Below are 57,671 nucleotides of genomic sequence, written 5' to 3'. Positions count from 1 at the left end.
AGTAAACATGTGCCGTCCCAACACCAGCAGCTCAAAGGAAGGCGGTCCAGCAGACAGCCCAGCGCCCTCCTTTCCGATCACGTCATACTGGCGCGCAAGCAAATGTGCGAGCGGCTCCACTGGGAGATCTCCGAGATCGTGATTCATGATCTTCTGAACCACCATGCTCGCATCTTTCGACAAGAACTCCTCCAACAGGTCGATTGCGGTGCCAGCCCTCCCCTCCCGTAGAAGGGACAACGCTTCGGAGACCTTGCTGTTTGGCAGGTCATCCTTCGGCACGGCCGCCTGAGTGTACCTGTGGAAGTAGTCCGCATGACCGACTCCGCTTCGTCGGGCGACGTCGGTGCGGGCCTCAGGCCCATAAGATATCTTTTCTCGGGCGCTTTTTAGAGGCAGAAACAACTCCGCCAAGAGATCTAAAATACGTTCAGCATGGACAACATCCAGATCGTCAAGTTTTTTCTGCCAACGCTCGATCTTCGCAAGATCAGACTCGTCCACCCATCTATGGTCGAAGCCGAGAAGCTCTGCTTCGGAGTCTTCGATGAGCCGGAGAACAGGCGGCTCAAACGTCCGGATAAACGTCATGGCCACGTAGTCAGCGAAATCGACCTCGCCTTGCAATTCTGCCCAAGTCGCATCTACCTGCGTGAAGAGTCGTTTAATCGCCCTTGGCTGCGAAAGATACGGCCGCATCGACTCACCCCACATTTTCGAGAGGCGTTGTGTTTCATGCGGAAGGAGTTCAAACGCGTGATTCGTCTGGACTTCCCTCAGAACAGAATTGAGCAAGCCCAACTGCTCACTGACCAGCATCGAGGGAATGTCCAAGCGCAGTTGAATCATCTTTTCCAAGTAGGCACGCGCTCGGCCTGCGTCGTCGTGCACGAGTCCCGTTCGCATCAGGACATCGACCAACGTGGCCTCGTCGTAACACAGAAGGTAGTAGACGTTTGGAAGGCGACCAAGCATCCGAACTAGCTTGAATGTCGTCAGCAGCTCATCCGGACCAAGCCGGTCGAGATCGTCAATCAGCATGATGACCGGTTGCTTGAGTCCGCGGAGGTCTTCCACAACCTGCGCCCGCAGCTGCTCAGGGCTTTCGTCGCCCGACACGAGTCTCCCAAGCAGGTCTATGGCACCGGACCCATCAACGCCGGCCACTGATCCGAGGGTCCCCAAGGGAGCCGCTTTCGAAATCCATGACCCCACCTTTTTCCGGGTGCCCTTCTTCTGGAGCTCCTCAGGCAACACCGAGTTTAGTTCGGCAAAGAACCCAGGGATGGCGGCCTCAAGGGAGGAGTATGACCACGGGTTGTACCTCGCCGTCAGCCACCGTCCCTTCGTCTTGAGGGATGCTTCGACTGCGTTCAAAACTGTCGTCTTTCCACTGCCCCAAGGGCCCACGAGAGCAACTACTGCGCTCTCCGTGCGGTCATGCATCAACCCCAGCGAACGGGCCAAGCGGTCTACAAGGTTCTTTCGTTCCGACTCACCTTGAGTGCCCACGATAGGGTCATCTCCGTACAGCGCAGAAACGGGATCCATACCATGCTTTCGACTCGAACTTGCTGATCAGCTCCACAGTACGAAGCTAGTTCAATAAATACCCGACGTCCTGGACTTTCGGGAGAAAGGAGCGGAATCCGCAAAGCAAGAAGAGCTCTGCGTTGTGCCGCCTCGACTATCGTACGTGTCGGCTCTGCACGTGTTGGATTTCGACACCCTGCAACGGGGCTTAGCAATCCCCGTATACGAGCTTCCCACTCATGAACCTACTCGGATCTACTTAAACAACATTCAGGTAGAGCACATGCTCAGCATCCGGACGCACCTTGAACTGGCTGGGAGAGCAAAAGAAGCAGCAGCGAAATCCCACAAAGAAAGCGGCGGCAAACTCACGTCGACTCCCGTAGGAGGTCGAAATAGGCCGTTCCCCGATTCCAATCTATTGGATGGAGCAAAGTCCCTGCCGACGGATTTAGTGCGCTATACATCATCCCACTGCCGGCGTAGATGCCTACGTGACCCCAGTTGTACGGTCCTTGAGGATTCTGGACCACGAGATCGCCAATCTGAGGATCGTCCGTCATCCGCCCGACCCGCCACTGCTCCACACGCGGAAGCTCAATGCCAACCTGTCGGTAAATCCACTGGACGAACCCAGAACAGTCCCACGCCTTGAACGCAGTGCCGCCCCAGACATATGCGCCTCCAAGCCCCATCTTGGTGAAGCGGAGTATGTCCTGGCGGATCTGACTTAAGCCTTCAGCTGAGACAACGTCAGAGCTCGCGGCGGGAGCGTTCGTACATGTAGGAGCCGGCTCGATCCCACTAAGAGCGTCCACAAGCGCGGACGCCTGCGGCTCCCATCGGTCGTACAGCTCTGGGAAGGCCGAAACCTGCACAGCTTGGGCAGCCTGGCCTTTGCTCATCGAGGCCCACCCCGGGATATCCAACAAGCCGCGAGGGCTTCCATGGTTCGGGCCCGAAGGACCTCCATAGAAGGCTCGAGCGTTGTAAGTGACATCCATCAGCTCTTGGACGCTGCCCCATCCGGCGGCAGGTCGTTGCTGAGCCGAGCCGACGGAGTCGTGGTCGCTCCCAACGCCATCATGCGGAAAGTTGAAAGATTCGGGGACGCTGGTATTGGCCAACATCCGCAGGCTCGACTCCTGTAGTAACATCATGATGGCAATGACCAACGCCTCACGAGGCAAGCCGAGCCCCTTGCCGACCGAAACGTAGCTGCTGGCAACACGTGTCTGGGCCGCTGATAGCCCGGCGATTCCACCGCCGGCGGGCAGGTCAGAAACATCGAGAGTGCTAACCGCACCAGCATCAGCGCCAGAGACACAGGCGACGGCCGCCGTCGGACGATCCCCCACCAAAACGACGGCAACCGCACTGGCCACGACAGCAAATGCCAGCGCGACAACCGCCACGAACGCTCCAAGCAACCTGCAATGCGTGCGCCGTCGCACGAGAACGACAGCAAGTCCAGGATGAGGCATCAGTAAACGATTCTGGTGGATGACGCATAAAAGGCGACCATCACGCAACGATCTGCAGGTGCCGTCGGCGCTGGAGGACAGTTGACCACGACGCTGACCGGCGCGAAGTAAGAGTTGGTGCTTGTCGAGGTGTGGTCCTCGACAGAGAGTCGCACGGTGCAGACATGCAGCCCTGGCCACGGAGCGGGTCGTTCGCGTACCTTGACTAGCTGCTCGTCACACGTTGATGACTCCGACTTCGCTTCCCGGAAAGCGCCCTCGCCAGTCAGAGTCGCAAAAGTTCCAGCGTTTACACCCGTAGCCTCAAACTCCTGAACCAAAACAGACCAAGGATTAGAACCATCCGGAAGCAAAACCCATAGATCACGCAGGCGACCATACACCTCCGAATAGGACGAGGTCCTCGTATCCCAGGTGTAGATAGCCTCGGCAGCGGCAGAAGCAACGGCGCGAAAGTCCGTTGGCCTAGGCGCAGGCGGAACAACCGACGGCTTCGTCGTTCCCGAGGGGCGAACTGTGGGCCGTGGCGGGGTAGTTGACGCATTCGGCGCTGGAGCCGAAGCTACAGGAGAATCCGGCGCACCGATTGCCGGCCCTTTGGACGGCAGCGCGATTAGGAGGGCCGCCGAGCCAACAAGCAGGGGGACGGTTAGTCCAAAGACCCAACGACCCAAGCGCGACCTAACCCCATTGGCCCTGCGAATGCTCATGGTTCACAACCTCCAAAGCCACTAGTCGTCAAACTGCGAAGAAAAGGCCACCGATGATCAGAAAGAGGCAGCCGTGCGCACTACCCGCCAAGCGGTTTGGTAAAGACGCCGCGCAGTGCCGATCTGAACAGCAACATAGCGATCAGTGACCCCGAGCTCCCGCGCCAATCGGGCAATCGCCGCTTGCCGTTCCGGTCCGTGAATCTCGGGAAGAACGATCGCCTTGGCGACGGCGCGCAGCAGGGCGCTTGGGAGGCATTCAACTGCACGCTGACAGAGCTGACCGATGTCGTTGACGCTGCCTGGGGCGACATCGAGTGCCAGGCTGACGGTCTTAGCGGTCTGTCGCACCGCGGTGACTGCATTCCAACGACGGCGGTCGTGCTGGGTTGGGAGAGCGTACTGCCTGGGTGCGGTGAGGCTCTCCACGGCCATACGCCATGTCGGGGCTGACACGGCTTCGCGAGTCAACTGTAGGACCATGACCGCCCACTCGTGGTCGACAATCTCCTGAGTTTCGGGATTGTCCTGTGCAATGAGGATGGCTGATACCTGTCCCCAGGATCCTGAAACCTCCTCACCCGTAGGGTCGAGCAGCAGAGGCAGGGTCTTGTGGTTGAGCTCGCGACGAGCATGGGCGGCACAGATATTGGATGTCACGCCCTGCACCCACGCCTCAAAGGGTACTCCGGGAAGTTGGCGGTAATGCCCCCGTGCCACTCCATCCCAGACGGCCACGCGAATATCCTGCAGAACATCGTCGACGTCGCATGCTCGCCCGATATGGGCAAGGTGGGAGACGACGTAGCGCCGCACCCCTTCGACGGCTCCCATCATCTGGTCAACAGATACCAACAATGTCGGATCGGGTGGACGCGTTAGGGAGATGTCCACTACCCCGGGCCCTGACTGCAGTTCTTCGGCTTGCTCAACGTTGTCGTTCAGGCTCATCGCCCTCACCGCTTCAAATAGCTGGAGTTCACAGACGTTCGCCGCACTGCAGCGACGTGGTCATGGCCGGCTGAACCGAACCAAGAATCGAAGCATCTAAAAAGTATTGTCGAAGATACTTTAAGTATCGTCAAGAGTGCGCTTCTTACTTTTTTCATGTTGTTCGGTAAGAATTGAGCCATGCCACGGATTACGCAGCCTCACGACGACGCCTGGTCGCCCGATGTCGAGGCAGCTGTGGCCACGTTCGGCAACAGGGCCAGAAACGAGATACTGAGGTTCCTCACGACGTTCGGCCCTGCCACGCGCGGCGACATTGTGGATTCCGTCAGCGCCGGAGAGCCCAGTGTCGCCAAGCATCTGGTTGCCTTGGAACAGGTTGGGGCCATAGTCGTCGACGTTCCCGCCGGCCGCCGCCACGGCCGTTCCCCCCGCTACTCAGCCAATCCCACTCGCATCAAGGAGTTGCTGGACGCTCACCTTCGGTATGTCCTGGAGGAGTAGCCGCCCTCTCACCATGCGGGTGGAGATCGATGTCTCTATTCAGATACTCGGTAATTGCCCGCAGAGTTTCTGGCGAGACGTCGCCCAAGGTTCTGACGGCAAAAGTCTTCACCCGGGCCGCCCTCAAGGACTTCACAAACTCCAACTGCGAGTCGATACGTTCGGGAATCTCGCCTTCGACGCCGTTCAGCAGATAGGAAGGATCGACGTCGAACATCTCGCAGATGGCGGTGAGCAACTTAGGATCGCTGACCAGCCGTCCCGTTCCGTCTTTCATGTAGAACCATCTGGCCCGTGAGATCTTGACGCCCCGAGCCTGGAGGCCGGTCTCTATCTCCCTAAAGGTGACCGGCGAACCCCTCTCGGCAACAACGACGTCGAGCAAGAGATTCAACCGGCGCGCCAGCGTTGCCTGCGGTAGCTCACCGTTACGGCTTGCGTCTGTCGCTGGCATGCTCCACCTTTCGAACTTCTACCGCCTAGGAATGTAGCTCCTTCGCCATCAGTATTTCGCGAGCGCCATACCGAAACAATCAATTGCAGCTTGAATCTGTTGCATGGACCACTCAAGGCGTATCCTGATTGCTGTAGACCCGTCTACAGCAATCAACTTTCGAACTTTGAGCCGTGGCTTTCATGTCGACATCCATCTTGATGAACCGAACACGCACTCAGATACTTCGCTTCTTGATTAGGAGTGGACCGACCACCCCTACCGTATTGGCCTCAGAGCTCCGCACATCCAGGACCACAATTCGGCGTCATCTCCTCATACTCGAGTCAGCCGGCCTCGTTCAAGACTTGGACGGCAGGAGCTTCTCCGCCCGTTTGTCCGTCATCGAGAGCCAACTCGTCGAACTGGCAGGCCAATACTCAGTACAGATGCCTCCTACGCCTGCGCCACCGCTCGCTGTGGATTAGCGTCAGGCACGGCGAGGCCGCGAAACCAGTCCTCGACCGACTGCTCCCATCCACCGGGATCGGCATTCCATTCCAAAGAGTGCCCCTCCGATTCGAACTCGACCAATCGGACGAGGTCCGGCCGGAGGGTGGCAGCCTGCTTGGACGCTTCGAATGGGGTGGTACCGTCCCTGTTCCCATGGAGGACGAGGATCGGCTGCTGCAATTCCGCCGCCCGTGCCAGCCAATCCATGGCATCGAGCTTGATCGGTTCGGCAAGGCCAGTCACCCACCGAAGGGCTTTGCTTTGCAGGACGGTGAAGCCCAGTCGGACCACTGGCCCAGGCAAGCCGGCAGCCTGTGCATTCGCTCGCAAGGTTGTCCGCCAGTCGAAGACGGGCGCGTCGAGAACCATACCGACTATTCGAGGAGCATGCGCTGACAAGGTTGCCGCTTGTAAGGCGATGGCTGCGCCCAATGACCATCCGAAAATCACAATGCGTGTAGCGCCTTCGGCGACGGCATAGTTGATGGCGGCTTCGACGTCACGCCACTCGGTTTCGCCGAGTCGGTAGCGCCCATCGGACGACGGCGGGCCGTCGCCGTCGTTTCGAAACGAGACAACCAGCGAAGTCAGTCCCAGACGCCGAGCGACGGGTATGCCACGCAGCGTTCCCGCCCTCCTACCGCCCATCCCGTGGATGTGGATCGCCCAGGTTCCACCGGCGTTGGCAGCTTCCGGCGCGTCGAACCTCCAGGCCGGTGCTACGCCGCCCTCAACCACAATCTCAACGTTTCGGTAGGGCAGGCCGAGTTGATGCGGCTCGGAGTAGACATATCCACTCCAGATACCTGCGGTGGCACGCTCAAGTTGTCCTGAGTCCACGCGCTCCACAACGCGGGTGACTGCACCTCTGTCCGGGATGGTTTCAACCACTGGACCCAGGCACGCATGGCCAGTCCCCTGACCGAACCAAAGGCTGTACCGCCCTGGAGCTATGGTGCCTTTCGTAGCCGGAAGTTCGATTAAGAGTTGGCCGTCGTAACTGGAGTGAACGGATCGAACGCACAGATCCTCTCGGCGGCTGAATCTCGGCACAACAACTTGGCGCGCAAAGAAAGCCGCACCACCGAAGCCGGCAAGCACTGCAAGCGACGCCGTCATCAGGCCTGCACCCACAGCATTTCGTCTAGGGACCAGCGGCACCGTCATTCCTTTCGGGTTCCTCGGTCGTCTATGACCTTGCGGAGCTTCTCCAAGGTTTCCGGAGAGATCCCGTGAAGTTGCCTAGCGGCGAAGTTTCGCACTCGGGATTCGCGCAGAGTGCGGAGTAGCTCTAGTTGGGCCTCCACAAGCCTCGGTATTTCACCTGCATCGTCGAGTAGGTAGTCGCGGTCCACGCCGAAAAACTCTGCCAGATTCCGCAGTAACGAAGCATCAGTGGCCAGCGAACTATCTCCGCTGCGCATATAGGCCCAACGGGATCGCGATAGTGGGGTTCCTCGCCGACTCATATGCTTGCTGATCTCTGGGTAGGTCAAAGACTCAGCGCCACCCGCCTCATAGAGGTCGAGAAGCAGGTTGAGTTTCCGGGCTAGCCTGGCCTGCGGCGTCTCCGAGATGCTGGCACCATCGTCATCCGTCATAGCCTTTGCTCCCCCTAACCTTCCGCACCGTAGTTCGATGCTCAATTGGTCCGGCCAGATAATTCTCGGCAGCACTTAGGACTCTAAGCTCGCCTAAGTCCAAGGAACTCGCCAATCCTGGATCCACGAGAAGAGCATCCTGCACCTCCACGAGCATCCTATGAAGCCGCCGTGCCTGGTCCTGCTGACTCTGAGATTCGATGCTTAGTTGCAAGCGAACGTCTTGCCGTCGGCCGGCTGTCTTGTCCCAGACAACCCGCAGGCCACGGGCCAGTTCGTCCTCAGTCACAGATTCGCGGCGGCGAAGGACTCGCCGAGCGACAGGCGGGATTGCCAGACCGACACAAAGAAAGAACATGGCTGCAACCACTGAGGCATCGTAAGCGGGCGATATCGCTCGCATGGCATCCAGACGGCCTTGGAGGTGCAATATGTCCATGGCCAGTACGATCGATACGAGCAGAACTGCTATGGCACAGCCAATTCCGATGGACGTGAATGCAATGCGATAGTAGGGCCGAGACATGTCAGAACGGAACCGGAAGCAGGTGGCACCAGTAACGCTCACCACGTAACCGATGTAGACGAACTGAATGGCTGAGTACAGAGCAGCCGGGACCTGTCCGCCGTAATCCAGCATGAAGCGAGTCGAGCTGCTTTGCGTTGCAATAAGGCTGAAAGTGACTGCAAGTCCCAGTACGACGACGCCCAGAAGGATAACGCCAAACCTGTCTCGCCTCTCTGCGGTCCCATCCGGAGTTGCGGCTCTGATAATCGCCCTTGAGAGAAAGTAGATGCCGACAACCATCGAGACGTTGGCCAGGAGGTCGACGAAGTTCCGCCCACCGAGCGCAGCATCAACGCTCGTATAGACCTGATCGATGTTGAGCGTCATCGCTACGGAAATGGTGACGGCGGCAGTCAAGACACTGTGGTCTCGTCGCCGACGAACTCCTGGCAGCAGGCAAAGCACCAGCAACCAGATCAGGACCGCGGCAGCAACTTGGATCATCCGAAGACACTCTCGAATGACCTCGGTTCCCTCGCGCTGTTCCTGATCGCGGCCGCGAAGAGGTCGGCCAGAGATTCAGCAGCAGCCTCCAACTCATCACTGAAGCTACTACGAGCCAGCACGCGCCGGACCAGACCTGCCGGAAGGTTCGGGAACAGAACATCGACATAGTCCAGCGGAACGACGAGTTCGTCGTGTCGAAGGACCATGTGTCCTAGTTCGTGAAGCACGAACTGCTGACGGTGTAGTCCTGAGGGACTGACTGCATGCAGTATCACTTCGACTTCATCCGTAGAAAGCCACAGGCCACACACGGAGCCGCCATTCAAGAATCCCGCGACCTCGATCTCTATAGGACGACGCCTAATGCCTTCGACCAAAGCGACCAGGCGCTCCAGGCTCACGTGGGTTGGAAGCCGCAGACTGTCGAAGGCTATCGCAGCACGCTCGCCAGGCGACTGTCCGATGGAATTTGGGTTGTCATTCATGAGCATCCCCACTTATGCACGTGCCTCGGTCCGATAGGTAGACCAGCGCTAGAAGCGCTCTTGACCCAACACGAAACCCCTAAGGCCAATTGAACGCCGCCGCTCTGGACATGTCCAGAGCAATGCGGCCATGCGCTCAGGTGAGATCACAGAGCAACGCATCGTCCTTCGTACAAATCGATGCGCTTCTAGCAACGGAGCCCTCCGTGGACCTACTTACAACTCATTCTTGCGGCCGCCCTGACACATGTGGCGACCATCAAAAGCGGTACGGATGACTCAATCTAAAGCAGATAATCCTTCGCCTCGGCCCATGGTTCTTCCCAGCCCCTATTACGAGGATGGCTAGACAGCCATTGACGTATGTTTATTAGGACTTCATTGACGTCATGCAGCAATTCCTTCTGCTTTCGAACGAGCGTCTGGTCCGTCACGTTGGTTCGCAGACTATGAGCTGGCTTCTGGCGCGCTGCCCGGACCTGGCGCAATGGTGCGAGCGCCCACTTGGCTGAGCTCGGTGCGACGTGATTGGCCGTCATAAGCAACTCGAGCCGTCCCAGAGTACCCATTGGGTCCCCGTTCTCGTTCGTCCGGGGAACTTTGGCCTTATCCAGTGCCGCACTGTCGATGTTGTCTGATAGAAGCTTGTCAAACGAGTGAATAAAGTGATCCCATTCGCGTTGGTCCGCTCTAAGTATCCACCCAAAATCGTCAGGAAGGTCACAAGACCGGAAGAGACCGATACCCCAAACGTTCTTAGACAAATCACTGATGGCTTTCAGCTCCTGGGTGAGCCTTGCGAATGGTCCAATTCCGTCAGGCCAATGGCCCATTTGAGACGCATACCAAACGGGATGGGGGTCAATCCCTTTCTTATTCACCTGAAAACTAGCCCAGCGTTGTTGGTGTTCGGGCGTAAGGTCGTCTAAGTCCCCGTAGAAGGCAGCAACGCGTCGAATGATCGGTGAGTCAGGAGTCTCAGGGTCGTACTTGCGCATGTCATAGGCAAACCCAAGGTGCAGAAGGCCGACGTTGTCCTTCTTGGGGTGGTCCTTGTCATCGTACGCCTCATCGGATATCCCAAAATTAATGCCAAAATCCCCCATCCCGAATCTAAACCGGGCGTCGTTCCGGTAGCCCTCAAGCACGTCTGCGCTGAAGAAAGCCAGTTCCAGCGTCGATCGGCCGCGTGCCATCGCCCTAGAAAATGGGGCATCATCGAATTTGTTGGGTAGCTTTGTATTTTTCATGGCTCTTGCCTTGGGGTAGAGACACACCCCGTAATCGTCATCGGAAAGTTCACGAAGTTCCTGTACCTGCTCGGTCACTGATCTGCGCGAAGGCCAGGGACGTATGTGAATATTCAGGTAATCGTTTGAACCAACAATTTCTATCATTCCAGTCTCTGCCAGTTCGATGGCCGCCTGAATGTCGTCTGCGGTGTATCGAGAGCTGGTTACATGGAGTCCATTGAAGTCTCTTGATTCAAGGTAACGCTGTTTCACTTTTTTCAGCATTATTCTCGCAGATGCTGAAAGGTCCTTTTTTCCCGTCGGCATCTCGACCTAAACGTCCTCTCGTGCCAAAACTCGGCTCGCTTCTGTAGTCGGCGAAGGGCTTGGTCGCTCGACAAAATCAGAAGTCGCATCATCGATTGACACGACAACGCATCCGTCGACCAATCTTGCAAGAACACTTAAGGTAGCAAGCTGTTCCAGCCCATCTTGCTCGGTGAAGTCCGCTGAGACGTGCGTAGCCGGGTTCCGTATCACCATGTTCACCCCGGGAGCGAAACTCAGAAGGCCGGACTGCATCGTCTTGACATCTTGGTCATCTGCATCTCCAGGCCAGCGCAGACGAGGTTTCCCGGGTTGGGGATCCGCAGCGGCGAACGCCTGCTGCCACAATGATGTGTCGCTGGCGTTGTTCCGCCCGATGAGCTGCTTCATCTGGGCGCTGACAGCCTCAGCAGCAGCTGCGACTGCCTGACGAAGATGTCCGTCATTCCAAAGACGCTGAGCTGCAGCCCATACCAAAGGATGGAGGAGGGAGGGCTCGATACTCGGGGCCGAAAGAGCCGCGGACTTTGCTTTTAGTCCCTCCAGCCGACCCGCAGCCTGTAGACAACAACCTCGGACCACGTCGGCGTCCAGCAGGGGTTTCGGTTCAAGTATTCGCTGCCAATTCACGAAGGGGTCCAAAACGCCAGCACCCTGGACGACCATTCGGACTTGGGTGACGTTGCTAAGATCCATCAATGCTCCCGCAAGGCGGTTCAGCTCATCTGTTAAGGTACGCACCAATTTCTTGTCAGCGCCGTCCCTTGGCAGTACAGCCGGCGCCATGCCCACGGCGAAGCCGCCAAGTCCCGTGTTCTCGACGTGATGCGCCATGAATTCCTCGAACGTGCTCAAGAAATGGGTCAGGTGATCCGCGAGAAACTCCAAGTACTCCTTGTTCGTCCTGATATCCAAAACTTTCCCCCAAGTCCATGACTGCCTGCGTGTTCCCGTAAAGGCGCTTTGACCAGATACAGGAACAAGTCTGCCGGACGCGTCTTAGTTTTCGGAACTACGGAATCCTCACGCCACACTGAGGGCTTCCGCGCGTGTTCTTCGATTGATTCGACACACGAAAAGTTCTTACCAGCACGTGTGGCGACTCAAACGCAGGTCGAACCGCAATCACGCCTGTAATTGTGCCTTGAATAGGTGCTGGCGGAGAGCTCGTGGAGGCCCGGCATCCGTGGGGCATCTTCCCAACTGTTGGCTCCGGCGGTCATGTCTTTGGCGGTCAACTGCACTATGAACAATTCACCTTGGTCCACGGAGAGACTGAAATGAACATAGAATTCTTCGAACCTGCAGAAGCTGCAGCCCTTATGCGCTGCAGCGAAGGGTGGCTGCGTGACGGAGCAGCTGCCGGACGGTTCCCGCACGCATGCTGGGGCAAAGGCAAGATCGTCTTCACGTCTGAGCACATTGCCGAGATAGCCAGGCTCAGCGAGATCCTGCCAACGTCACACCCGTCTCCGGCGACGCAGAGCGCCAATCCAACCAGTACCAGACTCATCGGCACACGTGCTCGCAATCGTCTCGTCTCCTAAGAGGACCGGAACGGCGTCACCGCATGAACGCCGCTACCTGCCGCTCCGTTGCATCCGCCCCAACCTGCAGCGCCTCCGGCATGAGGTGCCCATAGACCTGCTCGGTCGTCTTGATGGACGCGTGCCCAAGTCTTCGTGAGATCGTGAAGATCGGCACCCCGTCCTGAATCAGCCACGACGCATGTGTATGCCGCAGGTCGTGGATGCGTGGATCCTTCCGCAGCCCGCGGAGCTGAGCGGCCTTCACCGCAGGCACCCAGAAATGATGCCAGTACAGCTTGTGCACGATCCGCTCACCCTTAGGCGTCGCGAAGAGAAGATCACTGCTCGGCCGTCCGGCCACTAAAGGGATCAGGAGATCCACCAGAGCGGGATTCAATCCAATGGTCCGCTTCCCCGCGCCAGTCTTAGTGGGCCCAATGTAGAACTGATTTTGCCCGTCCCGCTTCCACGCCTTATTGATGCGTGCTGTCGCAGGCTTCCCTAGCAGGTCAATATCAGCAACGGTCAACGCCGTAGCCTCCCCAAAACGCGTTCCCGTCATCACGAGGAAGTGCGTGAACTCCCTGTACCTCTCCCCCATGCAGTCCATGACCAAGCCGAACTCCGCATGCGTCAGGAACATCATCTCGTCCTCTGCCTTCTCCACGCTCGGCAGGTGCACACCACGGCACGGATTGCGGGCTATGTACCCCAACATTTCAGCGGTGTTCATCGAAGCGGAGATTAGACCATGCACGTTCTTGATGGTCTTCGGCGAGCGACCCTTGGCCAACATCGCCTTCACCCATTGTGCAATGACGCGGTAGTCGAGCTTGTCCACCGGCACAGCGCCGATGACCTTACGCACGTGCAAATCCAGCATGGTCTGGTACGTCTTCACGGTGCCGCTGGAGGGCCGCACCAGCATGTCGATGTGTTCCTGGATGACCTCGGCAACGGTCGGTACCCGCTTCGCATTTTCCAGAATGGCGTGCTGCGCGATTTCGAAGTTCTGGCCGTTGGCATCCAGCAACCGCTTCAGAGTTTCAGCCTCGGCCTGAGTGGCAACAGTGATGCCCTGATGCTTCTGGATTTTGGGGTCTCGCCAGCGCACCGTAAAGGACTGTGAACCGTCCTTCTTTGTGCGTGTCATGATGCTGGCCATGCATAAAACGCTACGCCGCTGTGCACAGATTTAGGGGTTTTGTGCACAGTCAGGGGCCATATAGGCCCCTGACCTGCGACAATACAGTGCCCGAGGTGGGACTCGAACCCACACACCTTTCGATACCGCATTTTGAGTGCGGCGCGTCTGCCAATTCCGCCACTCGGGCGCGGAGATACTGGGCGAAAAGCCGCTACATTTCTGTGAGCAACGCGATCCGTTCCCAGCACGCGAAACTACTCTACATGCAGATAGGCTGTTTCAAAGAACCGGGCGCGCCGGGTGCAACAAAACCTGCCCCGGAAGCGTCCACACTAAGATGGACTTGAACCCGCCGAACCTTTGCAAGGAGATCCCGTGACCGAACAGACGGAGTCCGCACCCGCAGCCCAGCTGGCCCGACGCGTTGTCGTCGCCGAGGATGAGACCCTCATCCGCTTGGACATTATCGAGATCCTGAAGGGCGAGGGTTACGACGTCGTCGGCGAGGCAGACAACGGTGAAAAGGCCGTCGAGCTGGCCGAGGAATTGAAGCCCGACCTGGTCCTCATGGACGTCAAGATGCCCGTGATGGACGGCATCTCCGCAGCGGAAAAGATCGTCAAGGCACGTATCGCCCCGGTCGTGCTGCTGACGGCCTTCAGCCAGAAGGAACTCGTCGAGCGCGCCCGCGACGCCGGCGCCATGGCCTACGTCGTCAAGCCCTTCACCCCGGCCGACCTCGTCCCCGCCATCGAAATCGCGCTGTCCCGCCACGAGGAAATCAAGGCCCTCGAGAACGAGGTATCCGACCTCCAGGAGCAGTTCGCCACCCGCAAGCTCGTGGAGCGCGCCAAGAGCCTCCTGACCACCAAGATGGGCCTCACCGAGCCTGAGGCCTTCCGCTGGATCCAGAAGACCTCCATGGACCGTCGCCTCAGCATGCGCGAGGTCGCCGAGACCATCATCAACCAGGTCAACTAGCGTCCCGCAGAAGAAGGGCGGCTTCCGTAGGGAAGCCGCCCTTCTTCTGTTGTGAAAGGGGTCAGGACCACCGGATGATGAGGTCCGCACGGTTTTAGTCGATTCGATGTAGCGTGCGATGGTGTCTCGATGAACCAGATCTCGTCCAGGTAATGTCGCACCTGGCTCCATCGGCCTTGGTCCGCCAGCAGGTAGTTGCCTTCAGTGATGACACGTATGCCGGCGCGTAGATAGTGTCCTCGGTGTTCCGCCTGAGTCGGTCAAGGAGGGATAAGGTATCCACCGACTTCGAAGGTACGATGGCGCCCTTCCGCTCCCTTAACGGGTGCCTTCGATGACACCGTTCGAAAGGCGGAAGCCATCCATGGGCACCACCGCACTTTCATCGCCCAGCTGTTTGTTCAAGAGGGCAGCTAGTGTGGACTTTCCGGCGCCGGGCGCGCCGACCACCCGATCATCCGACGTTGCCCTGGTTCAGCTCGGCAACGCAGTCGCTGGACAAGTTCGGCGGAGTCGCCTGGGAGGGTTTGCTGCACTTCGTGGCTTTATCCGAGGCCCGCGGGTTCCTGGTGGCCGTCGCCTTCGACGATCCGGCCCGTCACAGGTTTGCTGGACACACCAACTTCCCCGGCGTCAGGACCGGTTGAGGTGGCTGCAGCGACTGCGGCGTGGTCATCTGCTTTCGAATAAGCGTGCCGAAGATGGACCGGTTCGATGGATTCGCCGGAGAGTTTTTCCTGGCGTCGTTTGTAGGTCAGGTTCAGGGCTTCGACGACGATGGCGAAAGCCATCGGGCCGTAGATGAGTGCCTTGTCGATCTTGATCTCGAAACCGTCGGCGATAAGGAAGGTTCCGATCAACACCAGGAAGGCCAGTGCCAGCATCTTGACGGTGGGGTGTCGGTTCACGAACGCGAAAATGAACTTCGCGGAGAAGAGCATGACGCTGAACGAGAGCAGGACTGCCGTGACGATGACCAGGAGGTTGTCCACCATACCAACAGCGGTGATCACCGAATCGAAGGAGAACACCATGTCCAGCAGGATGATCTGGCTCAGCACGGCAGCAAACGTCACGGTGCCAATCCGGCCGGGGCCATGGGACTGGCGTCCTTCGAGTTTTTCGTGGATCTCGGTGACGGCCTTGTAGACGAGGAACAGGCCGCCGAAGATCAGGATCAGGTCCCTGCCGGAAAAGCCCTTGCCAAAGAGCTGGAACAAATCGTTTGTCAGGCTGATGATCCAGGACGCGGCGAATAGCAGCACGATCCGCATGACCATCCCTAGGGTCAGCCCCAGGTTGCGGGCCTTGGCCTGCTGCTCCACGGGCAGCTTGCTGGCCAGGATCGAGATGAAGATGACGTTGTCCACGCCCAGAACTATTTCGAGCACGAAGAGCGTAGCGAAAGCAATCGCAAGGTCAGGTGTAAGTTCAAATACTAAGTCCACTTAGCAATCCTAACCGACGCAATTTTCTGCAAACCCTCACTACGCAATCCGCTGCGCGTCCGCTGCCCCAAGACACCGCCGCGGTGCAGTGGCGCTGGCCGCACAGACACGAGCCCGCCAGCCGCCGTCGTATTTAAACGAAAAGCAGGCCCCGCCAACCGGCGGGACCTGCTCAACGAACAGTCGAAGACTATGCCTTCGTCTTGGACTTCTTCTCGGGCCAAGGACCAACAGGCTCCTTGCGCGAGGAGTCAGGGGCCGAGGTGTCAGCGAGGTCGCCCACCTTGTGGACCTTGAGCGAGTTGGTGGAACCGGCCTGTCCTGGAGGGGAACCGGCTGCGATGACCACGAGGTCGCCTTCCTCAACGAGCTTCATGTCCAGCAGGCTCTTGTCCACCTGGGCGGTCATTTCATCGGTGTGTCCCACCATGGAGACGAGCACGGGACGGATGCCCCAGGTCAGTGCCAGTTGGTTCCACACGTGCTCCACCGGAGTGAACGCGAAGACCGGCTTGACCGGACGCAGGCGGGACAGACGACGGGCCGAGTCGCCGGACTGGGTGAACGCACAAATGTACTTGGCGTCCAACTGGTCGGCGATTTCCACCGCGGCACGGGTGATGGCGCCACCACGCGTGCGGGGCTTGGTCCCCAGCGGGGGTACGCGCTCCAGGCCGTGCTCCTCGGTGGATTCGATGATCCGGGCCATGGTCTTGACGGTTTCGATCGGGTACTGGCCCACGGACGTTTCGCCGGACAACATCACTGCGTCGGCGCCGTCGAGCACCGCGTTGGCGCAGTCGGATGCCTCTGCACGCGTCGGGCGCGGGTTGTCGATCATGGACTCGAGCACCTGGGTAGCCACGATAACCGGCTTGGCCCAGCGGCGGGCCAGTTCAATGGCGCGCTTCTGGACGATCGGCACCTCTTCGAGCGGCAACTCTACGCCGAGGTCGCCACGGGCCACCATGATCGCGTCGAAGGCGTCGATGATTTCGTGGAGCTGGTCCACGGCCTGCGGCTTTTCGATCTTGGCGATAACCGGTACGCGGCGGCCTTCTTCGTCCATGATTTCGTGGACGCGCTTGATGTCGGCAGCGTCGCGGACGAAGGAGAGTGCAACCAGGTCTACGCCCCGCTTGAGGGCCCAACGGAGGTCGTCCTCGTCCTTTTCGCTCAGGGCGGGAACGTTGACGGCAACACCGGGGAGGTTGATGCCCTTGTTGTTGGAAACCTTGCCGCCAACGGTAACGGTGGCAACAACCTTGACGTCATCCACTTCAATGGCACGCAGTGCCACCTTGCCGTCGTCGATGAGCAGGGCATCTCCAACGTTGACGTCCTCGGTGAGGCTCTTCAGCGTCGTGGAGCAGATGTCCTTGGTGCCAGGTACGTCTTCGGTGGTGATAGTGAAGGTATCGCCAACAGCAAGTTCGTGCGGGCCGTCGACAAATCGGCCCAGGCGGATCTTGGGACCCTGGAGGTCGGCCATGATGGCCACGGGCTTGTGCAGCTGGGCCGAGGCCTTGCGGACATTCTCGTAGGTGTTGTCGTGCACGGAGTAGTCACCGTGGCTCATGTTCATACGCGCAACGTCGACGCCGGCCTCCAGCACCGCGAGGGTGTTGTCGTAGCTGGAGATAGCCGGACCGAAAGTTGCCACAATTTTCGCGCGTCTCATATACCTACCCTAAGTAGTGTGCTGCTGATTGAGTAAAAGAAAGTTCCTGCCGGCGCTATAAGACCGCGATTGCCCGGTCGGTGGGGGCGACCGGTGCCGGGAGGATGGTGCTTCCCATGAGGAACTTATCGACGGCGGCCGCGCACGCACGGCCCTCCGCGATGGCCCACACAATCAGTGACTGGCCACGACCGGCGTCGCCGGCAACGAACACGCCTTCGGTGTTCGTCATGTAGTAGCCATCGCGGGCAACGTTGCCACGGCTGTCAAACTCTGCACTTACTTGCTCTGTGATGCCGGCCGGTTCAGCGCCGGTGAAGCCAAGGCTGAGGAACACGAGGTCCGCGGGGATGACCCGCTCGGTTCCGGCCTTGGGGAGGCGCTTGCCGTCAACAAACTCCGTTTCGGCCACCTTCACGCCGGTCAGCTTGCCGTTTTCGCCAACAAACTCAACCGTAGAGGCCAGGTAGGTACGCTCGCCGCCTTCTTCGTGGGCGCTTGCCATCTCGAAGAGCGTCGGGAACGTCGGCCAAGGCTGGTGTGAAGCACGCTCCAGCGGCGGCTGCTTGCCGATGGCCAGCGTAGTCACGGATGCAGCCTGGTGGCGGTGGGCCGTACCGATGCAGTCTGCACCGGTGTCGCCGCCACCGAGGATCACCACGTGCTTGCCGCGCGCATCGATGTGGTTTTCCGGGGTCTCCCCCGCAACCACACGGTTGGACGGGACCAGGTAGTCCATGGCGAAGTGGACGCCATCGAGATCACGGCCGGGAATGGGCAGGTCGCGGGGAACAGTAGCTCCGGTAGCGATCACCACGGCGTCGTAACGGCGGCGCAGCTGCTCCCACGTCACGTCAGTGCCGACTGCGACGCCGGTGCGGAAGCGGGTTCCTTCGGCCTTCATCTGCTCCAGGCGGCGGTCCACCTGGTCCTTCTCCATCTTGAAGTCGGGGATGCCGTAGCGGAGCAGGCCGCCGATCTTGTCGTCGCGCTCGTAAACGGCCACAGTGTGGCCAACCCGGGTCAGCTGCTGGGCAGCAGCCAGGCCGGCAGGACCGGAGCCGACGACGGCCACGGTCTTGCCGGTGAGGCGCGTCGGCGGCAGCGGCTGGACCCAGTCGTTGTCGAAGGCTTCATCGATGATGGACACCTCAACCTGCTTGATGGTCACGGCAGGCTGGTTGATGCCCAGCACGCAGGAAGCCTCGCAGGGGGCGGGGCACAGACGGCCGGTCCATTCCGGGAAGTTGTTCGTGGCGTGGAGACGCTCAATGGCCTCTTCACCCTTGTCCCGCCAGACGAGGTCGTTCCACTCGGGAATGAGGTTCCCCAGCGGACAGCCCTGGTGGCAGAACGGAACGCCACAGTCCATGCAGCGGCCGGCCTGGCTCTTCAGGACGCCCTTCTCCTGTGCTTCGTACACTTCCTTCCAGTCCATGATGCGGACGGGAACGGGTCGGCGTGGCTGCGTCTCGCGCTGCCGGACTTTCAGAAATCCGCGTGGATCAGCCACCGGTTACCTCCAGGATTCGGGACCATACTTCTTCGCCATCGGGGTCGAGGCCCTCTTCGATGGCGTTGAGGCGGGTTTGCAGTACTGCAGCGTAGTCGCGCGGCAGCACCTTGGTGATGCGGGCAGCCGTGTCATCGAAGTTCTCGAGCAAACGGCCGGCCAGGACGGATTCGGTTTCCTCGACGTGCTTGGTGAGCAGGCCGTGGACAATGTCGCGGTCTTCGGCATCCAGCTCGAGGAGCTGGAGCTCGCCGGAGTCCAGCGCGTCCTTGTTGACGCGCTCGGGCTGCAGGTCCAGCACGAAGGCCGTACCGCCGGACATGCCGGCACCGAAGTTGCGGCCCGTACGGCCGATGATGAGCGTCTGTCCACCGGTCATGTACTCACAGCCGTGGTCGCCAATGCCTTCGACGACGGCCGTCGCACCGGAGTTACGGACCAGGAAGCGTTCGCCGACCTGGCCGCGGAGGAACATCTCACCGCTGGTGGCGCCGTAACCGATGACGTTGCCGGCAATCACGTTGCGCTCGGCCTGGAACACATTGGTGCGGTCCGGACGGACAATGATGCGTCCACCCGAGAGGCCCTTGCCAACGTAGTCGTTGGAGTCGCCGAACATGCGCAGGGTGATACCTGCGGGCAGGAAGGCGCCCAGGGACTGGCCGGCGGTGCCGTTGAGCGTGACGTCGATCGTGTCGGTCGCCAGCACGTCGGTGCCGAACGTCTTGGTTACCACGTGGCCAAGCATGGTGCCCACGGAGCGGTCCGTGTTGATGACGTCCAAGGTGATCTTGACGGGCATGCGGTCGCTGAGTGCTTCCTGCGCCATGGTGATGAGCCGCTGGTCGAAGTGCTTGTCCAGCTCGTGGTTCTGGCCAACCATGTTGCGCAGCGGAACGTCGTCATCGAACTCGAGGCCGTGCAGGATCGGATCAAGATCCAGGCCGTCGGCCTTCCAGTGGTCGATCGCGTCGCGGGCGTCCAGGACCTCGGCGTGGCCGATCGCCTCTTCGATGCTGCGGAAGCCAAGCTCGGCAAGGATTTCGCGGACTTCCTCTGCGAGGAACTCGAAGAAGTTGACCACGAATTCCGGCTTGCCGGAGAACCGTGCACGGAGCTCGGGGTTCTGCGTGGCCACACCAACCGGGCAGGTGTCCAGGTGGCAGACGCGCATCATGATGCAGCCTTCAACCACCAGCGGAGCGGTCGCGAAACCGAACTCTTCGCCACCCAGCAGGGCGGCAATGACAACGTCGCGGCCGGTCTTGAGCTGGCCGTCCACCTGGACCACAACGCGGTCGCGCAGGCCGTTGAGCATCAGGGTCTGCTGGGTTTCAGCGAGGCCGAGTTCCCACGGCACACCTGCGTGCTTGAGCGAGTTCAGCGGCGAGGCGCCGGTACCGCCGTCGTGCCCGGAAACAAGCACGACGTCGGCCTTCGCCTTGGTCACGCCGGACGCCACGGTGCCGATCCCGACTTCCGAAACCAGCTTCACGTGCACACGGGCCGAAGGGTTGGCGCGCTTGGCATCGTAGATGAGCTGGGCGAGGTCTTCGATCGAGTAGATGTCGTGGTGCGGGGGCGGGGAAATAAGACCGACGCCGGGGGTCGAGTGGCGGGTCCGGGCTACCCAGGGGTAGACCTTCTGCGCCATCAACTGGCCGCCTTCGCCGGGCTTGGCGCCCTGCGCCATCTTGATCTGGATGTCGTCGGCGTTGGTCAGGTACAAGCTGGTCACACCGAAACGGCCGGAAGCGATCTGCTTGATGGCAGAGCGGCGCTCCGGATCCAGGAGGCGGTCAACGTCCTCGCCGCCTTCACCCGTGTTGGACTTGGCGCCCAATCGGTTCATGGCGATGGCCAGGGTCTCGTGCGCTTCCTTGGAGATGGAGCCGTAGCTCATGGCACCCGTGGAGAAGCGCTTGACGATGCTGGAGACCGGCTCGACTTCCTCGAGCGGGACCGCGGGGCGGATTCCGCTCTTGAACTTGAGCAGGCCGCGCAAGGTCATGAGGTTTTCGGACTGGTCGTCAACGCCCTTGGTGTAGGACTTGAAGATGTCGTAGCGGCGTTCGCGGGTTGCGTGCTGCAGGCGGAACACCGTCTCCGGGTTGAAGAGGTGCGGTTCGCCGTCCCGGCGCCACTGGTACTCGCCGCCACCCAGAAGCGGGCGGTGCGGGTGCTCGATGCCGCCCTCGGGGTACGCCATCTGGTGGCGGGCCGAGACCTCGGCCGCGATGACGTCCAGGCCCACGCCGCCCAACTGGGAGTGCGTGCCGGAGAAGAATTCGTCAACGAGTTCCTGGGAAAGGCCCAGTGCTTCGAAAGTCTGCGCGCCGGTGTAGGAAGCGACCGTCGAAATGCCCATCTTGGACATGATCTTCAGGACGCCCTTGCCCAGGCCCTTGATGAGGTTGTAGACGCCGTCTTCCGGAGTCACTCCCACAACATCGCCGTTCGAGATCAGCTGTTCCACCGATTCCATGGCGAGGTACGGGTTCACGGCGGAGGCGCCGTAGCCAATCAGCACAGCCACGTGGTGCGTCTCGCGGACGTCGCCGGCCTCGACCACCAGGGCGGTCTTGGTGCGGTTGGCGCTGCGAAGCAGGTGATGGTGCACTGCGCTGACCAGCAGGAGCGACGGGATGGGAGCCCACTGCGCGTTCGAGTCACGGTCGGAGAGCACAATGTACTGCACGCCGCGGTTGATGGCACCGGAAACCTGCTCGCAGATTTCCGTCAGGCGCGCACGCAGGGCCGCTTCCCCGCCCTCCGGGCGGTACAGGCCGCGGACCTTCATGGCGATCCGATCGCCGTCGGCGTTTTCGATGTTCGCGATCTTGGCGAGCTGGTCGTTGTTGATCACCGGGAACGGCAGCGAAATCTGCGGCTGGCGGACCTGCTTGCCGTCCAGAAGGTTGCCGTTGGGGCCGATGGCACACTTCAGCGACGTCACGAGCTCTTCGCGGATGGCGTCCAGCGGCGGGTTGGTCACCTGCGCGAAGGACTGCACGAAGTAGTCGAACAGCAAGCGGGGACGCTTGGAAAGCACGGCAACGGGAGTGTCGGATCCCATGGCGCCCAGGGGTTCGGCTCCGGTGCGGGCCATCGGCCCGAGCAGGATCTTCAGTTCTTCGGTGGTGTAGCCGAAGGTCCGCTGGCGGATGTTGACCGACGCTGCGGTGTGCAGCACGTGCTCACGCTCGGGGAGCTCGTTGATGTCGATGAGGTTGTCCTTGAGCCACTCGGCCCACGGGTTTGCAGCGGCCACCTCGGCCTTGACCTCGGCGTCGTCGATGATGCGGCCGGCCTCGGTGTCCACCAGGAACATCTTGCCCGGAGCAACGCGGCCTTTCTTGACCACGTTGGAGGGCTCGACTTCGATCACGCCGACCTCGGAAGCGAAGATGATCAAGCCGTCTTCGGTGATCCAGTAGCGGCCCGGACGCAGGCCGTTTCGGTCCAGGGTGGCACCAACAAGGTTGCCGTCAGTGAACGAGACTGCCGCGGGACCGTCCCACGGCTCCATGAGCAGCGAGTGGTACTCGTAGAAGGCACGGCGAGCCGGATCCATCGTGGCGTGGTTCTCCCACGCCTCCGGGATCATCATCATGATCGAGTGGGTGATCGGACGGCCGGACAGCCACAGAAGCTCGGCAACCTCGTCGAACGAGGCCGAGTCGGAGGCACCCGGGGTACAGATCGGGTACAACTCTTCCGGGGTGTCGCCAAGCAGGGGGCTGGCGAGCTGCGACTGGCGGGCACGCATCCAGTTGCGGTTGCCCTTGACCGTGTTGATTTCACCGTTGTGCGCGATGGTGCGGAACGGCTGGGCCAACGGCCAGGACGGGAAGGTGTTCGTGGAGAAGCGCGAGTGGACGATCGCAAGCTTGGTCTTGAAGCGCTTGTCCGAAAGGTCCGGGTAGAACGGCTCCAGCTGTGCCGTGGTCAGCATGCCCTTGTACACGATGGTGCGGGAGGACAGCGACGGGAAGTACACGCCGAACTTGTTCTGGGCGCGCTTGCGGATCCGCCAGGCCCGGGAGTCGAGCTCGTTGCGTTCCAGCTGCTCGCCAGTGGCCGAAGCGAAGAACGGCTGGGAGAAGTAAGGCATGCAGGCACGGGCCATGGCACCAACGAGGTCTGCCACGACCGGAACCTCGCGCCATCCCAGGACAGTCAGGCCCTCGTCGGCAGCCAACGACTCGATGCCGGCTTTGGCCGTCTCCGCTTCCCGCGACTCGGCAGGGAGGAAGGCGGTACCAACCACATACTGGCCGGGAGCAGGGAGCTCGAATTCGGTCACGGCACGGAAGAACTCGTCCGGTACCTGCATCAACAGCCCTGCGCCGTCACCGGTGCCCTCATCGGCGCCAACGGCACCACGGTGTTCGAGATTGCGGAGGGCGGTCAGCGCCGCTTCCACGATGTCGTATCCCGGTTCCCCGCGGAGCGTGGCAATAATGGCCAGGCCGCAGGCGTCCTTCTCCGCATCGGGGTTGTAAAGCCCCTGCGCCTCCGGCAGCGCGGCAAAGCGCTTGAACGGAGACATGGCACCCTGGGGTTCGATTTTTTCGGACCAACCGGGGTTATGAAGATGGGTCATGGGAGACGTCCTTCCTCGTGATCGTGCGTATGGAAGGGACAACGTTGGCCCCACCTTGTCTGCCTGTGATGGGCACAACAAAGCGCTAGTTATTGGAAATTGTAGGCCAGCCAGCCTTGCGCAACTAACAGTTACGCAGACCACTGGCCCCGGCGAGACCGGTGAACATCGGTGTGTTGCGATCCGGATTCCGGGGTGCCACGACGCTGTGGACTGGGCCCTACGAGCGGTGACTCTGTTGCCCCTTTACCGAAAGCGACTACTTGGTGTCGTCAGCCTTCGGCGAAGATCCGGGGGCCTTCCTCGCGGCAGTCGCAGCAGATTCCGACTCCGGTGTGGCCTGAGCCACCTTACCGGAATCCCCTGCAGCTTCCTGCGGCTCGTCAACGTGGCCCGGATCGCTTTGGTTATCAGGGAGATTATCACGGGAACCACTATCTGAGACAGATCGGTCCACATCATGACTCGTGACGCTCGTCACCGATGCGGGATCGCCGCCCGGCTTCGATTCGGGTTCCCGGCCCGGCAAATACGGGGTGTCAGGAACCGGTCGGCCTCCTCGCCCGAGCATCAGGAAGATCACCAAGGCAACGACGAACACCAGGATGCTGGTCCAAACATTAAGCCGCGTGGTGATCCCGAAGAGAGTGATTTGCTCGGCGTCGTCTATCCTTAGCGCTTCGATCCAGACCCGGCCGACGGTGTAATACATGGCGTAGAGCCAGAACAAGCGTCCGCGACGGAAATGGAATCGCCGGTCCAGGGCCAGCAGGAGCGCCACACCCAGCAGGTTCCACAAGGATTCGTAGAGGAACGTAGGGTGGAACAGCGTATCCGCAGGCATGCCCGCGGGGAAGTTCGCGTTGGCGGGATCGATCTGCAGGCCCCACGGAAGCGTGGTGGGCGCTCCAAACAGCTCCTGGTTGAACCAGTTGCCCCAGCGCCCGATTGCCTGGGCCAGCAGCAGCCCTGGAGCTGCCGCGTCAAGGAAGGCCGTCAGCTTGAGCCCGGCCCGCCGGCACCCGATCCAGGCGCCGAAAGCGCCAAGAACCACTGCACCCCAAATCCCCAGCCCTCCGCGCTGGATCTGCGGGATCAAGGAGAGGTCGCCCGTGCCATCGAAGCCAGGCCCGAAGTACGCGTCAGGAGAAGAGAACACGTGGTAAAGGCGCCCACCGATGATGCCAAAGGGAATTGCCCAGATGGCGATATCCCACAGGCTGCCTTCGGGGGCTCCCCGGCGCTTCCAGCGGACGGACGTCAGCCAGAGGCCAACGATGATTCCCGCGAGGATGCACAGGGCGTAAGCATGGATGCGCAACGTCCCCCACGGCAGCGGAATGTCGAAACCGGACCACGACGGGCTCGGGATGCTCAAGGGGACCATTGCCGCAGCGTGGAGGACGGTCTGCATGGGGCTTCGCTGTTCCTTTTCCTAGGCGTCTGCAGCTGCGCGGCCCAAGCCGGCGCTGAGGTTCTTGGTGAGTTGCCCGACGGCGTCAACGCCACCATCGCGGAGGGCCGCCACCAGGGCGGTTCCAACGATCACGCCATCGGCGTAGGCGGCGATTTCGCGGACGTGGTCCGGGTTGGAGACACCCAAGCCGACGCACACGCGTTCGGCTCCAGCGGCATGGGCCCGGGCGACGACGTCCTCGGCGCTGCTGCTCACCGATTGGCGGGCACCGGTGACACCCATAATGGAAACACCGTAGACGAAGCCACGGCTGGCTTTGACCGTCATGTCCAGGCGTTCGGGCGTCGATGAAGGGGCTACAAGGAACACACGGTCCAGGCCGTACTTGTCGGAGGCTTCGAACCATTCAGAGGCCTCGTCCGGAATCAGGTCCGGCGTGATGAGGCCCGCTCCCCCGGCTTCTGCCAGACGGCGCGAGAATTCGTCCACGCCCATCCGCATCACCGGGTTCCAGTACGTCATGACCAAAACGGCAGCATCCGTGACTGCGGTGATTCCCGCAACGACGTCGAAGACGTTGGCCACGCGGAAACCACCGGCAATCGCCTCCGTGGTGGCCGCCTGGATGACCGGGCCGTCCATGACAGGATCCGAATACGGAATGCCGATCTCAATGAGGTCGGCGCCGTTGCGGGCCAGGGCAATTCCGGCGTCGATGCTTTCCTGCACCGTCGGGTATCCCGCGGGCAGATAACCGATCAGGGCAGCCCTGCCTTCGGCCTTGGCACGGTCGATGGCGGCAGCAGACTTGCTGGCGAATTCTTCAGTCATTAGTTCTGGTCCCCGTTCACGTCGGCAGCTGCTTCGGAGGCACGCTCCGACGGTCCTTTGGGCTTGCGGGTGGACAAGGTGGTCCCCCGCACATGCCCCTCGTCGTCGAGCATGTTGAACCAGGCAGCAGCCGTCTCGACGTCCTTGTCACCGCGTCCGGACAGATTGACGATGACGGAAACCTCGGCCGGGTTGTCCTTGCCCTCGGTGAGCCGCTGGCCCACCTTGATGGCACCGGCCAAGGCGTGGGAAGACTCGATGGCGGGAATGATGCCCTCGGTGCGGCACAGCAGGCTGAACGCGTCCATTGCTTCGGTGTCGGTGATGGGTTCGTAGGTGACCCGTCCGATGTCGGCAAGGTAGGAGTGTTCCGGGCCGACGCTGGGGTAATCCAGGCCCGCGGAGATGGAGTGCGATTCGATCGTCTGTCCGTCCTCGTCCTGCATGAGGTAGGAACGGGCGCCGTGCAGCACGCCGGGCCGTCCAAGCGAAATCGCAGCGGCGTGACGGCCGGTCTCCACGCCCTCGCCGCCGGCTTCGAAGCCGTAGATCTTCACGGATGCATCATCCAGGAAGCTGTGGAACAGGCCAATCGCGTTGGAACCGCCACCGATGCAGGCGCAGATGGCGTCAGGGAGCTTGCCCGTCTGCTCCAGGATCTGGGCACGCGCTTCTTCGCCAATGACTTCGTGGAAGAAACGCACCATGGCAGGGAACGGGTGCGCTCCGGCCGCCGTGCCCAGGAGGTAGTGCGTGTTGTCCACGTTGGAGACCCAGTCACGGAGCGCATCGTTGATGGCGTCCTTCAGGGTCTGGGAGCCGTTGGTCACCGGAACCACCGTGGCTCCAAGAAGCTGCATGCGCGCTACGTTGAGGGCCTGTCGACGGCAGTCTTCAGCACCCATGTACACGACGCATTCGAGGCCCAGCAGCGCTGCGGCCGTGGCGCTGGCCACACCGTGCTGGCCGGCGCCGGTCTCGGCGATGACGCGCGTCTTGCCCATGCGCTTGGCCAGGAGTGCCTGTCCAAGGACGTTGTTGATCTTGTGGGATCCGGTGTGGTTGAGGTCTTCGCGCTTAAGGAAGATCCTCGCCCCGCCCGCGTGCTTCGAGAAGTTCTTGGCTTCGGTGAGCAGCGACGGACGGCCCGAGTAGTTCTTGTTAAGGTCCTTCAACTGCGCCAGGAACTCCGGATCGGCCTTGGCCTTCTCGAACGTGTCCTGGACCTCGTCGAGGGCGGCGATGAGGGATTCGGGCATCCAGCGGCCACCGTAGTTGCCGAAGTAGGGCCCGGTGGCGTTGCGCAACGACGTGCCACCTTCCAGGAATGCGTCGGCCGCATTCTGCTCCGAGCCAGCTGTTGGCGCGTCCACCATCAGTCTCACCGTCCTGTTCCAGTTAGTTCAATGGGAAGTTCACGTGCCACAAGGCAGCCGCGGGCGCTGGCCCCGGCTGCCTCATGGCTGTCGCCGTATGTCAGGTACTGCCTCAGTTCCTGACGGCGATGGCGGCAGCTCCAGCTGCCTTGAATTCAGTGATGCGTTCGCGCGGCGTCTGGTCGCTGACCAGTGCCTCGCCCACCAGGATGGCGTTTGCCCCGCTGGCCGCGTAGTGGCTGACGTCGTCGGCCGTCCGCACGCCGGACTCGGCCACCACAACCGCCTCAGCCGGAATCAGTCCGGCCAGCGTTCCGAAAACTGAACGGTCGACGTCGAGCGTCTTGAGGTTCCGGACGTTGACGCCGATGATGCGGGCCTTGGCCGCGATGGCGCGCTCGATTTCCTGTTCCGTGTGTGTCTCCACGAGCACGTTCATGCCCAGTTCGTGGCTCAACGCGCTGAAGTCCGCCAGCTGGGCGTCGGACAAAGCAGCCACGATCAGGAGGATGAGGTCCGCACCATGTGCCCGGGCTTCCCAGATCTGGTACTCGTCCACCGTGAAGTCCTTGCGCAACAAGGGAACGTCGACGGCGGCACGAACAGCATCGAGGTCGGCCAGGGAACCGCCGAAGCGGCGCTGCTCCGTGAGCACGCTGATCACGGAGGCTCCGCCATCCGCGTACTGGACCGCGAGGGATGCGGGATCGGAAATCGGCGCCAGATCGCCCTTGGAGGGGCTCCGGCGCTTGATCTCCGCGATGACTTTGAGTTCATCGCGGCTGGCAGACGGACCACCCAGTGCGGCCCATGCATCAAGGGCCGGGCTCGCTGCTGCGATGCGGTCCTGGAGCTCTACCGGGGACACGAGCCGGCGGCGGCCCTCCATGTCCTCCTTGACGCCGACAATGATGTCATCAAGAACGGTCACGGTCAGTGGCCGTTGTTCTGCAGCTTGCTGCCGCCCACTCCGTAGCCCGCCTTGCGCATGGCCCAGCCGACAATGAGGCCGATGACCATCACGACGATTCCGCCGATGAAGATCGGGGTGCTGGCGATCACGAAGGCGATGGAGGAAATCAGGGCGCCAACGAGCATCACAATGACGCAGGTCCAGGCAGCCGGGCTGTTGCCGTGACCGATGGCATCGGCGTGGCTGGCCATCTTGGACTCTGCTTGGTTTGCGGACACAGTGGTTTTGCTCATGTGGAATCTCCTCGGGATGAATACTGCTTACATTCTGCCATTTATTGACGGCGGCCGGGACATCGTCCGACGTCAGGGCGAGCGTGTGCGCTTTTATTGCACGACGCCGGCCCACGGGTCTCCCAGCCGGCTTACGTGGGGTCTTCCCCACGGGAGAGGCTGTCCCAGCTGTCGATCTCGTCAACGGGCCCGGTTCTACCGGATGCGCCGCTGCCCGCCTTGTCATATTTGGTACGGCTCTTCCAGTAGCGCCCGGCCAGGGGAAGAATCACGGCGCCCACTCCGAGCAAGCCGGCTGCCACAATGGCGGCCAGGGGAAAGAGTGTGGTGGCGACATCGGCCTGCCCACCTGAAACACCGGTGGCGCCGGCTATGGAACCCTGCGCGGCCCCGAGCGGGTTCCCCATGACTGTCACGGCGGCGAGGATGATCCCCACGGCCGACAAGGCAATGATGGCAGCGATGATCCAGCGGGCGACGCGGCCCGCGATGGAAGCCGCAAGGCCGCCGGCAAGGGACACCAAGGCAAGCGCAGTCACCGCAGTGGCAGCCTTGCTTCCCTGGACCTGCAGATCGGGAGTGGACGCCGTGGCCGGGTCCAGGTGCACGGTAATCCACGTCTGCGTGGTCGCTCCGAAGACCGCGAAGGCAAGGATGACCATACCAAGGACCAGCGTCGACTTCCTTGCCCAGCGCGGTTGCGCCGAGGCTGATGCAGCCGGTGCCTTGGCCATCATGGGGCGGGCGTCCCGCCGTCGAGCGTTCCGGCATCCGGAACCGTATCCGCGGAAATGTTCTGGAGCGAACCAGCCGTGTGGACTGCCCGCAAGGGCGCAGCGGCTTTGTTGACGGTTTCCAGCGCTTCCGAAGGTTTGTGCGAATCGGCCACGATTCCGCCGCCGGCCTGCACATAGGCGCGGCCCTCGCGGAGCAACGCCGAACGGATGGCGATCGCCATGTCCATATCGCCGGCGAAGTCGAGGTAGCCCACCACGCCGCCGTAAATGCCGCGCCGGTGCGGTTCGAGTTCGTCAAGCAAGCGCAGGGCACGAGGCTTGGGGGCGCCGGACAACGTTCCCGCGGGGAACGTCGCCTTGAGGACGTCGTACGCCTTCGCCTCCGGAGCCAGCTCACCCACCACGGTGGAGACCAGGTGCATGATGTGGCTGAACCGCTCCACTTCCATGAACTGGGTGACATCCACCGTGCCGGCGACGCAAACCTTGGAGAGGTCGTTCCGGGAAAGGTCCACCAGCATGAGGTGCTCTGCGCGTTCCTTTTGGTCCGCGAGCAATTCAGTAGCCAGTGCCTTGTCCGCCTCCACCGTCTTGCCCCGCGGGCGCGAACCGGCGATGGGGTGGGTGATGACTTCTCCCCCGGTCACTGTCACGAGGGCCTCGGGCGAGGACCCAACGATCGAGTACTCCCGGCCATCGGCATCCGCGAGGCTGAAAATGTACATGTACGGGCTCGGATTGGTGTTGCGCAGTACGCGGTAGACATCCAACGGATCGGCCGCGCATTCCATTTCGAAGCGGCGCGAGATCACAACCTGGAACACTTCGCCGTCGACGATCGCTTCCTTGCCGCGGTCGATGGCTTCCAGGTACTGGTTCTCGTCCCAGCGTTCCTGCACGCTCGACGCGAAGTCCAATGCCGCCGTCTCCAGGACCGAGACGGGCTGGGCCACCGGAGTGCTGACCTGTTCCAGGAGCGCCTTCACGCGTTCCACAGCATCGTGCCAGGCCTCATCCACCCGCTCGGTGCTGTTGTCGAAGTTGATCGCGTTGGCGATCAACAGCACAGTGCCGTCCACGTTGTCGTGGACTGCCATGTCAGTAACCAGGTTCAGCGCCATTTCGGGCAAGTGGAGGTCGTCCTCCGGCGGTGCCGTCAGCTTCTCCCAGTGACGCACGGCCTCCCAGCCAAGGAAACCGACCAGGCCGGAGGTGAAGGGCGGCAGGCCCTCGAAACGGTCCGTCTGGAGCGCAGCAATGGTGTCACGGACGGCTTCTACCGGGTTGCCGCCGACGGGGACGCCCACGGGCGGCTCGCCGATCCAGTGGGCCTGGCCATCCTTGGTGGTCAGCGTGGCGCGGGACTTGGCGCCGATGAACGAGTAGCGGGACCAGGCACCGCCAACGGCCGCGGACTCCAGGAGGAACGTCCCGGGCTGGCCCTTGGCCAACTTGCGGTAGAGGCCGATCGGCGTCTCGGCGTCGGCCAAGACCTTGAGTCGGACGGGGATGACACGGCTGTGGACGGCGAGTTCGCGGAACTCTTCCAGGCCCGGGCTGATGATTCCAAGGTCCTGCATGGCTATTCTTTTCCGCCTTTGGTCTGTGGTGGTGCGTCAGTGGAAGGGTGGGGGCCTCAGTCGCGGTGACCCGTAACGACCGTGAAGTCGCGCCCGTCGAAGCAGGTCCGGGTTCCGGTGTGGCAGGCTGCGCCCACCTGGTCCACGCGGACCAGCAGGGCGTCGCCGTCGCAGTCAAGGGCAACAGACTTCACGAACTGGACGTGTCCGGAAGTGTCACCCTTGCGCCAGTACTCCTGGCGGGAGCGTGAGTAGAAGGTCACGCGTCCCGTGGACATGGTGCGGCGAAGTGCCTCGTCATCCATCCAGCCCAGCATGAGGACCTCATTGGTGTCGTGCTGCTGGATGATGGCGGCTACAAGGCCTGCGGAGTCGCGCTTGAGGGCGCTGGAAATCTCCTGCGGCAAGGTCCCTGCGGGGTCGCTGGCGGGCTCCACGGCAGGAGTTGGGCTGGGGGCGGACTGCTCTGACATCAGATCAAGTCTAGTGCCTTTGCGAACACCCGCTTTCTGCGGCGGTTCCACTGCGCAACAGAGGCCTGATCGTGCTAGTTTCACAAGTGATGCATTTCGTCGATCCTTCCCGAGAAGTACTGGCCGAAACCCTCCTTGCGGCCGGGCCTGACTCCCCCACGCTCTGCGAAGGGTGGCTCACCCGGGACCTCGCCGCGCACCTTTACCTGCGCGAACGCAAAGCGGCCGTCGGCCTCGGCCTCTTGATTCCGAGCCTGGGCAAGGCGTCAGACAAGGCGACCTCCAAGCTGGCCGCCAAATTAAGGACCACCGACGATTACGCCGAGCTCGTGAAGACCTTCAGGTCGGGCCCGCCTGCGCTCTCTCCCTTGAAGATCAAGGCGCTCGACGAAACGTCCAACCTCATCGAGTACTTCGTGCATACGGAGGACATCCGCCGAGCCGGCGACCGCTGGGCCCCGCGCGCCCTCGACGAAGCCTACTCGGATGCCCTGTGGGATGAACTGATCAAGCGGGCCGCCTACCTCTACCGTGGCGTGGACCTCGGCATCGTCCTCGTCCGCCCCACCGGGCCACGGCACGTCGCCAAGCGCGCACCTGTTTCGGTTGCGATCGTGGGCGACCCGGGTGAGTTGCTGATGCACGCCCACGGTCGGACCAACCAGGCGCTGGTCACCTTCGAAGGCCAGCCGGACGCCGTCGCGCTGTTGCAGTCAGCGGACATCGGACTCTAACAACAACGCGGGGTCACTTACGGCCCATCCCGGAGGGGATTATGGGCCGTAAGTGACCCCGCGTTGGTTAAACCTACTTAACGAACTTCGAAGCCCGCTTCGCGGATGGCCGTCTTCACCTGGGAGATCATGTCGTCCGGGCCGAAGTGGAAAACGGACGCGGCCAAAACGGCGTCGGCTCCGGCTTCCACGGCAGGCGGGAAGTGCGCGGGCTCACCGGCACCGCCGGAAGCGATGATCGGGATGTTGACGGCAGAACGGACCAGCCGGATGAGTTCCAGGTCGAAGCCATCCTTGGTGCCATCGGCGTCGATCGAGTTGAGCAGGATCTCGCCAACGCCACGGTCGGCGGCTTCCTTGGCCCAGGCTACGGCGTCGATTCCCGTGCCCGTCCGGCCACCGTGGGTGGTCACCTCGAATCCGGACGACGTCGGGGCGTCACCTTGGCGGGTGCGGCGCGCGTCCACGGACAACACCAGTACCTGCGAACCAAAATGGCGGGTGATCTCGTCAATCACTTCAGGCCGCGCAACGGCTGCGGTGTTGATGGAAGCCTTGTCCGCACCGAAACGGAGCAGCTTGTCCACCTCCGCGACGCCACGCACTCCTCCACCCACGGTGAGCGGGATGAAAACTTCCTCGGCAGTCCTTCGCACAACGTCGAAGGTTGTTTCCCGGTTGCCGGACGAGGCCGTCACGTCCAGGAACGTCAGTTCGTCCGCTCCCCCATTGTCGTAGCGGTGCGCAAGTTCCACCGGATCTCCGGCATCGCGCAAGCCTTCAAAGTTGACGCCCTTGACCACGCGGCCGGCGTCAACGTCGAGGCAGGGAATAACGCGTACGGCTACAGCCATGTGCTGCTCCTTGTTCTGCTGCTCGGTTGATCTGTATGCCGGGTCAGATACGGCAGGCGTGGATGCTGCTGACCAGGATGGCACGTGCGCCGAGGTCGTACAGCTCATCCATGATGCGGTTGGTTTCCTTCTTGGGAACCATGGAACGCACGGCAACCCACTCCGAGTCGCGCAACGGGGAAACCGTGGGCGATTCGAGGCCGGGGGTGAGCGCGGCAGCGTCCTCCACCAGGTCCTTGCGGATGTCGTAGTCCATCAGCACGTACTGCCGAGCCACGAGGACGCCCTGCAGGCGCCGGATCAGGACATCGATTTCCTTGGCAGTACCGTTGGCGGCACCGCCGGGGCCGGTGCGGCGAATCAGGACGGCTTCCGAACGCAGGATCGGGTCGCCAAAGATTTCCATGCCGGCCGCCTTGAGCGTGTTGCCGGTTTCCACGACGTCGGCGATCGCATCGGCGACCCCGAGCCGCACGGAGGATTCCACGGCACCGTCCAGGCGGACCACTTTGGCGTTGACGCCACGTTCGGCGAGGTAGTCGCGCAGGAGGCCGTCGTAGCTGGTGGCCAGTCGCTTGCCTTCGAGCTGTTCGACGCCGGAAAAGTCGCCAACGGGACCGGCGAACCGGAACGTGGAGGCGGCGAAGCCCAGCGGCAGCAGTTCTTCGGCTTCCACCTGGGCGTCCAGCAGGAGGTCGCGGCCGGTGATGCCGACGTCCAAGGTCCCTTGGCCAACGTAGACAGCAATGTCACGGGGGCGCAGGAAGAAGAACTCGATCTCGTTGTCGGGATCGACCATGACCAGTTCACGGCTGTCGCGGCGCTGGCGGTAGCCGGCCTCGGACAACATGGCGGAGGCGGCTTCTGACAGTGATCCCTTGTTCGGGACTGCTACACGGAGCATTGGGGAGACTTTCTGTTTGGAAGGGAGTTTTCAGGCACGTGGCCACGCGGAGGGCTCCGGAGTGGTCTTCCAGTGGAAGGACCGGGTGGAGTGGCGTGGCTAGAGATGCTTGTAAACGTCCTCCAGGCTGAGGCCCTTGGCGAGCATAAGGACCTGCAGGTGGTACAGCAACTGGGAGATTTCCTCGGCAGCGGCTTCGTCGGATTCGTACTCGGCGGCCATCCAGACTTCGGCGGCTTCCTCGACAACTTTCTTGCCGATGCCATGGATTCCGGAGTCCAGTTCAGCCACAGTGCGCGAACCTGCCGGGCGGGTCGCTGCCTTCTCACTCAGTTCTGCGAACAGCGTCTCGAAATTCTTCACGCCCTCCAGACTACTTGCTTCGTGGCTGGCCCCGCTTGTTGGGGCGTTGCATGACGAAGGGGATGTGAGTGAACACACACCCACATCCCCTTCCTCAGCCTGGCTTGGCAGCCTAGCTGTACTGCTTAAGGGTCACCGCCGTCGCAAGGGCCGCGGTCACGGCTTCATGTCCTTTGTCCTCCTGGGAACCGGGAAGGCCGGCCCGGTCAAGGCCCTGCTGTTCGGTATCGCAGGTGAGGACGCCAAAGCCCACCGGCACGCCGGTGCGGACGCTCACGTCGGTAAGTCCCGACGTCGCGGCCTGGCAGACGTAGTCGAAGTGTGGTGTTCCACCACGGATGACGACGCCGAGTGCTACGACGGCGTCGAAGTTCGGGGCCAACCGGGCCGCCGCCACAGGCAATTCGAAGCTGCCGGGAACCCGCAGCAGCGTGGGTTCGGCGATGCCGGCTTCCTTGGCAGCACGGAGGGCTCCGTCCACCAGTCCATCCATGATCTGGGTGTGCCAGCTTGCCGCCACAATGGCCAGCTTCAGCTGCGAGGTTTCCTCCGGGTTGAGGGTGGTGAGGTCGATTGTGGGCGCGCCGTGTCCGCTCATTGTTTGTTGGGGGTCCGTTCAGTCTTGTTTGTTGTCGAAGATGTGGGGGTTCTTGCCGTTTCCTGCCGGCTCTGTTTCGAGCGTCAGCAGATGGTCCATCCGGTCTTTCTTTGTCTGCAGGTAGCGCAGGTTCTGCTCCCGCGACGGCACTTCGGTGGGAACCATCTCCACCACGGTGACGCCAGCCTGGGCCAAGCGGTTTTGCTTATCCGGGTTGTTACTGAGGAGCCGGACCTCATGGAGGCCCATTTCCGCCAGGATCTGCGCAGCGGCGTTGTACGAGCGCGCGTCCACGGGGAGACCCAACTGCTCGTTGGCTTCAACCGTGTCGAAACCGGCTTCCTGCAGGGCGTAGGCCTTGATCTTGTTGGCCAGGCCAATACCGCGGCCTTCCTGGCCGCGCAGGTACAGCAGCGTTCCACCTTCGGCGTGGATAAGCTCCAGGGCAAACGCCAATTGCTCGCCGCAATCGCAGCGGTAGGAGCCAAAGACATCACCGGTGAGGCATTCTGAGTGCAGCCGCACCAAGGGTGCACGTCCACCCGACGGAGGGTTTGGCGAACTCACTGCCAGATGTTCAACACCGGTCTCGTGGTCCGTCCATGCCTGGGCTACGAAATCTCCAAAGGCAGTGGGCAATTGCACAATGGGCCCACCGGATACGGGGTGGGGGGTGCGCTCCGAATCGCTGCTGCGTCGCGTCGTGGATGCCGTCATCGCTTCTCCTCGTCTGCCACTGAAATGTGTGCGTTGGGAACCTGTGCCTGCTGGGACTCTACCGCCTCCACGTGGGCCACCAGATCCTCGATGGAGATGAGGGGGCATCCGTGCTCGGCGGCGAAGTCGCGCAGGCTGTCCAAGCGCATCATTTCGCCATCGTCATGAACCAACTCTGCGATCACACCCACCGGAGCCAATCCGGCAAGGCGACACAAGTCCACAGCTGCTTCGGTGTGTCCCGGGCGTTCACGCACTCCTCCCTTAACTGCCCGGAGCGGGAAAATATGCCCGGGACGCGTTATTGCTTCAGGAGTGCTGTTCGAATCAGCCAGTATCCGGGCCGTCAAAGCGCGGTCCGTAGCCGAAATGCCCGTACTCACTCCATGCGCCGCATCGCAGGAAACCGTGTAGGCAGTGCCCTTGGCGTCCTCGTTGACGGCCACCATCTGTGGAAGGGCCAGGGCGTCGGCCCGCTCCCCCTCGAGGGGCACGCAAATGACGCCGGACGAGTAGCGGATGGTCCAACCCATCAGGGCCGGCGTGGCGTGCTCAGCGGCGAAGATGATGTCGCCTTCGTTTTCGCGGTCTTCGTTGTCCACCACAATCACGGCCTTGCCTGCAGCCATGGCCTCGATGGCAGCTTCAACGGGGTCAAGGCCTTGGCGGGGCACGACGCCCGGGTTCGTCTTGGTCGGCGTGCTCATCGCGTGGCCTCCTGCGTTGCTTCGGTTTCGTCACCGGCACGGTGGGCCGGATTTCCCTGCGGGGCAAAGGAAAGCAAACGCTCTGTGTACTTGGCAAGCACGTCAACTTCCAGGTTCACCTTGGCCCCGAGGGCCTTTGCGCCCAGGCCGGTTTCCTCCAGCGTGGTGGGGATCAGCCCCACTTCGAACCAAGGTTCCAGTGCCGCTGCGGCGCTCACTGCGGTTACGGTCAGTGAGACACCGTCGACGGCGATCGAACCCTTTTCGGCGATGTAACGGGCCAACGGGGCCGGGACACCAAACCGCAGCCGGTCCCAATTGCCCAGCCCTTCGCGTTCCAGCAGTTCGCCGACGCCGTCCACATGGCCCTGGACAACGTGGCCGTCCAATCGGCCCCCCGCGGGCACGCAGCGTTCCAGGTTGACGGAGTCACCCGGAGCCAACTGCCCAATGGTCGTCCGGACCAGGGTCTCCCCCATGACGTCCACGCTGAAGTCCTGGCCGTCGATCCGGGTTGCCGTGAGGCATACGCCGTTGACCGCAATGGAGCCGCCCAGCGGCAGGCCCTCGGCCGTGGTTGGCGCCTTCAAGCGCAAGGTGGCGCTCGTATCGCCGTCGTGTTCGATGCCCAGGACTGTGCCCTGTTCCGCAACGATTCCCGTAAACATCAATGTCCTCCTGAGACGGATTCCGCGGCTTCAACGCCGGGACTGAAATTCGTGGTTGTAGTGGCTTCGGGCCTGTCCGGGCGCAGGTGCAGCCGGAGGTCGTTGCCAAGGGTGCGGACGGAACCGAGGCCGGCGTCGTCCCATGCCCAGCGCTGGGCGTCGGCCAGGGTGGATATACCGAGGTCATGCAGCGCTGGAGTTCCCGATCCGAGCAAGGTAGGAGCCAGGTAGACAATCAGTTCATCCACCAGCCCTGCCGCCAGGAAGGTGCTGAGGATGCTCGATCCGCCTTCCACCATGACGTGCCGCACGCCCTGATCGAACAAAAGAGAGAGGGCTTCGGCGGGGTCGCGCGTGGGCAGATGGAGGAATCGTCCGTCCGTCCCCCTGACCGCGGCGTCTTCCGGTACCTCCCGATGGCCCATGACCACGCGGAGCGGCTGGCGGCTGGACAGCCCGCCCTCCGGGTCACGTGCCGTGAGGCGGGGGTTGTCGATGAGGACCGTGCCGGTACCCACCAGGATCGCGTCGATGAGCCCACGCAAACCGTGGTTGTCAGCGAGCGATTCCGGGCTCGAGATCCATTGGCTGGTGCCGTCCACCGCCGCTATGCGGCTGTCGAGTGTCTGCGCGATGTGCAGCGTGACAAACGGACGCTTGCCGGCAACGGCGTCGAACCACTCCCGGTTGAGGTCCAGCGCAGCGGCGGCCTTGAGTCCGGAGTCGACGTGGACTCCTGCCGCTCGCAGAGTACGGGCGCCACCCGCGGCAGGATCATGGGGATCGTCGACGGCGTAAACCACCCGGGCGATCCCGGCGGCAATGATCGCCTGGGCGCACGGGCCGGTTCGGCCCACGTGGTTGCACGGTTCGAGGGTCACCACCATGGTGGTTCCTGCCAGGTCCACGCCAAGCTTTCGGGCTTCGTGGATGGCGTCTGCCTCGGCGTGTGCCGTCCCTGCACCGCGGTGGTATCCGACGGCGAGTTGCTCGCCTTCGGAGTTGAGGATCACGGCGCCTACCAGCGGATTCGCGCCGCGCGGTCCTTTCAGGGCCGCGGCAAGTGCGGAGTCCATGGCGGCGGACTCGGCGGCTGCGAAGACCGTCCCGCCCGTCACGACAAAGCTCCCGCGGTCGCCCGCACCACGGTCCCGGCGTCGCGGGACCGCTTGTCGGCACGCCACCAGACGAAGAATCCGGCCAGCGTGAAGAACCCGTAGAACAGGTACATGACGGCGCTGGCGTAGTAGCCGGCACTGAAGAGGAGCGGAACACCCACAATGTCCACGGCAACCCAGATCAGCCAGAACTCGGTCCAGCCGCGTGCCATTCCATAGGTTGCCAGGAGGGAGCCCATGAACGTCCAGGCGTCGGCCCACACGGGCGGATACGAACCGAGGGCATCGAACAAGGGCGTGAGCGCGGCCGTGCCGGCCACCATGGCCCCGATGAGTGCGATGCGGACTTTGGTTCCAGCCCAGCCGGGGACAATCGCGCGTCCTTCGACGGCGGACATGCGGCTTTGTTGCCACCGGTACCAGCCGTACACGGCGACGGCGATGAACATCAGTTGGCGGGCCGCCTGGCCCCAGAGCGTTGCAGGCGCAGCTGCCCCGAAGACGTTGCCAAGGAATACTGTCAGCAGCAGGATGTTGCCAAGAATGCCCACGGGCCATGCCCAGACTTTGCGGCGCATTCCGCCGAGGGCGCTGGCGAGCCCAAAGATGTTGCCAAGCACTTCGCGTAGAACAAGCGCAGTTCCCCCAACGGGAATCTGTGCTTCGAAGAGCCATCGCAGAAAATCCATGCCGTTCCTTCCCAGTCAGCCGCGATGGCTCCGGGGGTGTACGACAGAGCACGACCGCAACGTCCCCTTGGACGCACACGGCGTGACTGTACGTGCTTCTCCCATCCAGACTTTAACTGTCGGTACCGGAATTCCACCGGTTCAACCGTCTGCCTTCGGATTCCGGTTGGATTCCGTAGGCTCGCGGGTCGCGGACTATGACCGCCGGTTCGGACTTACACCGACCCCGGAGCACGTATGTGTGTGTTGATATTGTGCCACAACCTCGAAGATGGCCGGACTATTCCCGGCCATCTTCGTAACACTTCATGACGATCGTCACCGGGCTGATTGGGCTGCTTTCGCTCCTGCCGTCCTCAGCCGGTCAATCGCAGCGGCCGGGTCCTCATGGCCGTACACCGCGGAGCCGGCTACGAAGACATTCGCGCCGGCTTCGGCAGCGCGCACGATGGTCTCCTCGGTGATGCCGCCGTCAACCTGGATGGCTACGCCAATGCCGGAACCATCCACGGCCGCGCGGGCCTTCCGGATCTTCGGCAGGGTAATGTCCAGGAATGCCTGGCCGCCAAATCCCGGTTCCACCGTCATGATCAGGAGCATGTCCACTTCGCCCAGCATGTCCAGGTACGGTTCCACCGGTGTGGCCGGCCGCAGCGCCATACCTGCCTTTGCCCCACGTGCCCGCAGTTCGCGGGCCAGCTTCACCGGAGCGATCGCGGCCTCGGCGTGGAACGTCACGGAGGCCACACCCGCGTCCGCGTAGGCAGGTGCCCAGCGGTCGGCGTCGGAAATCATCAGGTGGGCGTCCAGCGGCACCGGACTGACAGCCTGGATCCGCTGAACCACCGGCAAGCCCAGGGTGAGGTTCGGGACAAAGTGGTTATCCATGACATCTACGTGCACTGCGTCCGCGTTGCTGATGCGCTGGAGTTCAGCCTCAAGGTTGACGAAGTCCGCGGAAAGGATGCTCGGGTTGATACAGCACTGGGACAAGGATTTCCCCTTTGGGTTAGGTGGTGGTCGGAGGCGGCCGCCGGCAGGCCAGTGGAGGTCCGCCGGCGGGCCGGTGGCTACGCCTTCTTGCGGATCAACGCCAGGAACATGGCGTCGGTCTGGTGGACGTGGGGCCAAAGCTGCGCCGTCAATTCGTGGCCGGCACCAAGGTGGCCCGTGAGGCTGACAGCGTCAAGCGCCTTGCCGGCGTCGAGCAGTTCGAGGTCGTCCCGTTTGGCCAGGACGTCTCCGACGACGGCGGTTGTTTCCGCCGGGTGCGGGGAGCACGTGACGTACCCCACCACACCGCCCGGCTTCACGGCGTCGATAGCAGACTTCAAGAGTTCCCGCTGGAGCGGGCCCAGGTCTGCGACGTCTTTGGGGGCACGGCGCCACCGGGACTCCGGGCGCCGGCGAAGTGCACCAAGGCCGCTGCAGGGGACATCTACCAACACGCGGTCAAAGGACTCCGACTGTTCTGTCCCCACTTCCCTGCCGTCTCCTGTCCGGACCGTCCACGAGTCATGGGGAACGGCGGACAATGCCTGCTGGACCAGTTTGGCGCGGTGGGGGGCAGGTTCGTTGGCCAAGAGGGTTGCTCCGCCTTCGTGGGCCAGTGCGGCAAGCAAGGCAGCTTTTCCGCCAGGGCCTGCGCAGAGGTCGAGCCAACGCTCGCCCCCTGCCGACCCGGTTTCCACCGGGGCATCCGCCACTGCCCGTGCAACCAATTGGGATCCAACGTCCTGGACGCGCGTGGTTCCCGCACGGACGGACTCGAGGCGGCCGAGGTCGCCACCCGATGACAGGGCCGAGCCCTCAACCAGTTCGCCGGCCGTAGCGCCAAGTTCAAATGCTTCGGCCAGGCTGCCTATTCCTGGCAGGGCCACAAGGTTGACCACCGGTGCGGCGTTGTCAGCCTCCAGCAGGGATTCGATCTCGGACACCGGCCGGCCATGGTTCACCAAGGACTGGCGCAGCGCCCGGACAATCCACTCGGGGTGGGCGTGGCGCAGGGCAGCAACCTTCGTTGCGTCGCTTTCCTGGTCCAAGAGCAGGTCCAGCCATTCGGCGAGGGTGCGCGCGGTGACTTTCCGGAGGACGGCATTGATGAGCGACGACGGCCCGGCGCCGATCACGGCACGGGCCAGGCCCACTGTCTGGTCCAAGGCCGCATGGGCGGGGACACGCATGGACAGCAACTGGTGAGCACCGATCCGGAGGGCATCCAGGATGGCGGGATCGAGTTGTTCCAAGGGACGGTCAACGCAGCGGGCGAGGATGGCGTCGTAGGTGCCCTGCCCGCGCAAGGCCCCGTAGCTCAGTTCCGTGGCGAAGCCCGCATCCCTGCGGTCCAGGCGGTGCTCACGGATCCGCGCCGGGAGCACAAGGTTCGCATAAGCGTCTTCGGCAGCTACGGCTCGAAGCACTTCGTAGGCCACCAGCCGCGCCGGATCCGCACGCCGGGTGCGCTGCGACGGGGCACTGGCAGAGAATCCCTGCTGCGGGCCCCTGTTCCGCTCCCTGCCTTGCGCGTTGCGTTTGCTGTCTCCGCGGCCGCCCTGCCTTCCTGGAGAGCCTTGGTTGCGTCGCCCTCCACCCTCCCGGTTTCCGCCACTGTTGGGGTCACGCCGGCCGGACTCACTCATTCGAAAACCACTTTCCCAGGTGCTGCCAAACCGCGGGCCCAGTCGGCCGGCGACATCATTTTTTTGCCCGAAGGCTGGATTCGGCCCAGTTCAACCGCATGGGACCCCGTACCAACCAGGACGGACCGGCCCTCCGCCCGTACCTCGCCGGGACCCAGAGCCTTCACTTCGGGCCGCAGGCGCACGGGTTCCAACTTGATCCGCTGGCCTTCCAAGGTGGTCCACGCTCCCGGTTCCGGGGTTACTCCGCGGGACCTGCGCTGCAAGGCCAGGGCCGGCTGCTGCCAGTCCAGCCTGCCGTCTTCCAGCGAAAGCTTTGGCGCCAGTGTCACGTCGCCCGACTGCGGCTGCGGAGCCGCTTGGCCGGCGTCGATGGCTGAGAGTGTTTGGCACAACAAAACAGCCCCGCTGATCGAGAGCCTGTCCAGGAGGTCACCGGCAGTATCGTCATCCCGGACCGTTTCCGTCAGCGTTCCGAAGACGGGGCCGGTGTCCAGTCCTTCTTCAAGCTGGAACGTTGCCGCGCCCGTGACGTCATCTCCGGCGATGATGGAACGCTGCACCGGCGCGGCTCCGCGCCACGCAGGGAGGAGGGAAAAATGGAGGTTGACCCAACCGTGCACCGGGACCGTCAATGCCGCCCGCGGGACGATTCCGCCGTAGGCGACGATCGCAGCGACGTCGGGAGCGAGGCCGGCAATCCGGGCTGTGGTGTCGGCGTCAACCTTCGCTGCCCGGATCACCTCGATTCCGAGTTCCTCGGCCCGTGCCGCCACTGGCGAGGGGGTAAGCACGCGCTTGCGGCCCAGCGGCGCGTCCGGCCTGGTGAGTACGGCAACTACGTCAAAGCCTGCCTTGACGAGCGCATCCAAGGAGGGGACCGCAACAGCCGGCGTTCCGGCGAAAAGTACCCTCACTCGGGGATCCCGAAGCTGCCGCCGCCAAAGCTCGACCCCACCGAGGAAGCCCGCTTGGACGTGGTCTGTTCAGTCACTGCGTGATAGTTCGCGTTCCGGATGGCACGCAGGGCGGCTTTGCGGTCGTCCCCTTCCAGCCTGTCCGTGTAAAGGATGCCTTCGAGGTGGTCTGTCTCGTGCTGGAAGCAACGGGCAAGCATGCCTTCGGCCTCCACCGTAACGGGATTGCCGTTCAGGTCCACGCCGGTGGCCTTCGTCGCGCGGTGGCGTCGGACGGGGAAACCGAGTCCGGGAATGGAAAGGCAGCCCTCAACCTCGTCCGGCTGGAAGTCCTCGCTGTTTTCGAGGACGGGATTGATGATGTGCCCCTCTACGCCACCAATGCGGTAGGTAAAGACACGCCGGCTGACACCCACCTGCGGGGCGGCAAGGCCAGCGCCCTCGACATCCTCCATGGTGTCCATCATGTCGGCGACCAGTTTGGCGAGTTCCGGTCCGAATTCAGTGACGGGATCCGCCACGGTGCGTAACACCGGATCCCCGATGATTCGGATACTCAAAATTGCCATCTGCTGTCAGTCCTCACGATCGTCTGCCTCGGGTCCCGGCTGATGCGGAGCCTTAAACAGTTTAGTGGAGAGGAATGCGTCGGCGCCGTGATGAACCTGGAGCCTTATGCTCCAGCGCCCACGCCCATCCGGGCGCCCGCAGCGGCGAGGGGTGGCGGAGCAACAGGCAGTAACGCTTGCCCAGCCGACGCCACGTCGGCCGACATCTCCCACACACGCCGCAAAGCGCAGAACTTCCACCAGTGGTGCTTGAGGACTTCCGGATTGGCCCGTTGGGGACGCACTTCCGTTTCTCCGATGGCAACAGCCAGGAGCATGGGGTTTTCACCGAATTTCCACGATTCCCATTCACCTGCGACTGGGTCCACCAGACTCTCCTCGGCCTTCATCCCGGCCACCAGCTGCATGACCACCTTGTCATCCAATGCCTTGACTGCGCCGTCCCGCGTGGTTCCCTTGGTTTTGTAGTCAATGAGGCAAATGCGCCCATTGATCCTGGCCACCAGGTCAAGCGTGCCGGCGTACCCTACGCTCTGATTCCATACCGTGATTTCGGGAGCGATGGGCTCAACGCCGTACAGTTCCCACCATTCGTCGAACCGGGCAGCGAATGCCTGCTCCCCATGGGCGGCGAGGTCGTCCCTGCATTCCTGCATGCGGTGTGGCCGCCCCAAGGCCCGCAGTGCCACTTGCTCGCAATAGGTGTGAACACGGTCGCCGCGGGCCGCAGCCTCGTCCCGATAGGTCTCGGCAGCCTTGGACGCTTTGTTGACTGCCTGCCTGATGCGGGCAGGGCTGCCCAGCAGGGCCGGCAACTCAGGATCGGCCGCCAGGCTGCTCGCTCCCATGAAACTGAACCAGCCGTCCAAGGCATGCGCTTGCTGCCCAATGACCGTAGTGATGGAGGGGACGGCGAATTGCTCCGTGGTGGAGCGGGCATACATTCGTCCGTAATCAGTAGCGTGGGCAAGCAGTGGAGCAGTCATACAAAGACTTTGTCATAGAGGGCCGACAGAATTCACCCGCGCAAGGTCATGGTCAGTTTCTCCGGGGATGTCCCGCACAGCTTCTACGTGGGACGAAGCTATCAACGGCGGCATGTATGCCGTAATTTCAGGCTCGACACCTTGGAACAACTCCACCTGCACAAGGCACGTGTGGGCGGAGGTGCCCTGAGCCAGGCTTGACGTGCCCATGTCCTGGGTTAAGACATTGGGATTTCCATGCTTGCATGGCGAACCGATGATTCCCTTGTCGATTGGGTCGTACCATGAGCCGGTAGGCAGCTGAACTACCGAGACGAGAATCTGGTCAGTGACGCGAACAGCGGCAAGGCACGAGCCCCGATCATTGAAGACGGTAACAATGTCGCCCGTGGCAAGCCCACGCTCAGCAGCATCCAAAGGGTTCATGCGCAGGACGGCGCGTCCCCTAATTTTGTGCCTTTGGCTTTCGACCCCGTGATCAAGCTGGCTGTGGAGTTTGCCATCGGGTTGCGGGGTAACCAGATGCAACGGGTATTTCAAAGCAATTGAACTGCCAAGCCACTCTCGTGGTTCGAGCCATACTGCCTGGCCTGGGCAATCTGCGTAGCCGAAGCTATCCACGGCAGCGGAAAATAGTTCAAGCTTTCCGGACGGCGTCTCCAAGGGATGTTCTTCAGGGTTGTCGCGCAGCCTGCTGAAAGCCAGATCACTCGTTCTCGGCATTGGGAGCTCTACCGCACCTGCACGGGTGAATTCATCGAAGGTCGGCAGCTCGATACCAAGTGCGGCACTCTTGCTGACCGTTCGCTCATAGAGTTCGCCAACCCACTCGCCAGCGCTGCGCCCTTCCGTGAACCTTTCCCCTTCCCCGAGCAGGTGCGCGATCCGGGCAAAGATCTCATAGTCAGTAAGGATTCCCTCGGGTGGCTCCGCCGTCTTTTCCATATAGCTCAGCCATGAGTCGCCTGCGCCGATCGCGAAGTCCTCCCGCTCAAGAGAAGTTGCTACGGGAAACACGATGTCAGCATGCTTGGCCGTTGCGTTCCAGAATGGTTCGTGTACGACGATCGTTGCCGGCTTCTGCCAAGCCAGCAGCATCTTGTTCAAATCCTGGTGATGGTGGAAGGGGTTTCCACCGGCCCAATAGAGAAGTCTGACCTCGGGGTATATGTGGCGGGCGCCGTTGTAGTCAAAAGCAGCCCCCGGTTGCAAAAGCATGTCGCTGATGCGCGCCACCGGAATAAAGGCCGCGACGGGATTCGTGCCCTGGGGCAGGGCCGCCGCGGGCGAAACAGTGTCATTCACATGAGCGGCATGGATTGAGGAGTAGCCGGGACCGAAGCCGCCCCCCGGTTTGCCCAGGTGTCCTGCCATGGCGGCAAGGGTGAGGCCGGCCCAGTAAGTCATTTCGCCGTGATGCTGACGCTGAAGCGACCACGTCACGGAAATAAGCGTTCGCTTGGCCGCAACCTTGCGGGCAAGCCGACGGATTTCGTCTGCCGAAACGCCGCAGATTCCAGACGCCCATTCGGCGTCCTTGGGCACGTTGTCCTTGGCTCCGAGGAGGTATTCCCTGACTCGATCGAAGCCGACACAGCACCGTGTCACAAAATCGATATCGAACAGATCCTCCACGAGCAGTGTGTGGCACATGCCAAGCATCAGTGCGACGTCGGTATTGGGTCGTACAGGCACCCAGCGCGCCCTCAATCCTTCCCCCGAATCGTTATGACAGGGAGTTACAACAGAAAATTCCACCCCCGCCTCGGCACACCGGTCCTGCCAAGAGCCATTGACATGTGCGCCAACCCCGCCGGAATTCATCTCCACGCTTCTTCGGGGCAGTCCTCCAAAGGCAAGCACGAACTCACCATGCTGGGCGATGTTTTCCCAATTGGGGACGGATCGCAGGAACCAGCCCCGATTCCCGATGATGTGCGGAAGGATGACCTCATCGGCTGCCATGGAATAGCTGTTCACCGACCGCGTGTAGCCGCCGATGGCATTAAGGAACCGGTGCACCTGAGACTGGGCGTGATGAAAGCGACCAGCACTTCCCCACCCGTAGGAGCCCCCAAAAATTGCTTCGTTGCCGAAATTGCTCCGAATTCGACTCAGCTCGCCGGCGACCAGCTGAAAGGCTTCCTCCCACCCAACTTCGACAAACTCCTCTGAGCCGCGGGATGTTGTTGGGCCAGGACCTCGCTCGAGCCAGCCCCGCCGAATGGCCGGCCGCCGAATGCGTGTTTCACCACGCAAAACGCCACGGTAGTTCTGGCCAACAAGCGACGGGTTTGGATCATCCGCCACTGGCTCCACCTGGGTGACCTCGTTTTGTTCAGTAGTCACCCAGTAATTGCCCCAGTGACTGGCCGTTCGGCGCCTTGACTCTGACATTTGGTAACACCTGTCTAACGAAAGGATGGATTTCAGGCGCTGGGAAACCGGTGTGGACGTTGAGCGCGTCCACACCGGTGACCAGCAAGGTTCGCCTCGCCGCCGGCATTCAGATCCGGAGACTCAGCGGTTGGTTACGGGCGCCAAGGCAAGGCGCACTTCTTCGCCCTGTTCGAACGATGCGTCTGGTTCCAGGTGCCGATGCCCAAGGACAGCCGCGGCAACCGATATCAGTCCAAGGAAGGTTCCGTAGTACGCCGGACCCACTGGCCCAAACCACTGGACGAGCTGGAGAGCAATCAGCACCACTGGGCCCATGATCAGCGCCGAACCTATGTTGAAGGCCATATTGCCGCCGGTGCCACGGACCGCGGGAGGCATTGCCTCTGCGGCGACGAGGGGGAACATGGCGTAAAGGAAAGCGAGCAAAACAGCCAATACCGCCATTCCCAAGGCGATGGCAGGAATACTGTTCGAGGTGATCAGCAAGTATGAGGGGATCAAGGCGCACGTGTAAGCCAGTGTGGAACCCAGCCTTGAATAGCGACGCTTTATTCGGTCGATCACCATACCCCATATCGGGATGCACAACGCAAGCAACAGGAAGGTGGCCGCAATGACCGCTGACACCGCATTCTGATCGATTTGTCGACCACGCAGATAGTTGGGCAGGTAGGCGAGGAAGAGAATACCGTTACCTGAGAAGACAAATCCCAGGAGCGCCACGGCCACGATCTTGGTCTTGTGCACCCGCAAAATCTCTTTGCCCGGATGGCGTGAGCTTTCCCCTGTTTCCTTGATCGCGGAGAAAACCGGCGTTTCCGTCAGCAGGGACCTTATATAGAGTGCAACCAGGGCCAAGGGAGCGCTTGAAAGAAACAGCCAGCGCCAACCACCATCGTTGAACCATTGGTTGCCACCGGCGTTCATGAGCACATATGAGAACGCAAAGGCAACGGGATAGGCCAGGCCGGTTCCCATCTGAATGAGGGAAATTCCCAACCCACGGCGCTCGGCAGGCACATGTTCCATGACGAAGGTAACGGAGCCCATGAGCTCACCACCAGCGGCAATTCCTTGGGCAACACGGCACAAAATCAGCAGTATTGGCGCCATAATCCCTATGGAGTCATAGCCAGGCAGGAGCCCGATGGTGGTCGTCGCAGCTCCCATGAGAAGAACGGTGAACATCAGCACGTTCTTGCGACCGATGATGTCGGAGACGATTCCGAGGGTGATTCCGCTGAAGGGGCGAACGACGTACGTAACAGCGAAAGTGCTGAAGGATGCTACCAACTGCACGGATTCACTCGCATTGCCGTAAAAGATATGGCCTATCGCAGCGGCAGCATAGGCAAAAACTATCGCATCATACCATTCCACAAAATTACCTAGTGCGCCGGCGATGATGGTTTTTCTGGGAAGTGCCCTGTTGGTTTTCATGGAGATATCAGTCACACAAATCAACTTTCACTTGGGCCGGGGATTCCATGGCTACACCCGTTGGCGGCCAATACGGACGAAGAGGTCAGCTTTCGGTGCCACGCACATCATTGTGTGACCTGATCCAGCTGGACCTGTTCAAAAAGTCTATGTGTGACTCACGCCACAGAACATATACGTCTGCACTAATCTGTGGACCTAGCTTTCCTCACAATGTAGAAAGACGGGAATTTCGGTATCCAGAAAGGCCAGAAGTCCGGCTCCAAGGTGGAGGGCAAGGCGATCATTACCGTTTTTCAGGTCACACCCCGTCACTTCTTCGACCCGGGAGAGCCGGTAGTAAAGCGTGGTCCGATGGATGTTCAGCCTCGCGGAGGCTTTCGTTACGTCTCCACCTTCTTCCAGGAAAACCAGCAATGTCTCTATCAGGGGTGCACCCGAAGTGGTATCGGCCAATTTTCTGACGCACTTTGGTATAACTTGCTCTCTGCCCTCAAGGGCGGCCCTCAGGAGAACACCTTGATAACTGCAGTCCGGCCACGATAGATACGCTTCCTTCCTGGTAAAGGCTGAGTAGGCCGCGAGGGTGGCTTGCATCAGCAACTCCACACTCTCGGTAACAGGACCCCAGTTGCTAAGGCCGACCGACACGCGTTCAGCGCCATGTTGAGCGAGCCGGCCCAAGGGGAAGCCAGCTTGTCCTGGAGAACGGCTGTCCTGGTCCCTTATGACGGTCAGGGCAACCCGCCCGCGTACCAGAGAGGCTGTCCTCGTGATCCTGCGGCCGCGTATCGACTGGGCCAGAACTCCATCCAAGAGCTTCGCCATTGAACGCGGCCCACCCGGGTCATGATGGTCGTACGCCACAAGGACTGCGATATTGGCTTGCGGATCAATAATTTCTTTCGTCCAGAAATTCCTTATTTCTTCCCGGCGTTTGGGATCGGAAAGAGCCTCAAGGAATGCAGTCCAGACGACGGCTTCCGACTGTGCAGAGTTCATCGGTTCCTGGCTCAGGACGAGAGCCAGCTCAGGTAGGGAATGAGAAACCACACGGTCGTCAGCTTCGGTTGCTTCACCGATTAACCAGAGAAATCCCACCCATTCGTTGTCTTTCCGGACGGGATAACATCGTCGGACGGTGATTCCAAGATCGTCATTTTCAGGAACCCGAATTGGATCTCCCGGATTTTCCGCATCAAAGAAGCCGTAAACGTACGATGAAGACTTGCCTTCTACCCGGCGGGATACAAGGACGTCGACACGCAACCTGTCCAGGTCCCCAAAATGACGACTGCAAGCCACGAAATGTCGATTGCGATCGTCAACGGCCACTGACCGGCCAAGTTTCTCGGCAAGCTGATCGACAAACTGCTGTACCTTGTCACGGTTCACGCTTGATCATTTGCTCCCAAACCTGCGAACGGCCACCTTTGGCGCCGTCATTTCCAATACCCTCGATGATGGAAGTGACTTCTTCCGCGCTCCCCCACGAGAGCGTTATTCCAGCCCCTCCGTGGCCATAGCACGCAACTACCGGCCATGGGTGACCACTGACCTCCTCCAACCGCACGGAGGGTCGTCCTGGCCGCAGGCCCACCGCCCGCGAGAGTATCGGCTGCCCTTCAAGAGCAGGCGCCAGGGCTCTTACCCGACGCAGGATCGCTGCTTCCAACTCCGGGTCATAGGCCCGCTCCCAGGAACCCACCTCCGTGGATCCTCCGCAGACGACGTCATCGCGTCGTGGGACGATGTAGGTCACTCCCTGGGGGTTGTCGTCGTCCAACGTCCATTCGGCAATCCCCGGATTGGCAAGGCGAACCACCTGTCCACGGATTGGATAGGATTCTTCGTCGTCCTTCAAGAGGGCCGCCGATTGGAGGCCGGCGGCGACAACGACGACGTCCGGGCTGCTCCCCATCGAGTTTTCGACAGCAGCCATGGAATCCAACGTGGCTGAAACGAAAAATACGCCAAGCCTTTCGCACTCCTCGCGCAGCCAGGCCAGGTAGATGGATGTCGTAACTACCGGCACCACCGTTTTTGTCCCGCTCAGAGCGTCTGGAGGCAGCTCATCCGCGTCCGCGACACGGTACTCGGAGAGGGCTTTGGTCCATGCACGCGAACCGGGGAGGCGTTCAACCACCATACCGGCCACCATATCCACGCCAGTATCAGGATCATTGGCCAGTTCGGAAAAACGCTCGAACCCCTTCCTGGACCACGAAAGGCTGGCGGCGGACTCTTCAGTCCGGTAGGGAAACCACATGGCGGCGGCAACTTCAGAGACTCGACCGTTTGATTCGTCGGCGTGTATCACCACTACCTGATGCCCAGCCTTTGCTATGTCGTGCGCGCACGACAGTCCGATGACCCCGGCTCCAACTACCGCGACCGTAAGGTGCGATTCTTGCCCTGCCATCTACTATGCCTTTCCTGACTGGAGCGCCACTTCTAGAGCAGGTGACTCCGGACGAAGGGTCTCCTGGACTGCAACCATCTTGTCCGGAAACCGTATCTGTGCGTCCACCAGATCCTTGGCTTCCTGTGTTGCCTGGAGTGCGCGGCGCGGCCGCAGGGCGTCTCCAATCACCACGGGTTCCATCCCGTACTTTGCGCGTAGCTCCTCTGCCAGCCCCGTTACCGGGTCACCGCCGAACCACGCTACTACTGCGTCGGGCCGGAGCTCCTTCTCGCGCTGGCCAAAGACTCCTTCCAAGTACAGGGAGCCATCCTGAATTCGTGACAATCGGACTCTTTCCACGGTGTGGATGCCGCGGTCCGAGAGCGTCCTTAGCATTGGATAGAGGGTGTTGATGCCTTCGCCTTCGCCAACGTGCAGGCGGGAGGTGGCCAGGGTGACCTGGGCTCCTGCGTCTGTCAACCGTTCTGCAATGAAGGCACCATCGAGATTGCCGATGGCGTCAAAGACCACGACACTGCCGGAGAATCCCTGATTCAGGGCATCAAATACTGAAAGCACTTGGATGGAACCATCTGTTTTCAGGGAAGTCTTCGTCTCCACCGCACCAGTCGCAACCACGGTGATCGCGGGCGAAAGTGCCACGACGTCGTCAGCAGTAGCTTCGGTACTGAGCTGCAGGTCGACCCCAAGGCCTTCAAGCTGGCCAGATTGCCAGTCCAGGTACCTTTTGAACTCTTGCCGGCTGGGCGCGTTGCTCCATGCGGCCATTTGACCGCCTATCGCCCCTGCCTTTTCGAACAGAGTGACGCGGTACCCGGCGAGGGCGAGCCTCCGGGCCGATTCCAAGCCCCCAGGGCCTGCTCCCACAACGACGGCCCTCTTGCCATTGGTTGCCGCCCTGTCCATGACTTCATGCACTGTTCCGACATCCGGGTTCACCAAGCACGTCAGCTTACGTGCGGCGAGCAGCTCATTGACGCATACATTGGCACCAACGCATGGTCGAATATCGGCCCTTCTGCCCGCGCGGGTCTTGGCCAACAGCTCCGGGTCGGCAATTTGCGCCCGAACCATGCCCACCATGTCAGCGTCACCGGACACGACCAAGTCATTTGCCAGCTCAGCTGTCATGATCCGGCCGACTGCGCATACCGGTACTGTCACCGCTTCCTTAATTGTCCTCGCTACGTCCCGGAACAAGCCGGGCTTTGCGGGCGTCGGAGGCCAATGACGCACCCTCGCTTCCATTCGGTTGTTATTGCCCACCATGACGCTGATGTAGTCGACCCGGCTCTCCAGGGCCTTCGCAACTTGTGCGGCTTCCGGTGGCCTAAGCCCGCCCTCTACCAAGTCGTCAACGCCAAGCCGGATGCCGAGAATCATTTCTGTCCCAATGGCTTCGCGCACAGCATCCAGCACCTGGATCGGAAAGGTCAGACGGCCCTCCAAGTCACCGCCGAACCGGTCCGTTCGATGGTTGGTCAGTGGTGAAATGAATGACGCGAGGAGGAGCCCGTGGGCCATGCTGATTTCGACCCCGTCCAGCTGACCACGTCGACACCTGTCAGCTGCCGCAGCATACTGTTCAACGATCTCTGCCAGTTGGGCTTCCGTGGCGGGAACCGCTACCTGCCGGCTTACCTCGGACAAATCCCGGGAAGGGCCAATGACACCTGGGCCTTCCGTCTCTGTGGGGCCAGGGTGGGCGAGTTGCGCCAGCATACGCCCACCTTCGGCCCGGACGGCGGCAGCCAGCTTCCGGTAGCCGGGAATAATGGAATCGTCGATATTCCATAAGCAAATATCGCTCCATTCGCTTGACGGCACGATAGGGGTTGCTCCGGTCACCTGCATGGCCACTCCAGAGCGGGCCCGCTCACGATGGTAGGCAATGTAGCGCTCTCCCGGCTTGCCTCCATCGGCCAGACCGGGTTGGTGGGCAGGTAGATAGATCCTGCCTCGAAGCTCGTGGGGCCCAATGACGATCGGTTCGTCAATCATCCAAGAGGTCATGAAGCAAAGCCCTTTCCGTCTGTTGATCGTTGCTCGCCGATCACTCACGCGTTTCAGTCATCTTGCCTGAACAGGGGAAGTCCCAGAAGAGACGGCTGGCTGACAAAATCTGTCCCTAGCCTAAGAAGAACTTTCAGGAGCACGTTGGACCATACCCATGGCCTGGCGGGAGCGCCCATCAGTTTGGCCGGCGAAATGCGTATTTGAGTGCATCCCGCACCGCACGGACGCTTTCCTTCTCGAGAGCTCCGGATCGCGCGATTGCGACGATGCTGCGGTACGAGTTTCCGGGCAGCGCCGCTACACGGGCTTTCGTTGGTCGCAGGACCATCATGAGCGGAGTAGCAAGGGTGATTCCTACTCCGGACTCGGCAAGTGCAATGGAGACAGCCGTATCGGTCACAGTGTGTTGGACGTTTGGTTCGATACCTGCGCGTGCGCATGCGAAGCGGCAGGCTCTGCCGAAGTAGGTATCCATAGGCGGAAGTACCCAGTCATGGTCGTTGGCGTAATCAACCAGTGCGTCGGTGTCGCCCCCGAATTCGGGGACCGATGGGGGAAGGACCATCTGGAAGGGTTCCTCATGCAGTAGTTCACTGACAACCCCACGCAGCGGTGGCTGTGGCGCATCGCTGTAGTTGAGTCCCAGCGCCACATCTATCTGGTGATTGAGTATGGCTTGAGGCATATTCTCGACATCCACTTCCACTGCTTGGACGGCGACATGTGGAGCGACGCGGCGCAGGTGTTCGGTCGCGGGTTGAATTGCAGACACCGCGGCAGATCCGAAGACGCCGAGTGAAACTACGGTGCGCTGCTCGAACTGCGGAGCGTTCAATGCCGCCGCCGCTTTCCTTTCGTCCTCCAAGAGAACCCGGGCATGACGAAGGAGGGTAACCCCCGCGTCCGTAAGGACAACCTTCCGGCCATCACGAGCAAAAATAGGTCGCGGAAGACCAGTCTGCAGGGTGGACATCTGTTGGGAGACAGCACCCGGAGTAAACCCCAAGGCTTCGGCCGCGGCAGTCATCGTGCCCAGCTCTGCGACGACCTTGAAGGTCTTCAGTTGTTCGAATGTCCACTTCATATAGGAACTCTAATCAAAGTTTTAAAAATCTATCGATAGACGTCAAAGGACTGCCGCCCCGAAGCTTATTCCAAAGTTGAAGCAGCAGGAGGGAACGCATATGCGCATAGAACACGTGGACAACGTCGTCCCACTCGCGGGCGCGAGGGTTCACCCCTTGCCTGGCGATGGCACTGTTGTCATTCTTGGCGGCGGAATCATGGGGACCAGCATCGCTTTCCATCTGGCTGAAGCGGGTGTCAAAAACGTTGTCCTGCTGGAGCGGAACGTTCTCGGCTCGGGGTCATCGGCCAAGCCTCTGGGCGGGGTGCGGGCCACTTTTTCAGATCCGGGCAACATCAAACTTGGGCAGCGCAGCCTCGAGGCTTACGAGCGTTTCGGGGAGAAGTTCAGGACGGACATTGGGCTGCGTCAGGTGGGATATCTCTTCCTGTGCAGGACGGAGTCAGAGCTTCTGGAGATCGAAGACAGCACCCACATCCAAAGGCGCCTCGGCGGTTCCAGCCGGATGGTTTCGCCGGACGAGGCGCACGACATCAACCCTTTCCTGGATCCGCGCGTTCTTGTCGCGGCGTCCTATTCCCCGCGCGATGGCTTCGCCCAGCCCTCCAAAGTGGTCAAGGCATACGCCGAAGCTGCACAGCAGCTTGGTGTGACCATCTGTCAGGGAACGGAAGTCTTAGGCATTGACGCATCAGGTGGAGAGGTCCGGGCCGTTCACACGAACCGTGGCTCCATCCGGACGGCCACCGTCATCTGCACGGCAGGGGCTTGGTCTACAAGGTTGGGGGCAATGGCCGGGGTCCACCTTCCCATTGAGCCGGTCCGCCGCCAGATCGGCATGACTCCACAGGCGTCCAGGCCGCTCCCCACCGTCCCTTTTACGCTGGACTTGGCGACGACCTTGTACTTCCACAACTACCTGAACGGGATGCTGCTCGGAATCTCCAACCAGGACCAAGAACCCGGTTTCTGCCGGGAGTTCGACTACCAGTGGTTGCCGGCGTTCAACCGGGCCGCAGAAGTTGTTGCTCCCACGCTCGCCCACCAGGACCTCGATGTCGGCTGGGCCGGACTGTACGAAAACACCCCGGATCACAACGCGATGATCGGATCCGCAGATGCCGTTTCCGGATTCATGTACGCCACAGGGTTCTCCGGTCATGGCTTCCTGCAGGGGCCCGCGGTGGGAGAACTCGTCAGGGACATGTACCTGGGCAGGGAGTCCTTTATGGATCCGGAGCAGTTCAGCGCAGCACGCTTCGTTGGCGAGCTCTCGCAGGTCAGGGAGGTCCACATCATCTGACTCTTGGAACAGGTGCACCCAAATGAAGACATCATCAGAAAGGATCATGCCCATGCCAACGGCAACGAAGCTGCAACTTTGGGAGCTCAGGGCCGAATTTGCCCTGCGTTTGGCTACGCTCTACGGAAATGAAGTACCTGCCTACAACACCCTCGTGGACGTTTCACGGGAGGTCAACGAAGACTTCATCCGCAAGAATGGCGAGGCAGCCGAGCGCCTTGGAAGCATCAAGCGCGTCACGGCAGAGCGCCACGGCGCCATCCGTGTAGGGTCCGCCCCGGAACTAGCCCAGGTAGCGCGGGTCTTTAGCGCCTTCGGTATGTATCCGGTGGGCTTTTACGACCTTCGGGACGCGTCGAACAGCTCGGTTCCCGTGGTGTCCACGGCATTCCGTCCTGTGGACCCGGCCGAGCTGGCCAAGAACCCGTTCCGGGTTTTCACCTCCATGCTCACCCACGACGACCGAAGGTTCTTTGACGAGGCTACCGAGAAGCAGCTTGAGGCCTTCCTCGGCTCACGCACGCTCTTCAGTGAGGAGCTCCTCACCCTGGCGGACAAAGCAAGCGCAGAGAACGAATTGGACCCAGCAGAAGCAGAACGGCTTCTGGACTTGGCCACCTCCGTCTTCGAACTCACCCCTGAGCCTGTGGATCATGACTGGTACTTCAAGCTGGAGAAGATCTCCGCGGTAGCTGCCGACATCGGAGGCGTTTCGTCGACACACATCAACCATCTGACACCGCGGGTGCTGGACATCGACAGCCTGTACAACCGCATGCAGGCCCGCGGAGTAACGATGATCGACGAAATCCAGGGACCGCCGAACTGGGAAGGTCCCGATGTGTTGCTCCGCCAAACATCCTTCCGTGCCCTTGCCGAGGAGCGCAGCTTCCGGCACGCAGACGGGGAGATCCGTCCAGGGTCCCTCCGCGTCCGCTTCGGCGAGGTCGAACAGCGGGGTATCGCGCTCACCGAACGTGGCCGGGACGTCTATGACGGGATGGTGGCCGAGGTTGACAACTGGCTTGCGGCGTCACCGGCCGGGACTACGCGCCTGGAGATTGCCCATCACGTCTGGCGGAAGAACCTTCCAACCACTGAGACGGAACTTGCTCTGCAGGGATTGGGCTACTTTACGTACCGGGCGACCGGGGCGGGAACCGCTCCCAAGGAGAAGTCCGCGACCTTGCGGGAACTTGTCGAACGTGGAGTCCTTGTACCCGAGCCAATTGTCTATGAAGACTTCCTGCCCCGATCTGCAGCCGGAATTTTCCAGTCAAACCTCACCAGTGACGGATCCCGGGACGACGAACAGCTCGGAACGCCCTACGACATCAACCGCCTCTCCGAGGTCCTGGGGACCAGGATATTCGACCCCAACGAGCTGTACTCGGCGCAGCAGTCGGCCTCAATCCTCGCGGCCGGGCGACAACTCGGCCTGGTTATCACAGACCTCCCCGCATGACTCCCACCACCAAACCTAGAGGAAAACATATGACCACTCTGACATCCACCATTCCGGCCACATCAGCAATCACCGAGCAGGTCCGCAGGAGCCTCCACGCCATCGGCGTGGACCCGGCGACGCTGGACGGCACGAGGGAAACGCGAACCCCCATTACCGGCGAGGTCATCCTCCACACCAGGATCCACTCCGGCGAAGAAATCGACGCAGCAATCTCCCAGGCGGCGGAGGCGTTCAAGACCTGGCGCAACGTCCCGGCGCCTGTCCGCGGTGCACTGGTCAAGCGCTGGGGACAGCTGCTCACCGAGTACAAAGAGGAGGTTGCTACCCTCATCACCGCTGAAGTCGGAAAAATCCGCTCTGAGGCCTTGGGGGAAGTCCAGGAAATGATCGATATCGCGGACTTGGCCGTGGGTCAGTCCCGCCAGCTCTACGGGAAGACCATGCCTTCCGAGCGCCCTGGGCACCGCCTGGCCGAAACCTGGCACCCGCTGGGCGTCGTCGGCATCATTTCGGCGTTCAATTTCCCGGTCGCGGTCTACGCATGGAACACCGCTCTGGCTCTTGTTGCGGGAGACACAGTTGTATGGAAGCCCGCGGATGCAACCCGGCTCTCTGCGCTGGCGGTGGACACCCTCCTCGCGCGGGCAGCCAAGGAGGTCGGGGCGCCCGAGGGAATCCATCACCTGCTGCTGACCGACCGCATCGGCGGACAAAAGCTTGTCGAAGATCCGCGGATTGCCTTGGTCTCGGCCACAGGTTCGGTTCGCATGGGCCAGGAAATCGCTCCCAAGGTCGCTAAGCGTTTCGGCCGGGCCCTGCTGGAGCTAGGAGGCAATAACGGGGCCATTGTGGCTCCGTCCGCAGACCTGGAGCTGGCCCTGCGAGGCATCGTCTTCGCGGCCGCAGGAACCGCTGGCCAGCGGTGTACGTCGCTGCGCCGACTCATCGTGCACTCCTCAATCGCCGACACACTCGTTAGTAGGATTGTCGAGGCCTACCGCACCCTGAACATCGGGAGCCCCGATCAGGAAGAAACACTGGTTGGCCCCCTGATTAACGCGTCCAGCTTCGAGGCACAGCAGGACGCCCTGGCGCAGGCCGTTGCCGAAGGAGGCGAGATCATCTACGGCGGCAAGCGCGTCCTCGCGGAGGACCAGCCCGATGCCTACTACGTCGAACCAGCCGTGGTGCGCATGCCCGCACAGACCGCCGTCGTTCACGACGAGACGTTCGCCCCCATTCTCTACGTCATGACGTACGAGACTTTGGCGGAGGCCATCGACATCCATAACAGCGTGCCCCAAGGCCTGTCATCGGCGATTTTCACCCAAGACCAGACAGAAGCCGAACAGTTCCTTTCGGCCAGTGGCTCTGACTGTGGAATCGCCAACGTCAATATCGGCACTTCCGGCGCGGAAATCGGCGGAGCCTTCGGCGGGGAAAAGGAAACCGGTGGCGGCCGCGAGTCTGGCGCCGATTCGTGGAAGGCCTACATGCGCCAGGCCACCAACACCATCAACTACTCCGGGCAACTGCCACTGGCCCAAGGTGTGAAGTTTCTGTAAGGACACCCGCCGGACCTTCCGGCCACTGCCATAACTGCACAGGCCAGGAAACCGATTGAGACGAGAGATGGGGGGGGGGGGCCCCGCGGGCCCCCCCCCGACGGGGGGGTTAAAAACAGACGCATGGTAACACCACCAAAAAAAAAAAAAACAAAAAAAGAAAAAAAAGAAATTATAAGAGTGGGGTGTGG

Annotated in this window: 50 protein-coding genes, 1 tRNA gene and 1 riboswitch (1 of these 52 cut by a window edge); of the genes, 8 read left to right on the top strand and 43 right to left on the bottom strand. The window is 61.6% G+C overall.

The features are described from left to right. The 3 genes from ACFVSJ_RS09685 to ACFVSJ_RS09675 all read right to left on the bottom strand — a co-directional run. Positions 1 to 1,551: the 5' portion of a P-loop NTPase fold protein gene (locus ACFVSJ_RS09685; RefSeq protein ID WP_387436306.1), read on the bottom strand. Its footprint begins 582 nt before the window's first position; the window shows 1,551 of its 2,133 coding nt (coding positions 1-1,551); it begins with the start codon at positions 1,549 to 1,551; its stop codon lies beyond the left edge, outside the window. Positions 1,552 to 1,901: 350 nt separating this feature from the next. Continuing rightward, a complete protein-coding gene (locus ACFVSJ_RS09680) occupies positions 1,902 to 2,948 on the bottom strand; it encodes a C40 family peptidase (protein WP_387436304.1) in 1,047 nt (348 codons plus the stop codon). A gap of 836 nt (positions 2,949 to 3,784) precedes the next feature. After that, complete coding sequence (locus ACFVSJ_RS09675) at positions 3,785 to 4,678, bottom strand: hypothetical protein (RefSeq protein WP_387436302.1); 894 nt, start codon at positions 4,676 to 4,678, stop codon at positions 3,785 to 3,787. 180 nt (positions 4,679 to 4,858) lie between these two features. Here ACFVSJ_RS09675 and ACFVSJ_RS09670 point away from each other — a divergent pair, with 180 nt between their 5' ends. Beyond that, positions 4,859 to 5,182, top strand: a complete 324-nt coding sequence (locus ACFVSJ_RS09670; protein ID WP_274258199.1) for a helix-turn-helix transcriptional regulator — start codon at positions 4,859 to 4,861, stop codon at positions 5,180 to 5,182. Here the strand turns inward: ACFVSJ_RS09670 and ACFVSJ_RS09665 are convergent. Further along, a complete protein-coding gene (locus tag ACFVSJ_RS09665; protein ID WP_387436300.1) occupies positions 5,136 to 5,636 on the bottom strand; it encodes a hypothetical protein in 501 nt (166 codons plus the stop codon). The two genes, ACFVSJ_RS09670 and ACFVSJ_RS09665, sit on opposite strands and share 47 nt — an antisense overlap. A 182-nt stretch (positions 5,637 to 5,818) precedes the next feature. On the opposite strand from ACFVSJ_RS09665, the gene ACFVSJ_RS09660 reads away from it, so the two are divergent. After that, positions 5,819 to 6,103, top strand: a complete 285-nt coding sequence (locus ACFVSJ_RS09660) for a helix-turn-helix domain-containing protein (protein WP_387436298.1) — start codon at positions 5,819 to 5,821, stop codon at positions 6,101 to 6,103. On the opposite strand, the gene ACFVSJ_RS09655 is transcribed toward ACFVSJ_RS09660, so the two are convergent. From ACFVSJ_RS09655 to ACFVSJ_RS09635, 5 genes are all read right to left on the bottom strand, one after another. Then, positions 6,072 to 7,019 (bottom strand): alpha/beta hydrolase family protein, encoded by a 948-nt coding sequence (locus tag ACFVSJ_RS09655; RefSeq protein WP_387436296.1) that lies wholly within the window; start codon positions 7,017 to 7,019, stop codon positions 6,072 to 6,074. The two genes, ACFVSJ_RS09660 and ACFVSJ_RS09655, sit on opposite strands and share 32 nt — an antisense overlap. Before the next feature lie 699 nt (positions 7,020 to 7,718). Next, a complete protein-coding gene (locus tag ACFVSJ_RS09650) occupies positions 7,719 to 8,741 on the bottom strand; it encodes an MAB_1171c family putative transporter (protein WP_387436295.1) in 1,023 nt (340 codons plus the stop codon). After that, positions 8,738 to 9,229, bottom strand: a complete 492-nt coding sequence (locus ACFVSJ_RS09645; RefSeq protein ID WP_387436293.1) for a hypothetical protein — start codon at positions 9,227 to 9,229, stop codon at positions 8,738 to 8,740. The genes ACFVSJ_RS09650 and ACFVSJ_RS09645 overlap by 4 nt, the downstream gene beginning before the upstream one ends. A 284-nt stretch (positions 9,230 to 9,513) precedes the next feature. Continuing rightward, on the bottom strand, positions 9,514 to 10,734 hold the full coding sequence (locus ACFVSJ_RS09640; protein WP_387436291.1) for a hypothetical protein: 1,221 nt from the start codon (positions 10,732 to 10,734) through the stop codon (positions 9,514 to 9,516). 60 nt (positions 10,735 to 10,794) lie between these two features. After that, positions 10,795 to 11,676: a TIGR02391 family protein gene (locus ACFVSJ_RS09635; RefSeq protein ID WP_387436289.1), complete on the bottom strand. Its 882-nt coding sequence runs from the start codon at positions 11,674 to 11,676 to the stop codon at positions 10,795 to 10,797. A 392-nt stretch (positions 11,677 to 12,068) separates the two neighbouring features. On the opposite strand from ACFVSJ_RS09635, the gene ACFVSJ_RS09630 reads away from it, so the two are divergent. After that, the gene (locus ACFVSJ_RS09630; RefSeq protein ID WP_387436288.1) at positions 12,069 to 12,335 is read left to right on the top strand and encodes a hypothetical protein; all 267 of its coding nucleotides are present in this window, start codon (positions 12,069 to 12,071) and stop codon (positions 12,333 to 12,335) included. Positions 12,336 to 12,351: 16 nt separating this feature from the next. Here the strand turns inward: ACFVSJ_RS09630 and ACFVSJ_RS09625 are convergent, their stop codons facing one another. Together ACFVSJ_RS09625 and ACFVSJ_RS09620 are read right to left on the bottom strand one after the other, a co-directional pair. Continuing rightward, positions 12,352 to 13,482 (bottom strand): tyrosine-type recombinase/integrase, encoded by a 1,131-nt coding sequence (locus ACFVSJ_RS09625; RefSeq protein WP_387436287.1) that lies wholly within the window; start codon positions 13,480 to 13,482, stop codon positions 12,352 to 12,354. An 87-nt stretch (positions 13,483 to 13,569) separates the two neighbouring features. After that, positions 13,570 to 13,651: transfer RNA gene (locus tag ACFVSJ_RS09620), tRNA-Leu, on the bottom strand. Between the two features lie 188 nt (positions 13,652 to 13,839). Between ACFVSJ_RS09620 and ACFVSJ_RS09615 the strand changes: the two genes are divergently transcribed. Then, positions 13,840 to 14,445 (top strand): ANTAR domain-containing response regulator, encoded by a 606-nt coding sequence (locus tag ACFVSJ_RS09615; RefSeq protein ID WP_387436285.1) that lies wholly within the window; start codon positions 13,840 to 13,842, stop codon positions 14,443 to 14,445. Between the two features lie 545 nt (positions 14,446 to 14,990). Here the strand turns inward: ACFVSJ_RS09615 and ACFVSJ_RS09610 are convergent. The 12 genes from ACFVSJ_RS09610 to hisI form a co-directional block, all read right to left on the bottom strand. Then, positions 14,991 to 15,893 carry a TerC family protein gene (locus tag ACFVSJ_RS09610; RefSeq protein ID WP_387436283.1) on the bottom strand — a complete coding sequence of 301 codons (903 nt, stop codon included), beginning with the start codon at positions 15,891 to 15,893 and terminating at the stop codon, positions 14,991 to 14,993. Positions 15,894 to 16,083: 190 nt separating this feature from the next. Continuing rightward, positions 16,084 to 17,574 (bottom strand): pyruvate kinase, encoded by a 1,491-nt coding sequence (gene pyk, locus ACFVSJ_RS09605; RefSeq protein WP_387436281.1) that lies wholly within the window; start codon positions 17,572 to 17,574, stop codon positions 16,084 to 16,086. A 55-nt stretch (positions 17,575 to 17,629) separates the two neighbouring features. Further along, positions 17,630 to 19,087 (bottom strand): glutamate synthase subunit beta, encoded by a 1,458-nt coding sequence (locus ACFVSJ_RS09600; protein ID WP_387436279.1) that lies wholly within the window; start codon positions 19,085 to 19,087, stop codon positions 17,630 to 17,632. Beyond that, positions 19,080 to 23,693, bottom strand: a complete 4,614-nt coding sequence (gene gltB / locus ACFVSJ_RS09595) for a glutamate synthase large subunit (RefSeq protein WP_387436277.1) — start codon at positions 23,691 to 23,693, stop codon at positions 19,080 to 19,082. The genes ACFVSJ_RS09600 and gltB overlap by 8 nt, the downstream gene beginning before the upstream one ends. 259 nt (positions 23,694 to 23,952) lie before the next feature. After that, positions 23,953 to 25,107, bottom strand: a complete 1,155-nt coding sequence (lgt, locus tag ACFVSJ_RS09590; protein ID WP_387436276.1) for a prolipoprotein diacylglyceryl transferase — start codon at positions 25,105 to 25,107, stop codon at positions 23,953 to 23,955. A gap of 21 nt (positions 25,108 to 25,128) precedes the next feature. After that, on the bottom strand, positions 25,129 to 25,941 hold the full coding sequence (gene trpA / locus ACFVSJ_RS09585; protein WP_387436274.1) for a tryptophan synthase subunit alpha: 813 nt from the start codon (positions 25,939 to 25,941) through the stop codon (positions 25,129 to 25,131). Next, the gene (trpB, locus tag ACFVSJ_RS09580; protein WP_387436272.1) at positions 25,941 to 27,317 is read right to left on the bottom strand and encodes a tryptophan synthase subunit beta; all 1,377 of its coding nucleotides are present in this window, start codon (positions 27,315 to 27,317) and stop codon (positions 25,941 to 25,943) included. Before trpB ends, trpA begins: the two co-directional genes overlap by 1 nt. A 112-nt stretch (positions 27,318 to 27,429) precedes the next feature. After that, a complete protein-coding gene (trpC, locus tag ACFVSJ_RS09575; RefSeq protein WP_387436271.1) occupies positions 27,430 to 28,248 on the bottom strand; it encodes an indole-3-glycerol phosphate synthase TrpC in 819 nt (272 codons plus the stop codon). 2 nt (positions 28,249 to 28,250) lie between these two features. Next, entirely contained in the window at positions 28,251 to 28,523 is a 273-nt protein-coding gene (locus ACFVSJ_RS09570) for an HGxxPAAW family protein (RefSeq protein WP_387436269.1), read from the bottom strand. A 131-nt stretch (positions 28,524 to 28,654) separates the two neighbouring features. After that, a complete protein-coding gene (locus tag ACFVSJ_RS09565; protein WP_387436268.1) occupies positions 28,655 to 29,260 on the bottom strand; it encodes a Trp biosynthesis-associated membrane protein in 606 nt (201 codons plus the stop codon). Further along, the gene (locus ACFVSJ_RS09560) at positions 29,257 to 30,840 is read right to left on the bottom strand and encodes an anthranilate synthase component I (RefSeq protein ID WP_387436266.1); all 1,584 of its coding nucleotides are present in this window, start codon (positions 30,838 to 30,840) and stop codon (positions 29,257 to 29,259) included. Before ACFVSJ_RS09560 ends, ACFVSJ_RS09565 begins: the two co-directional genes overlap by 4 nt. 56 nt (positions 30,841 to 30,896) lie before the next feature. Beyond that, positions 30,897 to 31,313: a phosphoribosyl-AMP cyclohydrolase gene (hisI, locus tag ACFVSJ_RS09555; RefSeq protein WP_387436264.1), complete on the bottom strand. Its 417-nt coding sequence runs from the start codon at positions 31,311 to 31,313 to the stop codon at positions 30,897 to 30,899. Between the two features lie 89 nt (positions 31,314 to 31,402). Here hisI and ACFVSJ_RS09550 point away from each other — a divergent pair, with 89 nt between their 5' ends. After that, entirely contained in the window at positions 31,403 to 32,047 is a 645-nt protein-coding gene (locus ACFVSJ_RS09550) for a TIGR03085 family metal-binding protein (RefSeq protein WP_387436699.1), read from the top strand. A 77-nt stretch (positions 32,048 to 32,124) separates the two neighbouring features. Here the strand turns inward: ACFVSJ_RS09550 and hisF are convergent, their stop codons facing one another. From hisF to ACFVSJ_RS09450, 20 genes are all read right to left on the bottom strand, one after another. Continuing rightward, on the bottom strand, positions 32,125 to 32,901 hold the full coding sequence (gene hisF / locus ACFVSJ_RS09545; RefSeq protein WP_387436263.1) for an imidazole glycerol phosphate synthase subunit HisF: 777 nt from the start codon (positions 32,899 to 32,901) through the stop codon (positions 32,125 to 32,127). Between the two features lie 43 nt (positions 32,902 to 32,944). Continuing rightward, positions 32,945 to 33,805 carry an ATP phosphoribosyltransferase gene (gene hisG, locus ACFVSJ_RS09540; protein ID WP_387436261.1) on the bottom strand — a complete coding sequence of 287 codons (861 nt, stop codon included), beginning with the start codon at positions 33,803 to 33,805 and terminating at the stop codon, positions 32,945 to 32,947. Between the two features lie 99 nt (positions 33,806 to 33,904). Further along, positions 33,905 to 34,168 carry a phosphoribosyl-ATP diphosphatase gene (locus ACFVSJ_RS09535; protein ID WP_018778638.1) on the bottom strand — a complete coding sequence of 88 codons (264 nt, stop codon included), beginning with the start codon at positions 34,166 to 34,168 and terminating at the stop codon, positions 33,905 to 33,907. 112 nt (positions 34,169 to 34,280) lie between these two features. Next, positions 34,281 to 34,766: a 6,7-dimethyl-8-ribityllumazine synthase gene (gene ribH, locus ACFVSJ_RS09530; RefSeq protein WP_387436258.1), complete on the bottom strand. Its 486-nt coding sequence runs from the start codon at positions 34,764 to 34,766 to the stop codon at positions 34,281 to 34,283. 18 nt (positions 34,767 to 34,784) lie between these two features. Then, positions 34,785 to 35,483, bottom strand: coding sequence for a GTP cyclohydrolase II (gene ribA / locus ACFVSJ_RS09525; RefSeq protein WP_387436256.1), 699 nt, complete (start codon positions 35,481 to 35,483; stop codon positions 34,785 to 34,787). Continuing rightward, entirely contained in the window at positions 35,480 to 36,190 is a 711-nt protein-coding gene (gene ribB, locus ACFVSJ_RS09520) for a 3,4-dihydroxy-2-butanone-4-phosphate synthase (protein ID WP_387436254.1), read from the bottom strand. Before ribB ends, ribA begins: the two co-directional genes overlap by 4 nt. Further along, positions 36,187 to 36,858, bottom strand: coding sequence for a riboflavin synthase (locus tag ACFVSJ_RS09515; RefSeq protein WP_387436252.1), 672 nt, complete (start codon positions 36,856 to 36,858; stop codon positions 36,187 to 36,189). Before ACFVSJ_RS09515 ends, ribB begins: the two co-directional genes overlap by 4 nt. Beyond that, positions 36,858 to 37,934, bottom strand: a complete 1,077-nt coding sequence (gene ribD / locus ACFVSJ_RS09510) for a bifunctional diaminohydroxyphosphoribosylaminopyrimidine deaminase/5-amino-6-(5-phosphoribosylamino)uracil reductase RibD (protein WP_387436697.1) — start codon at positions 37,932 to 37,934, stop codon at positions 36,858 to 36,860. The genes ACFVSJ_RS09515 and ribD overlap by 1 nt, the downstream gene beginning before the upstream one ends. Positions 37,935 to 37,972: 38 nt before the next feature. Continuing rightward, entirely contained in the window at positions 37,973 to 38,665 is a 693-nt protein-coding gene (gene pnuC, locus ACFVSJ_RS09505) for a nicotinamide riboside transporter PnuC (RefSeq protein ID WP_387436250.1), read from the bottom strand. An 88-nt stretch (positions 38,666 to 38,753) separates the two neighbouring features. Then, positions 38,754 to 38,904, bottom strand: a riboswitch (FMN riboswitch). A 79-nt stretch (positions 38,905 to 38,983) separates the two neighbouring features. Beyond that, positions 38,984 to 39,658, bottom strand: a complete 675-nt coding sequence (rpe, locus tag ACFVSJ_RS09500) for a ribulose-phosphate 3-epimerase (RefSeq protein WP_387436248.1) — start codon at positions 39,656 to 39,658, stop codon at positions 38,984 to 38,986. Positions 39,659 to 39,735: 77 nt separating this feature from the next. Beyond that, positions 39,736 to 41,304 (bottom strand): RsmB/NOP family class I SAM-dependent RNA methyltransferase, encoded by a 1,569-nt coding sequence (locus tag ACFVSJ_RS09495; protein ID WP_387436246.1) that lies wholly within the window; start codon positions 41,302 to 41,304, stop codon positions 39,736 to 39,738. Then, positions 41,301 to 42,221: a methionyl-tRNA formyltransferase gene (fmt, locus tag ACFVSJ_RS09490; protein ID WP_387436244.1), complete on the bottom strand. Its 921-nt coding sequence runs from the start codon at positions 42,219 to 42,221 to the stop codon at positions 41,301 to 41,303. The genes ACFVSJ_RS09495 and fmt overlap by 4 nt, the downstream gene beginning before the upstream one ends. Next, on the bottom strand, positions 42,218 to 42,790 hold the full coding sequence (def, locus tag ACFVSJ_RS09485) for a peptide deformylase (protein ID WP_387436242.1): 573 nt from the start codon (positions 42,788 to 42,790) through the stop codon (positions 42,218 to 42,220). Before def ends, fmt begins: the two co-directional genes overlap by 4 nt. A gap of 104 nt (positions 42,791 to 42,894) precedes the next feature. Next, positions 42,895 to 43,776 (bottom strand): cytochrome, encoded by an 882-nt coding sequence (locus ACFVSJ_RS09480; RefSeq protein WP_387436240.1) that lies wholly within the window; start codon positions 43,774 to 43,776, stop codon positions 42,895 to 42,897. A 12-nt stretch (positions 43,777 to 43,788) separates the two neighbouring features. Then, positions 43,789 to 46,173: a molybdopterin-dependent oxidoreductase gene (locus ACFVSJ_RS09475; RefSeq protein WP_387436238.1), complete on the bottom strand. Its 2,385-nt coding sequence runs from the start codon at positions 46,171 to 46,173 to the stop codon at positions 43,789 to 43,791. 123 nt (positions 46,174 to 46,296) lie between these two features. After that, a complete protein-coding gene (locus ACFVSJ_RS09470) occupies positions 46,297 to 47,631 on the bottom strand; it encodes an MFS transporter (protein ID WP_387436236.1) in 1,335 nt (444 codons plus the stop codon). A 183-nt stretch (positions 47,632 to 47,814) separates the two neighbouring features. Next, positions 47,815 to 49,011 (bottom strand): PucR family transcriptional regulator, encoded by a 1,197-nt coding sequence (locus ACFVSJ_RS09465; protein ID WP_387436234.1) that lies wholly within the window; start codon positions 49,009 to 49,011, stop codon positions 47,815 to 47,817. Beyond that, entirely contained in the window at positions 49,001 to 50,038 is a 1,038-nt protein-coding gene (locus ACFVSJ_RS09460; protein ID WP_387436232.1) for an FAD-dependent oxidoreductase, read from the bottom strand. The genes ACFVSJ_RS09465 and ACFVSJ_RS09460 overlap by 11 nt, the downstream gene beginning before the upstream one ends. A 3-nt stretch (positions 50,039 to 50,041) precedes the next feature. Continuing rightward, positions 50,042 to 52,054 (bottom strand): NAD(P)-binding protein, encoded by a 2,013-nt coding sequence (locus tag ACFVSJ_RS09455; RefSeq protein ID WP_387436230.1) that lies wholly within the window; start codon positions 52,052 to 52,054, stop codon positions 50,042 to 50,044. Between the two features lie 178 nt (positions 52,055 to 52,232). Continuing rightward, entirely contained in the window at positions 52,233 to 53,141 is a 909-nt protein-coding gene (locus tag ACFVSJ_RS09450; RefSeq protein ID WP_387436228.1) for a LysR family transcriptional regulator, read from the bottom strand. Between the two features lie 100 nt (positions 53,142 to 53,241). Between ACFVSJ_RS09450 and ACFVSJ_RS09445 the strand changes: the two genes are divergently transcribed. Genes ACFVSJ_RS09445 through ACFVSJ_RS09435 form a run of 3 tightly spaced genes read left to right on the top strand, consistent with a single transcriptional unit; the run spans position 53,242 to position 57,480 of the window. After that, complete coding sequence (locus ACFVSJ_RS09445) at positions 53,242 to 54,447, top strand: NAD(P)/FAD-dependent oxidoreductase (RefSeq protein WP_387436226.1); 1,206 nt, start codon at positions 53,242 to 53,244, stop codon at positions 54,445 to 54,447. 52 nt (positions 54,448 to 54,499) lie between these two features. Next, a complete protein-coding gene (locus ACFVSJ_RS09440) occupies positions 54,500 to 55,912 on the top strand; it encodes a 2-oxoadipate dioxygenase/decarboxylase family protein (protein WP_387436224.1) in 1,413 nt (470 codons plus the stop codon). 29 nt (positions 55,913 to 55,941) lie between these two features. After that, a complete protein-coding gene (locus ACFVSJ_RS09435) occupies positions 55,942 to 57,480 on the top strand; it encodes an aldehyde dehydrogenase family protein (RefSeq protein WP_387436222.1) in 1,539 nt (512 codons plus the stop codon). Positions 57,481 to 57,671 lie beyond the last annotated feature (191 nt).

The sequence above is a fragment of the Paenarthrobacter sp. NPDC058040 genome (assembly GCF_042885775.1).
Taxonomy (GTDB): Bacteria; Actinomycetota; Actinomycetes; order Actinomycetales; family Micrococcaceae; genus Arthrobacter.
This window is presented reverse-complemented; position numbering and strand designations above follow the sequence as displayed.

What these genes read in the sequence shown, in the direction of transcription:
- ACFVSJ_RS09675 (WP_387436302.1), bottom strand. Translation starts at nt 4,678, where the DNA reads ATGAGCCTGAACGACAACGTTGAGCAAGCCGAAGAACTGCAGTCAGGG.
- ACFVSJ_RS09670 (WP_274258199.1), top strand. Translation starts at nt 4,859, where the DNA reads ATGCCACGGATTACGCAGCCTCACGACGACGCCTGGTCGCCCGATGTC.
- ACFVSJ_RS09665 (WP_387436300.1), bottom strand. Translation starts at nt 5,636, where the DNA reads ATGCCAGCGACAGACGCAAGCCGTAACGGTGAGCTACCGCAGGCAACG.
- ACFVSJ_RS09660 (WP_387436298.1), top strand. Translation starts at nt 5,819, where the DNA reads ATGTCGACATCCATCTTGATGAACCGAACACGCACTCAGATACTTCGC.
- ACFVSJ_RS09650 (WP_387436295.1), bottom strand. Translation starts at nt 8,741, where the DNA reads ATGATCCAAGTTGCTGCCGCGGTCCTGATCTGGTTGCTGGTGCTTTGC.
- ACFVSJ_RS09645 (WP_387436293.1), bottom strand. Translation starts at nt 9,229, where the DNA reads ATGAATGACAACCCAAATTCCATCGGACAGTCGCCTGGCGAGCGTGCT.
- ACFVSJ_RS09630 (WP_387436288.1), top strand. Translation starts at nt 12,069, where the DNA reads ATGAACATAGAATTCTTCGAACCTGCAGAAGCTGCAGCCCTTATGCGC.
- ACFVSJ_RS09625 (WP_387436287.1), bottom strand. Translation starts at nt 13,482, where the DNA reads ATGGCCAGCATCATGACACGCACAAAGAAGGACGGTTCACAGTCCTTT.
- pyk (WP_387436281.1), bottom strand. Translation starts at nt 17,574, where the DNA reads ATGAGACGCGCGAAAATTGTGGCAACTTTCGGTCCGGCTATCTCCAGC.
- gltB (WP_387436277.1), bottom strand. Translation starts at nt 23,693, where the DNA reads ATGACCCATCTTCATAACCCCGGTTGGTCCGAAAAAATCGAACCCCAG.
- lgt (WP_387436276.1), bottom strand. Translation starts at nt 25,107, where the DNA reads ATGCAGACCGTCCTCCACGCTGCGGCAATGGTCCCCTTGAGCATCCCG.
- trpA (WP_387436274.1), bottom strand. Translation starts at nt 25,941, where the DNA reads ATGACTGAAGAATTCGCCAGCAAGTCTGCTGCCGCCATCGACCGTGCC.
- trpB (WP_387436272.1), bottom strand. Translation starts at nt 27,317, where the DNA reads ATGGTGGACGCGCCAACAGCTGGCTCGGAGCAGAATGCGGCCGACGCA.
- ACFVSJ_RS09570 (WP_387436269.1), bottom strand. Translation starts at nt 28,523, where the DNA reads ATGAGCAAAACCACTGTGTCCGCAAACCAAGCAGAGTCCAAGATGGCC.
- ACFVSJ_RS09565 (WP_387436268.1), bottom strand. Translation starts at nt 29,260, where the DNA reads ATGATGGCCAAGGCACCGGCTGCATCAGCCTCGGCGCAACCGCGCTGG.
- ACFVSJ_RS09560 (WP_387436266.1), bottom strand. Translation starts at nt 30,840, where the DNA reads ATGCAGGACCTTGGAATCATCAGCCCGGGCCTGGAAGAGTTCCGCGAA.
- hisI (WP_387436264.1), bottom strand. Translation starts at nt 31,313, where the DNA reads ATGTCAGAGCAGTCCGCCCCCAGCCCAACTCCTGCCGTGGAGCCCGCC.
- ACFVSJ_RS09550 (WP_387436699.1), top strand. Translation starts at nt 31,403, where the DNA reads ATGCATTTCGTCGATCCTTCCCGAGAAGTACTGGCCGAAACCCTCCTT.
- hisF (WP_387436263.1), bottom strand. Translation starts at nt 32,901, where the DNA reads ATGGCTGTAGCCGTACGCGTTATTCCCTGCCTCGACGTTGACGCCGGC.
- hisG (WP_387436261.1), bottom strand. Translation starts at nt 33,805, where the DNA reads ATGCTCCGTGTAGCAGTCCCGAACAAGGGATCACTGTCAGAAGCCGCC.
- ribH (WP_387436258.1), bottom strand. Translation starts at nt 34,766, where the DNA reads ATGAGCGGACACGGCGCGCCCACAATCGACCTCACCACCCTCAACCCG.
- ribA (WP_387436256.1), bottom strand. Translation starts at nt 35,483, where the DNA reads ATGACGGCATCCACGACGCGACGCAGCAGCGATTCGGAGCGCACCCCC.
- ribB (WP_387436254.1), bottom strand. Translation starts at nt 36,190, where the DNA reads ATGAGCACGCCGACCAAGACGAACCCGGGCGTCGTGCCCCGCCAAGGC.
- ACFVSJ_RS09515 (WP_387436252.1), bottom strand. Translation starts at nt 36,858, where the DNA reads ATGTTTACGGGAATCGTTGCGGAACAGGGCACAGTCCTGGGCATCGAA.
- ribD (WP_387436697.1), bottom strand. Translation starts at nt 37,934, where the DNA reads ATGGACTCCGCACTTGCCGCGGCCCTGAAAGGACCGCGCGGCGCGAAT.
- pnuC (WP_387436250.1), bottom strand. Translation starts at nt 38,665, where the DNA reads ATGGATTTTCTGCGATGGCTCTTCGAAGCACAGATTCCCGTTGGGGGA.
- ACFVSJ_RS09495 (WP_387436246.1), bottom strand. Translation starts at nt 41,304, where the DNA reads ATGAGTGAGTCCGGCCGGCGTGACCCCAACAGTGGCGGAAACCGGGAG.
- def (WP_387436242.1), bottom strand. Translation starts at nt 42,790, where the DNA reads ATGGCAATTTTGAGTATCCGAATCATCGGGGATCCGGTGTTACGCACC.
- ACFVSJ_RS09480 (WP_387436240.1), bottom strand. Translation starts at nt 43,776, where the DNA reads ATGACTGCTCCACTGCTTGCCCACGCTACTGATTACGGACGAATGTAT.
- ACFVSJ_RS09475 (WP_387436238.1), bottom strand. Translation starts at nt 46,173, where the DNA reads ATGTCAGAGTCAAGGCGCCGAACGGCCAGTCACTGGGGCAATTACTGG.
- ACFVSJ_RS09460 (WP_387436232.1), bottom strand. Translation starts at nt 50,038, where the DNA reads ATGGCAGGGCAAGAATCGCACCTTACGGTCGCGGTAGTTGGAGCCGGG.
- ACFVSJ_RS09455 (WP_387436230.1), bottom strand. Translation starts at nt 52,054, where the DNA reads ATGACCTCTTGGATGATTGACGAACCGATCGTCATTGGGCCCCACGAG.
- ACFVSJ_RS09450 (WP_387436228.1), bottom strand. Translation starts at nt 53,141, where the DNA reads ATGAAGTGGACATTCGAACAACTGAAGACCTTCAAGGTCGTCGCAGAG.
- ACFVSJ_RS09445 (WP_387436226.1), top strand. Translation starts at nt 53,242, where the DNA reads ATGCGCATAGAACACGTGGACAACGTCGTCCCACTCGCGGGCGCGAGG.
- ACFVSJ_RS09440 (WP_387436224.1), top strand. Translation starts at nt 54,500, where the DNA reads ATGCCAACGGCAACGAAGCTGCAACTTTGGGAGCTCAGGGCCGAATTT.
- ACFVSJ_RS09435 (WP_387436222.1), top strand. Translation starts at nt 55,942, where the DNA reads ATGACCACTCTGACATCCACCATTCCGGCCACATCAGCAATCACCGAG.